Below are 55,473 nucleotides of genomic sequence, written 5' to 3'. Positions count from 1 at the left end.
CGCGCGGCGCGGGCTTTGAAAAAGGCGGGATCGTCTTCGGCATCGTCGAAATACCAGGAAGAGCGGTAGAGGAAGTGATGCTGCGCGGCATGGGCGAAGGGGTGGTCGGTCGGCCCGATCCGCGTCAGGGCGGCGATATTGGCGAATTTGCCAACCGTGGTATTGGCGATGTCGGAGAGGCGTTCGGCATAGGCATAATCGCCGAAGGTTGAGTTCAACACACGGGTGCCCTCGCCGACCTCGCAGTAAGCGCCGAAGGTGGAATTGGCGATATGGGTGTTCGGGTGGAGGAACGGTTCGGTTGCGGAGAGGCGGGGCATTTTCGGGGCTTTCAGGGCAATGGGCCGCCGGGTGGCTGAAGGGGGAGCCTCCGGCGGGAGTATTTGGGTCAAGAGGAAATGGCTCACTCGCCTTTGATCAGCCTGCGGCGGAGCCAGCCGGAGAGGCCGTCGAGCGCCATGACCATCAGCACGATCAGGATCATGTAATAGGCGACATCCTCCCAGTCTTTCTGGGTGATGATGGCTTGCGTGAGCAGGAGGCCGATGCCGCCGCCGGTGATGGCGCCGATCACGGTGGCGGAGCGGGTGTTGGATTCGAACAGATAGAGCACCTGCGACATCAGGACCGGCGTGACCTGGGGGAGCACACCGAAGCGCGCGCGTTGCAGCGTGGTGGCGCCGGTGGAGCGGACGCCCTCGACCTGCTTTTCGTCGATGTTTTCGAGGGCTTCGGAGTAGAGTTTGCCGAAAGTGCCGGTATCGGTGATCAGGATCGCCAATGCGCCGGTCATCGGGCCGGGGCCGAAGGCGCGGGCCAGCACGATGGTCCAGATCAGCGCATCGACGCCGCGGATGAAGTCGAAGACCCGGCGCATCAGGAAGCGCAGCGGCCCCAGCGGGTTGAAGTTCCGCGCCGCCATGAAAGCGAGGGGCAGGGCCACGAGTGCTGCGAGAAAGGTGCCGATGAAGGCCATCAGCAGGGTCTCGAACAGCGCCCAGGCGACCTCGCCATGGTGCCACATTTTGTTGGTCCAGAACTCGGACGCCATATAGCTGAGATTGGAGCGGGCAGGGTCGACACGCTCACCTGCAAAGGCGAGCGACGCGAGCTCCCAGGGGGATTTCTGGAAGAAGGGGCTGTCGGCGGTGAAGAAAAACAGGGCCCAGCCAGCCTGGTAGCGGAAGGTCTCGACCTTGGAGCGGGAATAGTTGAAACGACCGGCCGGGGTGGTGACGGTGATCAGCCGGTCTGAGGCGTTGATCCAGGAGGGCAGCGGCCCGGGCGCGTCGAGGATCAGGCTCTGGCCGTCATCCGAGGGCCTGATGTCGATGGTGCCGTAATCCGGGACGACGTAGCGCGCGCCGAGGCTGTCATAGGTGACGATATTGCCGGAGCCGAGGTCGATTGTGGTGACGCCATCGGTGACGGTAACCCAGTCCGGCAGCAGGCCGGGCGGGTAGGCGCCGCGGTTCTCGCCATCCTTCGAGATTGTCAGGGCGCCACTGCGGTTGTCGCGGGTCACATGGGTCTTATGCGCCCAGAAATCGGTCAGCAGCACGGCGGCATTGTCGGTCTTGGCCCGCGCGGCGATGCCGGGGATATCGAAGGCAAAGAAGATCCAGGTCAGATAGGCGAGGATCACGCCTGGCACCAGGAAAGACATCCGGGCGCGTTTGCGGAAGCCCGCGATCAGGGCGTCAGCGGAAGGGGCGGCTCCGGGCGGGGCGTTCAGGCTCATGGTCATGGCTCAGGCCCTTGTCTTCTGGACCGCGCCCCGGACGAGGCGGGTGCGGTAAAAATCGGTGACCTGGTCGATCAGCACGATGGTGAGGAACAACAGAAGGAAAATCGCGACCACCTGGTCGTATTTGCCTGCGCCCCATTGCATGGCGAGTTTCAGGTCATAGCCGATGCCGCCCGAACCGACGAAGCCGAGGATCGCCGAGGCGCGGACATTGATCTCGAACCTGAGCATCAGGTAGGACAGCCAGTTCGGCGCAACCTGGGGGATAACGCCCAGCCACATCCGCTGCAGCCAGCCGGCGCCGACAGATGTCAGGCCTTCGACCGGTTTTACGTCGGCGTTTTCAGCGACTTCGGAGAAGAGTTTTCCAAGCGCGCCCGCCGTATGCAGGCTGATCGCGATCATCGCCGGCACCGGGCCGCCGCCGAGGATGAAGATCAGCATCAGGGCGATCACGATCTCGGGGATGGAGCGCGTGAGGTCCATCATGCGGCGGAAGACCGGCGTCAGGCGCGGCCAGCGGGCAAGGCCGCGGGTTGCCAGAAGGGCCAGCATAGCAGCCGTAAAGCCGCCGATCAGCGTCGAGACAGCGGCGATATTCACCGTCTCCATCAAAGACGGCAGGAATTGCAGGAAGAGGCCGGGGATGTTTGCGCGTCTGTCCCAGGCCTCGGAAATCACTTCGGAGGGGAAAGCGAAGAGCTGTGGCAGCCCGTTGATGAAACCGCCCGCATTGCGGCTTTCGGCAAGCTGGAAACCCGCGATCATCAGCGCGACAAACAGCGCCAGGATGATGCCGCTATAGAGGCGGCGGCGGCGCACCATGTCGAGATAGGCCTCGCTGGTGCCAGGTGGCGTGGCAGGTGGCGTGGCGCCTGGTTTTCGGTCTGGTCCTGGTCCGTAAGCGATATCGACCATGATGCCCCCACATAAAAAGAGGCCGGGCCTTCGGATTGCGCGAAGGCCCGGCTTTGGGTCTGGTTAGATTACTGGCTGTCTTGCAGTTTGCGGGCCTCGACGATGCCGATATAGGCCTCATGGGTGACCGGCACGAAGTCTTTGGCCTCGCCGGCGGCGACGCCATAAGCGCATTCCTTATTGGTCTCATGCAGGTCGGCGGTCAGCTTGATGACCTTGTCCTTCACATCCTGCGGCAGCGCCTTGCGGAGGACCATCGGGCCTTCCGGGATCAGGGCCGAGCGCCAGATTTCCTGGATGTCGTTCATATTGACGAGGCCGGCATCAGCCGATTTGCGGAAGGCGCCCGAATTGTAGCCGTCTTCCCATTCGCCAAGGCCGTCCGCCCAAGCGACAGCCGCATCGAAATCGCCATTGGCGACGCCGACGATGGATTGCTCATGACCGCCCGAGAAACGGACTTCCGAGAAATACTGCTCCAGCGGGCCGAATTTCGCGACCATTTCAGCGCCGGGGACCAGGTAGCCCGAGGTAGAGTTCGGCTCGGCAAAGGCGAATTTCTTGCCCTTGGCGTCTTCGAGCGTCTTGATGCCGGAATCGGTGCGGGCAAAGGCGATGGAATAATAGCCGGTCGATCCGTCCATGTTTTGCTTGGTCAGGACGGCCTCAACCGATTCCGGGTCGGTGATATAGGCTTTGGCATAACCGCTCGCGCCCATCCAGGCGAGGTCGATGGTGCCGCCCAGCAGGCCCTGGATCACGCCGTCATAATCGGCGGGGGTGAAGACCTTGACCGGAACGCCAAGCGCCTCTTCGATGGCGGCGCGGTAGCACTCGTTCGAGGTCATGCGGTCCTGGGCGTTCTCGCCGCCGAGGATGCCGAGGTTGAACTGTTTGATTTCCTGTGCCTGCGCCATGCCGGTCAGGGCGGTGGTCACGGCCAGAGCCAGTGCGATCTTTTTCATGGTCTTCTCCATGGAGGGGGAAAGGAAAACCCCGGCACGCGGGCGCGTCCGGGGAATGGGTTACGACATCAGCGTATCGGCGTAAGAGCGGTCTGCGCCGGTGTCGGTCGGGATCGCGGTCGAGGTCGCGGCCTCGTTGAACGACTCATCGGCGCCGTAAATGTCACGCGCCACGCCGGTCGAAAGTTGGTCGGGCGTGCCGTCGAACACCACGCGGCCATCGCGCATCCCGATCACGCGGTCACAGTAACGGCGCGCGGTGTCGAGCGTGTGGAGATTGGCGATCACCATGCGGCCGTCTTCGACATTGATCGCTTTCAGCGTGTCCATCACGACCTGGGCGTTCATCGGGTCCAAAGACGCGATGGGCTCGTCGGCGAGGATGATCTTCGGGTCCTGCATCAGCGCGCGGGCAATGGCGACGCGCTGCTGCTGGCCGCCGGACAGCGCTTCGGCGCGTTTCGGGGCCTGTTCCTGGATCCCGAGCCGGTCGAGGATTTCCAGCGCTTTGAGGATGTCGGTGCGCGACCAGATGTTGAACAAAGTCTGCAGCGATGAGCGGCGGTTCAGAATGCCATGCAGCACATTCGAGGCCACATCCATGCGCGGCACCAGATTGAACTGCTGGAAGATCATCGCGCATTGGCTTTGCCAGGCGCGGGCGTCGCGGCCCTTCAGCGCCAGCACATCGCGGCCATCGACGAGGATCTCGCCAGAAGACGCGTCCAGCAGGCGGTTCATCATCCTGAGGAAGGTGGATTTACCCGCCCCTGACCGCCCGATGATGCCCACAAAACCCGGGCCGTCGATGCGGAAACTGACATTGTCCACGGCCGCTTTCTGGCCAAACATCCGGGTAACGGATTTTACTTCCAGCATGAGGGTCCGCCTCTGATTTCCTCAGGCGGACCTATTGGGCTTTTGTGACATCGGGGTCTCTCCGATGTGAAACTTGCGTAACGGCGGCGGGCCTGGGCCCGCTTTACCTTGAGGGAATGACCTTGCCGGGGTTCATCAGCCCTGAAGGGTCGAGTGCCGATTTCACCGCCCGCATGACATCCAGCGCCACCGGATCCTTTCTGCGCCGCATCGAGGCCAGTTTCGACAGACCGATTCCATGTTCCGCCGAGAAAGAACCGCCAAGTTCTGCGACCATATCCTCGATGCAGTTCATCACCTGATCCTCATGGCCCTCTGTCGCCGGATAGACCGAGAAATGCAGATTGCCGTCGCCCAGGTGCCCGACCGTGATCGTTCCCGCACCGGGCGAGATCGCTTCAAGCCGGGCAGAGATGCCGGTCAGGAACGTGTCCACCCGGTCCACCGGCAGGCAGATATCGGTATCCACAAACGGGTGGATGCCGTGACAGATTTCGGCAGCCGCCTCGCGCCGGGCCCAGATTGCCATGCGCTGTGCCTCGGATTGAGCAATGATGGCGTCTTCGATCAGCCCCTCTTCGAGCATTGCACCCAGGACAGATTCCAGCTTTGCGACCAGGGGCACCTGGCCATCCGGGCCAGGATCGGCCTCTTCGGCGGATGTCGTCGCGGCCTCGATCAGCAATGTCACCGGCGGGATGGTCGCGAAGGGCTGGCCAAGATCGGGGCGCACTTTCGTCAGTTGGCGCGAGTAATCCTCGGGCATCAGCTCAAAGGCCTCAACGCGGCCGCCGGTCGCCTCCTGCATCCGGTTGAGCAGCCCAAGCGCCTTTGGCAGGCTGTCTGCCGCCACCACCGCCGTGGCATGGGCGCGGGGCGCCGGGACCAGCTTCATCACCGCCGCCGTGATGATCCCCAATGTCCCCTCGGCGCCGATGAACAGCTGTTTCAGATCGTAGCCGGAATTGTCTTTATGCAGCTCGCTCATCAGATTCAGCACCCGGCCATCCGCCAGCACCACCTCAAGCCCGAGACACAGCCCGCGCGTCGAGCCATAGCGCAGCACGTTAGAGCCGCCTGCATTGGTCGAGAGCGCGCCGCCAAGCATCGCCGAGCCGCGCGCGCCAAACCACAGCGGGAAGTAAAGCCCTTCGGCCTCGGCGGCCTCATGGATCTTTTGCAGGACAACGCCCGCTTCCGCGATCACGAGGCGCGCGCCCGCGCGCAGCTCGCGGATGCGGTTCATCCGGTCGAGGCTGATCATCACGCCGCCTTCAGCCATCGTGCCGCCGACAAGGCCGGTATTGCCGCCGACCGGGACCACGCTGACCCCGGCCTCTGCCGCCGCGCGCAGGCAGGCCGCCACTTCGGCGGTCGAGCCAGGTCGCAGCACCGCGACCGGCGTGCCGTGGTAATGGCCCATCCAGTCATCGGCATATTTGCGCATGTCATCGCCGGTCAGCACATAGGCCGCGCCGATCGCGGCCTGCAATTCTGTCAGCACCCTGTCCATCCGGCTTTCCCCTGATTTCCGTCAGGCGAATATCTGCGCGCCACCGCCGCCGGGATCAAGCAAGATCAGAAGATCAGGAAGTCGGCATGGGTCAGCGCCGCACCGGTGACACCGCCCTGAAGCGTGGCGATCAGCACGGCGGCACCTGCGCCATTCCCGTCGGCGTCATACCAGATGCTGTTGTCGGTGATGCGGTGCATAAAGCGCACATCGGCAGTGGCCGCGACATTGGTGGTGCCGGCCTGGAAGGCCGCAGCGGCAAGCGCTCCGGCCGTCAAACCGCCGCCGAAGCCCGCCGCGCTGAACTGGAACGCATCATTATTGGCTGCGACATTGGCGAAATCCATGATCGTGTCGCCGCCCTCTCCGGGGTTCAGGTACTGGAATATGTCATTCCCCAGGCCGCCCGCCATGGTATCGGCCCCCAGGCCGCCGCGTAGCAGGTCATTGCCGCCGCGCCCGTGCAGCCAGTCAGTGCCATCTTCGCCGGTCAGCACGTTATTGCCGTTATCACCGGTCAGAATGTCATTTTGCTGCGAGCCAAAGATATTCTCGAACTGGTAATAAAGATCGCCAAGCGCCTGACCGGCATTGGGCCGGCTCAGATCCAGCGCCACGATCACCGAGCCATTGCTGTACCGGAAATCCAGCAGATCCACCCCGGTGCCACCGTTGAAAATCTCGGACTGGCTGGGGTTGCCGATAAAGACATCATTGCCGCTATTGCCAAAGGCAGTGCCATTTAGCACGCCATTGCGATTGTCAAAGACATCATTGACCGAGCTCAGGTCGATGCCGCCGGTGATTTCCCCGCTGTTGCGCAGGGTGGTTGCCGTGAGAAACGGCGCTCTGACCCCGATACTCCCGCCAAAGATCGTGCCGGTATTAAAAATGGTCAGGCTGGTGCCCGAACCGGATGCCTGCCAGCCAAGCCCGTAATAATAGCCCGAAACAGAGCCATGATTGACAAAGGTGAGCGTCCCGCCGGGGGCATCACTCAACACGCTGAGCGCCACGCCGGTCTCACCGCCGGTGACGGTGCCTTCGTTCAGAAAATATCCCTGGCTACCATAGGCCGAAAGCCCCACGGCGGTACCGATCACGCTGGCACCGGGCAGAACGTGAACATAGGTGCCGCTCTGATACGAGGAGTAGCCGGTTCCGATCGCAGTCGTCCCGGCGACCGAGCCTTGCACGAAGATACGTGCATTGTCGCCACTGACCCTGATCGCGACATCATTGTCTGAAAACACGGTCGCTGTGTTCTGGATCAGCAACGAATCTCCGGTCGAGAGCGTGTAGCGGACACCCGATCCGATGCTGGTGGTTCCGAGGATGAAAGGCATGGCCACGTGCTCCTTGCTGAGGCAGGTGAATGAGGAAATGCGCCGAAAATGCAGAGGAATCGCCCGGATGATCCTCCCGGGCGCAAAATCTGTCCATCTGAATTTCAGCCCGCCCCCCTCTCCGCCCCGCCCCCCTCTCCGCCCAGGGCGGTCGGCTGCGCGCAAAAGAAAACCGCTGGCGCCCGGGTGGGGCGCCAGCGGTGTTTTCTGGTACTGTCGGCGGTGTCAGCCGATGATGGCGTTCAGCGTTTTCGAGGGGCGCATCACGGCAGCGGTTTTTGCCGCATCGCCATGGTAATAGCCGCCAAGATCGACCGGCTTGCCACGATCCGCGCGCAGCTCGGCGGTGATGGTGGCCTCGCCTTCGGACAGGGCTTTCGCGATGGGGGCGAATTCCGCAGCCAGTTCGGCGTCGGAATTCTGTTTCGCCAGCGCATCGGCCCAATAAAGCGCGAACCAGAAATGGCTGTCGCGATTGTCGGGCTGACCGGCCTTGCGGCCCGGGCTGCGGTCATGATCCAGGATGCCCTGGGTTGCCTGATCCACGGCTGCGCCAAGGACGCGCGCCTTCTCATTGCCGGTCGCCTCCGCGAGGAAGCTCAGGCTTTCGCCAAGCGCGCAGAATTCACCGAGGCTGTCCCAGCGGAGGTGGTTTTCCTCCATCAGCTGCTGGACATGTTTCGGGGCCGAACCGCCGGCGCCGGTCTCGAACATGCCGCCGCCCTGCATCAGTTTCACGATGGAAAGCATCTTGGCCGAGGTGCCCAGTTCGAGGATCGGGAACAGGTCGGTCAGGTAGTCGCGCAGGACGTTGCCGGTGATCGCGATCGAGTCCTTGCCGGCACGGATGGTTTCAAACGAAAGCCGGGTGGCCTCGCGCGGCGCGAGCACCTGGAACTTCGCCTCGACGCCTTTATCCTTCAGGATCGGGCGAACGTAATTCAGAAGTTCCCGGTCATGGGCGCGGGCCTCATCGAGCCAGAAGATCGCCTGGCAGCCTTCGAGCCGCTGGCGGTCGATGGCCAGCTGCACCCAGTCGAGGATCGCGGCCTTGCGGGTCGAACACAGGCGCCAGATGTCGCCTTTTTCCACCCTATGCTCATGCAGCACATCTCCATTCGCCGCGATGACGCGGATGGTGCCGTCCTCGGGCACCTCGAACGTCGTCGGGTGCGAGCCATATTCCTCGGCCTTTTGTGCCATCAGCCCGATATTCTGCACCGTGCCAGCAGTCGCCGGATCCAGCGCGCCGGTCTCGATGAAATATTTCACGCTTTCATCATAGACGGGGGCATAAGAGGTGTCCGGGATCACGCAGACCGTGTCTGCCTCTTTGCCATCCGGACCCCAGCCCTTGCCGCCCGCACGCAAAAGCGCCGGCATCGAGGCGTCGATGATCACATCCGAGGGCACATGCAGGTTGGTGATGCCCTTGTCTGAATTCACCATGTACAATGGCGGGCGCGCGGCCATCGTGGCATCGACATCGGCAAGGATCGTCTCGCCATCCGGCAGCGCCCTGATCTGGGCCAGCAGGCTGCCAAGCCCGCCATTCGCATCGAGATCGGCCAGGTCCGGGTGTTTCTCGTAAACCGGCTTCAGCCAGGCCTTCACCACATGGCCGAAGATGATCGGGTCCGAGACCTTCATCATCGTGGCTTTCAGATGGACCGAGAACAGGATGCCTTCGGCTTTGGTCTTTTCGATCTCATCCGCCAGAAACGCATCCAGCGCTTTCACCGACATGAAGGTCGCGTCAACCACGGTGCCTTCGGGCAGATTGACGCCCTCTTTCAGCACAGTGACCTTGCCGGAGGCGCCCGACAGTTCGATCTTCACGGGGCCGGCCTGTGCGGCGCTCAGGGTCACCGAGGTTTCGTTGGAGAAGAAATCGCCGCCCGTCATCGCCGCTACACGGGTTTTGCTGTCGCTGGCCCATTTCCCCATCGAATGCGGATGCGCTTTCGCATAATTCTTGACCGCTTTCGCGGCACGGCGGTCGGAATTGCCTTCGCGCAATACCGGGTTCACGGCCGAGCCCTTGATCGCATCGTAACGTGCGCGGATCTCTTTTTCCTCAGCCGTGGCCGGTTCCGCCGGGTAATCCGGCAGGGCGTAGCCCTGGCCCTGGAGTTCCCTGATCGCCGCCACCAGCTGCGGCACCGAGGCAGATACGTTCGGGAGCTTGATCACATTGGCCTCGGGCGTCTTCACCCATTCGCCCAGACCCGCAAGATCATCCGCCTGTTTCTGCGCCGCGGTCAGACGTTCCGGGAAGGCCGAGATGATGCGGCCCGCCAGCGAAATGTCACGGGTTGCAACCGAGATCCCGGCCGCTTTCGCAAAACGCCGGACGATCGGCAGCAGCGAATATGAGGCGAGTTCCGGTGCCTCATCCACTTTGGTGTAAACGATTGCGGGCATTCCCTTGTCGGCCATGGTCGGCTGATCCTCCGTTAGCGATTCACGTCATCCGCCCGGGGCTGAATGGGGCGGTCAATGCCGGGGCCCCGTGCCTTTGGTGCAGCCCTGACGACCCCGCGCCGGAGCTGCCCTGAGAGGGGCAATTCAACTCTGTGCCTCTTCTGGGCGACAGTTGCCGCCGGTGCAACTGTGCAACCGCAGCAAAGGCTGATTTTTCCGTATTTTCGCCGGTTTTGCAGGGCCGGTAAGGCCCTTCAGGGCCTGATTGCCATAACAAGCGCCGGCCTTCCGGCAGAATGTGATCACAACTGCCGGCACAGCGGGGCTTGTGCAAATCCCGACGGGGCCGGAAAACGGATGAAACACCTGTGAGGAGCCCGCCCGGATGCCCGATTCACATGATACCGCCCATTGGGTGATCACACCCCCGCCGCAGCCGGGCCTGTCGGTCCGGGGAACGGATGCGCGTTTTCCCGTGGGGCGCATTTTCTGCATCGGGCGCAATTATGCCGCCCATGCCGTCGAGATGGGCCATGATCCGGATCGCGAGCCGCCGTTCTTCTTTCTCAAAAGCGCGGACAGCATCCTGACCGGGGCCACGATGCCTTATCCGGCTGCGACCAGCGATCTGCATCACGAGGTCGAGCTGGTGGTGGCGCTGTCCAAAGGGGGACGGGATATCCCTGAAAGCGCGGCGCCGGATCATGTCTGGGGCTATGGCATCGGCCTCGACATGACGCGCCGCGACCTCCAGTCCGAGGCGAAAAAGCTCGGCCGGCCCTGGGAGATCGCGAAAAGCTTCGAAAATTCCGCGCCTTGCGGGCCGCTGGTGCCAGTGGCCCTGATCGGTCACCCGGTATCCGGCGCCATCACGCTTGATGTGAATGGCAAGCGCCGCCAGGAGGGCGATCTGAACCAGATGATCTGGAAAGTGCCGGAAATCATCGCGGTGCTGTCGCGGTTCTTCACCCTTCGCCCCGGCGATATCATCATGACCGGCACCCCTGCGGGCGTCGGAGCGGTCGGGCGCGGTGATCTGCTGGTGGCCCATATCGATGGCATCGGGGATCTCACGCTGCGTCTCGCCTGATCGGTGCGAAGACCTGCACGGGCTTTTCTCTGTGGGCGCACTGACCTATGCAGGGCGCATATTCTTCAGGAGGCGCCCGTGATCCCCGATCTTGCAACCCTGTTGCCGCTGGTGGCGCTTTTGTTCGTGGTCGGCGCGCTTGCCGGGATCATTGCCGGGCTTCTGGGCGTTGGCGGCGGCATCGTGCTGGTGCCGGCCTTCTTCTATGTCTTCACCGCGCTTGGCTATGGCGGGCCGCAGGTGATGCAGGTCTGCCTCGCGACCTCGCTGGCAACGATCATCTTCACCTCGATCCGTTCGGTCATGGCGCATAACCGCAAGGGCGCCGTCGACTGGGAGGTGCTGAAGACCTGGGCGCCGGGGATTGTGATCGGCGCGATCCTTGGCATGCTGGCAGCAAGCCAGATGCGATCAGACGCGCTTCAGGCGATTTTCGGCGTGCTGGGAATGGTCGTGGGGCTTTACATGGCCTTTGGCAGGCAAAGCTGGCGCATCGCCGACGCGATGCCGACCGGGCCGGTGCGTGCCGCGCAATCCTCGGTGCTCGGCTTTCTGTCCGTGCTGATGGGGATCGGCGGCGGATCCTTTGGCGTGCCGCTGATGACGCTTTACGGCGTGCCGATCCACCGCGCTGTGGCGACGGCGTCGGGCTTTGGCATCACCATCGCGGTGCCGTCGGTGATCGGGTTTCTGTTCATGCCGCTGGACCCGGCCACGCGCCCGCCGCTGACGCTCGGCGCGGTGAACCTGCCGGCCTTCGCCGTGGTGATCGGCATCACCATGGTCACCACCAGCTATGGGGTGAAACTGGCACATGCGATGGACCCGAGGCCGCTGAAACGTATTTTCGCGGTCTTCCTGATCCTTGTCGCGGCCAATATGCTGCGCAAGGCGCTTGGCTGGTAAGGGCAGAAACCTTCCCCCTGGGGTAAGCTGCCGCATTGCCAGGCCCCTGCGGATCGGGCATCTTGCCGCCCGATGACTCGGAACCTTATCCAGAAGCTGACCGGGGCGATGATCGCCTGCCTCATGGTTCTTGCCATGACGGTAACGGCCTATGCGCATAAGGTGCCGGCGGGCGGTGATCTCGCCATGCGCAATTTCATCATGGCGGGCGGCAATCTCAACGAGCTTTGCGGCGATGGCATCTTCGCGCCGGGCGACTGTCCGCTGTGCCGGCTGAGCGATACGGCCACAGTGCCCGAGCCGCCTGCGGGTCTGTCAGAAATCACCTATCGCTTTGTTCTGGCGCTGGAGCCGGTGCCTCCGGCCCCCATTCGCGCAGCGTTCGCCTGGTCGATCCCCGAGGCGCGCGGCCCCCCATCCATCTGAGAGCGGATGTCTTGCCACCGGCAGATGCCGGTTACCCCTCTGATGGAAAACGGAACAGAACGATGAAAATTCTCAGCGCGGCTCTGGCTGCAATCATGATCTCGGGCGTGGTCTCGGGTGCGGCTTTCGCACATGGCTTCAAGGGCGGCGATCTTGAAATCGGCCATCCCTATATCCCGACCCCGCCCGCTGTGGCGAAAACTGCGGGGGGCTTTCTCAGGATCACCAATACCGGGACCGAACCCGACCGGCTGATCGGGGTCGAAAGCGATCTGGCCGAAAAGACCGAGCTGCATGTGACAGACATGGATGCGAATGGCGTCACCACGATGAACCATGTGCCGGTGCTGGAAATCCCCGCCGGTGAGACCATCGCGCTGGAGCGTGGCGGTTATCACATCATGTTCATGGGTCTGAAGCAGAGCCTGAAAAAAGGCGAAATGGTTCCCGGCACCCTGGTCTTTGAACGGGCGGGCCGGATCGATGTGGAATTCTCGATCGACGAACCGAAAGAGGCCGAGGATCATAGCGGTCACTGACCGGGACCCAGGGATTGGCCCGGGCAAAAGACAAAGGGCGGGTGCCATGCACCCGCCCTTTGCTATTTCTGCGGGAAGTAGAGGGGTCAGGCGTGGATCGCGCCAAGGCCGCAGGCCAGCGCCGCTTCGCGCACCGCTTCGGAATAGGTCGGATGGGCGTGGCAGGTCAGCGCCAGATCCTGCGCCGAGGCGCCGAATTCCATCGCGACACAGACTTCATGGATCAGATCGCCCGCACCAGGCCCGATGATATGACAGCCGAGAATGCGGTCGGTATCCTTATCGGCCAGCAGCTTGACGAAACCATCCGCCTGGAACACCGCCTTGGCGCGGGCATTGCCCATGAAGGGGAATTTGCCCACTTTATAAGCGCGGCCTTCCTCTTTCAGCTGCTCTTCGGTCTTGCCAACGCTGGCGACTTCGGGCGTCGAATAGACCACGCCGGGGATCACGCCGTAATTCACATGGCCCGCCTTGCCGGCGATAACCTCGGCGACCGCCATGCCCTCATCCTCGGCCTTATGGGCGAGCATCGGGCCGGGAACCGCGTCCCCAATGGCATAGATGCCCGGGACCGAGGTCTGCCAGTGCTCGTCGACCTTGATCTGGCCGCGCGGCAGGATCTCGACCCCGAGGGCCCCGAGGCCCAGCCCGTCGGTAAAGGGTTTGCGCCCGGTGGCGACGAGGACGACATCGGCCTCGATCTCGCCCGCCGAATCGTTCTTCTTCAGCTTCCAGGCGACTTTCGCGCCTTTCTTCGTGCGCTCCACCACCTGGACGGCGGCACCGAGCACGAATTTGAACCCTTGTTTCGTAAGGATTTTCTGGAAGCTTTTCGCCACCTCGGCATCCATGCCGGGGGTGATCGTGTCGAGATATTCGACCACGGTCACTTCGGCGCCGAGACGGGCATAGACTGAGCCCATTTCCAGCCCGATGACGCCGGCGCCGATCACGACCATGCTTTTCGGGATCTTCGGCAGCGCGAGCGCACCGGTCGAGGTGACAATGACCTGTTCGTCGATGGTGATGCCCGGCAGGACCGAGGGCACCGAGCCGGTGGCGATGATGATGTTTTTCGCGGTATGGACCTCATCGCCGACCTTGACCTGACCGGCGGCAGGGATCGAGCCCCAGCCCTTCAGCCAGGTCACCTTGTTCTTTTTGAAGAGGAATTCGATCCCCTTCGTGTTTCCGGTCACCACGTCATCCTTGTAGCGCAGCATCCGTTCCCAGTCGACTTTGGGATTGGCACCCATCAGGCCCATTTTCTCGAAGTTCTCATGAACCTCGTGCAGCTGGTGCGTGGCATTCAGCAGCGCTTTCGACGGAATGCAGCCGATGTTCAGGCAGGTGCCGCCAAGGGTTTCACGCCCTTCGACACAGGCGGTTTTCAGGCCAAGTTGCGCGGCATGGATCGCGGCCACATAGCCGCCGGGGCCGCCGCCGATCACGATAACGTCGAAATCTGCCATGGGTGGTTTCCTTGTGCTGGCGGAGAGCCGGGGGCTGCCTGCCCCCGGACCCCCGGGGATATTTAAGGACAGAAAATCAGAACAGGATTTTCACGACCTGGAGGATCAGCGGAAGCGGGTCCGCGAGTGCGAGTAAGCAGAAAAGCCAGGACTGACCTGGTTCGACCATTTCCATCCTGGCACCTCAGGTTCCGGCGAAGAGCGCGATACCTGCGAGCAGGATCGTGGCGAGAAATCCGGCCAGCCAGATCACCGAACGCCAGGGCGACCAGGCCAGGGCATAGGCGGGGATATAGGCGAGGCGGGCGAGGACATAGACCCAGGCCGCGATGGCGGTCAGCGCGGAAGTCTTTCCCGCGATCACCACCACCAGCACCAATGGTGCAAACATCGCGAGCCCTTCGAACCCGTTCGCCACCGCGCGGCGCAGCCTGCCGAGGCGCGGCGACATTTCCGGGCTTTTGTCGCGGGGGCCGGCATTGTAGCGCAGCCCCAGTTCACGGTTCATTTGCGCGCCGGCGATGCCGATGGCTGCGGCCTGCAACAGGATGGCGATCACCAGGGCGCTGAGCTCGGATGTCATCCTGCGGTCCTGAGAAATTCGGCCGAGGAGATATGGCCAAGCGCCTTTTGCGCTTTCAGCCATTCCTCTGCCGCCGCCGGATCATTGACCTGGAAGAGAAACAGGCGGCTGCCATTCTCGCCGGCCCAGATTTGCAGCTGGGTCAGGCCGGTATCCCCGAAAGCCGGGTCATGGCCGGTGAAGGCGGTGGAGCTGGTGCGGATAAGGGCTTGTTGCATGCTGGGTCTCCGTCTCCCTGCGGGCGGCGGTATGCCGCGCCTCGTCAGAGAAAGCGGGCGGAGCCTGGTTCGGTTCCGCCCGCGGCAGGCGATTGCGGGATTTTGCGCCGGTCAGAGATCCATCAGCAGGCGGCGCGGGTCTTCCAGCGCCTCTTTGACGCGGACGAGGAAGGTCACGGCGCCTTTGCCGTCGACGATGCGGTGATCATAGGAAAGCGCCAGATACATCATCGGGCGGATCACGATCTGGCCGCCCACGACGACCGGGCGGTCCTGGATCTTGTGCATGCCGAGGATCCCGGATTGCGGCGGGTTCAGGATCGGCGAGGACATCAGCGAGCCGTAAACACCGCCATTCGAGATGGTGAAAGAGCCGCCCTGCATTTCTGCCATGGTCAGCTTGCCGTCCCGGGCGCGCAGGCCAAGCTCGGCGATCTTTTTCTCGATCGCGGCAAAGCCCATCTGGTCGGCGTCACGCACCACCGGCACGACAAGGCCCGTCGGCGTCCCGACCGCCACGCCCATATGGACATAGTTTTTATAGACGACATCGGTGCCGTCGATCTCGGCATTGACCTCGGGCACTTCTTTCAGCGCGTGGGTGCAGGCCTTAACGAAGAAGGACATGAAGCCGAGCTTGACGCCGTGCTTTTTCTCGAACTGGTCCTTGTATTCACTGCGGAGCTGCATGATCCCCGACATATCCACCTCATTATAGGTGGTCAGCATGGCGGCGGTGTTCTGCGCGTCTTTCAACCGGCGCGCGATGGTCTGGCGCAGGCGGGTCATCTTGACACGCTCTTCACGGGCAGCGTCATCGGCGGGCACAGGCGCGCGCGGGATCGCGGCGGGCGCGGGCGCAGGCGCGACAGCGGCGGCCGCAGCGCCCGGGGCACCGGCCACGGCACGCGCCACGTCTTCCTTCATCACCCGGCCATCCTTGCCGGAGGCCTGGACCTGGTCGCGGGTGAGCCCGGCTTCGGCCATGGCTTTCTTCGCCGAGGGCGCGTCTTCGACATCCTTGCCTGCCGGGGCGGGCGCGGCTTTCGGGGCCTCCGCTTTGGCAGCGGGGGCTGCAGGGGCGGCGCCGGCGGCACCTTCGCTCACGATTGCGAGACGCGCATTGGCGGCGACGGTCTCGCCTTCCTGGGCGATGATCTCGACCAGAACGCCGGCCACGGGCGAGGGGACCTCGACCGAAACCTTGTCGGTTTCGAGTTCGCAAAGCATCTCGTCCTGGGCCACCGTGTCACCGACCTTTTTGAACCAGGTGGAAACGGTTGCCTCGGACACGGATTCACCGAGCGCGGGGACCATTACGTCAGTCATCTTCTCAACTCCTTAGCCCCCTTGGTCTGGCGGGCATCAGTCAGATTTCGATTTCCCCGCGCGCGACCCGCGCGGGAGGAAATTCAGTCAGCAAGCGCCGCAGCGACCAGGGCGGTCTGTTCGGTCTTATGACGCGAGGCGAGACCAGTCGCGGGCGAGGCCGAAGCCACGCGGCCCGCATAGGCCGGGCGGGTGGTGGTGCCGCGCACACGGGTCAGCAGCTGCTCCAGCTCCGGTTCGATGAAGGACCAGGCGCCTTGGTTCTTCGGCTCTTCCTGGCACCAGACGAAATCGGCATTGGCGAAACGCGCCAGTTCGATCTGCAGGGCCACAGTCGGGACCGGGTAGATCTGTTCCAGGCGCAGCAGGTAGACGTCATCGAGACCGCGCGCATCGCGTTCCGCGAGCAGGTCGTAATAGACCTTGCCCGAAGAGATCACCACGCGGCGGATCTTGTCATCGGCCTGCAGTTTCGTTTCCGAATTGCCCTTCTGCGCATCGTCCCACAACACGCGGTGGAAGGTCGATCCATCGGTGAAATCCTCGGCCTTCGAGATCGCCATCGGGTGGCGCAGCAAGGATTTCGGCGTCATCAGGATCAGCGGTTTGCGGAAATCGCGATGCAGCTGGCGGCGCAGGATGTGGAAATAGTTCGCGGGCGTGGTGCAGTTCGCGACGATCCAGTTTTCCTCGGCCGAGAGCTGGAGGAAGCGTTCCAGACGCGCGGAAGAGTGTTCCGGCCCCTGGCCCTCGAACCCATGCGGCAAGAGAACCACAAGACCCGACATCCGGAGCCATTTGCTCTCGCCCGAGTTCACGAACTGGTCGAACATGATCTGCGCGCCATTGGCGAAATCGCCGAATTGCGCTTCCCAGAGCGTCAGGGCGTTCGGCTCTGACAGCGAATAGCCATATTCGAACCCAAGGACCGCATATTCCGAGAGCATCGAATCGATGACCTCATAGCGGGCCTGGCCGGCGCGGATATGGTTCAGCGGGTAGTAACGTTCCTCGGTCGACTGGTCGACAATGCCGGAATGGCGCTGCGAGAAGGTGCCGCGGGTGCAGTCCTGGCCCGAGAGACGGACCGGGAAGCCCTCGACCTGAAGCGAGCCGAAGGCCAGTGCCTCGGCGGTGGCCCAGTCAAAGCCCTCGCCGGTCTCGAACATCTTCTTCTTGGCCTCAAGCAGGCGGGTAACCGTCTTATGGGCGTCAAAGCCGTCGGGCAGGCGGGTCAGCGCGGTGCCGATTTCCTGGAGCGTCTCTGGTTTGATCCAGGTCTCGCCACGCTGATAGTTATCAGCACCGGGCCGGCTCATGGATTTCCAGCGCCCGTCCAGCCAGTCGGCCTTGTTCGGCTTATATTCCTTACCGGCCTCGAATTCCTCATTCAGATGAGCCTGGAAGGCGGCTTTCATATCCTCGATTTCCCCCTCGGGGATGAGGCCGTCTTTCACCAGCCGCTCGGTATAAAGCTGCAAAGTGGTCTTTTGCTTGCGGATGTTTTTATACATCGCCGGGTTGGTGAACATCGGCTCGTCGCCTTCGTTGTGACCAAAGCGGCGGTAGCAGAAGATGTCCAGAACCACGTCCTTGTGGAATTTCTGGCGGAACTCGGTCGCAATACGCGCGGCATGGACCACGGCTTCGGGGTCATCCCCGTTCACGTGGAAGATCGGCGCTTCGACCATCAGCGCGATATCGGTCGGATAGGGCGAGGTGCGCGAGAAATGCGGTGCGGTCGTAAACCCGATCTGGTTGTTCACGATGATATGGATACAGCCGCCGGTGCGGTGGCCCCGGATGCCCGAGAGTTGCAGACATTCCGCCACCACGCCCTGGCCCGCGAAAGCCGCGTCGCCATGCAGCAGGATCGGCAGCACGGCCACACGCTCGGCCACGTCATTCAACTGGTCCTGTTTCGCGCGGACCTTGCCGAGGACGACGGGGTTCACGGCCTCGAGGTGCGAGGGGTTCGCGGTCAGCGAGACGTGGACGGTATTGCCGTCAAAGGTGCGGTCCGAGGAGGCGCCGAGATGGTATTTCACATCGCCCGAGCCATCGACATCCTCGGGCTTAAAGCTGCCCCCCTGGAATTCGTTGAAAATGGCGCGGTAGGGTTTCGCCAGCACATTCGCCAGGATGTTCAGCCGGCCCCGGTGGGGCATGCCGATGACGATATCCTTGACACCCAGCTGACCGCCGCGTTTGAAGATCTGCTCCATAGCGGGGATCAGGGCTTCGCCGCCATCAAGGCCGAACCGCTTGGTGCCCATGTATTTCACATGGAGGAATTTCTCATAGCCCTCGGCCTCGACGAGCTTGTTGAGGATCGCGCGGCGGCCTTCACGGGTGAAGGCGATTTCTTTGCCATAGCCCTCGATCCGCTCTTTCAGCCAGGAGGCTTCCTCGGGGTTCGAGATATGCATGTATTGCAGCGCGAAAGTGCCGCAATAGGTGCGCTTCAGGATATCGGTGATCTGGCGCATCGAGGCATGGGTCAGCCCGAGCACATTATCAAGGAAGATCGGCCGGTCGAGATCCGCTTCGGAAAAGCCATAAGATGCCGGATCAAGCTCCGGGTGGTTGCTCTCATCGCGCATGTTCAGCGGGTCGAGATCGGCGGCGAGGTGGCCGCGGATCCGGTAGGCGCGGATGATCATCAGCGCGCGGATGGAATCGATCACGGCGCGCTGCAGCTGCGCCTCGGTCAGATTGACGCCCTGATCCTGCGCCTTGGCCGCGATTTTCGATCCCGCAGCCTTCGCATCTTTCGCCTGAGACGCCGGCCATTCGCCGGTCAGTGCGGCAGTCAGATCGTCCACCGGCTGTGGCGGCCAGTCCGCGCGCGCCCAGGACGGGCCGGCGGCGGCCTTTCTCGCATCCGCCTCGCTGTCACCAAGCGCGCGGAAGAATTCAGCCCAGGCGGCATCGACCGAATTCGGGTCAGCAGCATAGCGCGCCTGAAGCTGGTCGATGTAATCGGCATTGGCCCCGTCCATGAAAGACGAGGCATTGAAAGCGGCGGTGGGGGACTGGTCGGTCATGACTGGACCTCGGAGGAGTTGGGACCGTAACGGTTGGGACCGGGCGAGGATAGCAGTGCCATATGCCCGAAGAGAGAGGCACCGGAGAACGCACCGGCAAGAAAAGAAAGGCAGGTCAGCGCAAGGACCAGCAGCAAAAGCGGGCCATAGAACAGGAAGAAGCCAAAGCCGCCGGGACCATCCAGCAGGGCAAGGGTTGCCATGAACGAGCCGAAGAACCCGTCGCCCAGGTTGAGGCTGATCAGAAACACAACCAGCAGGCCCATCGGCAGCCGCATATCCGCAGGATCGGTGTTGCTGTCGGCCAGCCTGCGGCTTGTGACGGCGGCAAGCGGCAAAAGCGTGAATGCCGCAAGGCCGAGGCTTTGTGGCACAGTTATATCCGGCACGGCACCACGCAGCAGCGCGAATGCTGTCAGGGGCAGCGCAAGGCCTGGCAGCAGGAACAACCAGTATTCAGAGCGGGAAGCCCGCCCCGAAAACCGGAAAGACCGCAGGAAGCCGGTCTTTATGGCCTGCGCCAGTCGCATGATCAGCCCTTGATCGCTTTCAGCACAGCCTCGCCCAACGTCGCGGGGCTGTCTGCCACCACGATGCCTGCGCTCAGCATGGCCTCGATTTTCGATTCCGCATCGCCTTTGCCGCCCGCCACAATGGCGCCGGCATGGCCCATCCGGCGGCCCGGAGGGGCGGTGCGGCCCGCGATAAAGCCGGCGGTCGGCTTCCAGCGGCCTTTCTTCTTCTCGTCTGCCAGGAATTGCGCAGCTTCCTCTTCGGCGGAACCACCGATTTCGCCGATCATGATGATCGAATGGGTCTCAGGATCCGCGAGGAACATTTCCAAAACGTCAAGATGCTCGGTGCCCTTGATCGGGTCGCCGCCGATGCCCACTGCCGAAGACTGGCCGAGGCCGACATCGGTGGTTTGCTTCACCGCTTCATAGGTAAGCGTGCCCGAACGTGACACAACCCCGACCGAGCCGACCGAGAAGATATTCCCCGGCATGATGCCGATCTTGCATTGCGAGGGCGTCATGACGCCCGGGCAGTTCGGCCCGATCAGACGCGATTTCGAGTTAATCAGTGCGCGCTTCACCTTCATCATGTCGAGAACCGGGATGCCCTCGGTGATCGCCACGATCAGCGGGATCTCGGCATCGATCGCTTCGAGAATCGAATCTGCTGCGAAGGGCGGCGGCACATAGATCACGGTTGCATCGGCGCCGGTCTTTTCGACCGCATCATGGACCGAATCGAAGACCGGCAGACCGAGGTGGCTTGAACCACCTTTGCCCGGGGTCACACCGCCGACCATTTTCGTGCCATAGGCAATCGCCTGCTCGGTGTGGAAGGTGCCCTGCGAGCCGGTGATGCCCTGGCAGATGACCTTGGTGGTATTGTTGATCAGAACGGCCATCCGGGCCTCCTTGAGGGTAACTTTTTGCAGATGTCGGCCTGGACGGACCAGGAGGACGCATGTTCTTCGCCTTTGCCCGGCCCGTCTGAGGCCGGGATTACTTTGCGGTGCCGACCGCGATCATGGCGGCATTGCCCGCCTGATACATTTCGTATTTCGCATCATAGCTGTTGCCTGTGGCCGTGCGGCTGTCGCGGCTCGGGCAGGTGATGGTGATGTCGCGCCCGTCGACACGGCCCGCCTTTGCCATCGCCGCCTGCTCCTCGCAGACGGTGACGGGGTCGTTCTCCGGCGTCGCGTAACCGCCGCTGCACGCCGCAAGGGCGGACAGAAGAACAAAAGCTGGCACGGTCAGTCTGATGCGCATCCGGGTGCTTCCTTACTGTAAACTCATTCTGCGGGTCCTGACCCGGAGGGCCACTAATCGGTCTGGGCCCACATGAAACTCACGCCACTGCTGTCCGCGGACGTACAGACGGGGTCATTGCCCGAAGAGGTGACTTCGGCCCGCAGGCCGTCATTCTGCAGATCGAACGAGAGACAGCCGTCTTCGCCGGTTTCTTCCACCGCCGTCTGCCCCGCCGCCGCGATGACCCCGGACAAAAGCGCCGCAGCCCGGTCAGAACCGATGGTTTCCGATTGCACGAGGCAATAGCCGCCATCGCTCCAGGTCAGGGCATAAATTTCCTCGGGGCCGGCGATCTCAGAGAAACCGGCCTCGTCATCGGTTTCGACATCCCAGCCTGCGGCCCGGAACGCCTCGGTCGCCTGATTGCCGGCGCCGCCAAGCGACAGACAGGTGGCATAGGCGGCCTGCAAAAGATCCTCGCCCTGCGCGGTCGCGAGCGCCGCAGCGGGCGCAGTGTTCCCGGCCAGTGCAGGCCGCGCCACCGGGGCGAGAAGCAGTGTGAAAGCCAGAAGAAAGCGGATCATGGCGCGGCTCATTCCTCCAGGTCGATTATGACGACAGACGTGCTGCCCTCATCCTCATGGCCCTGCCGTTCCCAGCCTGCCCTGTCGAAACCGGCGATCAGCATGGCCCCGGCGAAAGCCGGGGTGCTGGCGCAGGCTTCAGCGCAAAGGGCAAGGTTTCGGGCCATCGCGCGCATCGGGATCAGCCCTTGACCGCCTTGACGATCTTTTCTGCGGCATCCGACAGGTCGTCGGCGGCGATCACATTCAGACCGCTGTCATTGATGATCTTCTTGCCAAGATCGACATTGGTGCCTTCAAGACGCACCACCAGCGGCACCTTCAGCCCGACCTCTTTCACCGCCGCAATCACGCCCTCGGCGATGATGTCGCAGCGCATGATGCCGCCGAAGATATTCACGAGGATGCCTTTGACGTTCGGATCCGAGGTGATGATCTTGAAAGCCTCGGTCACTTTCTCTTTGGTGGCACCGCCACCAACATCAAGGAAGTTCGCCGGTTCCGCGCCGTAAAGCTTAATGATGTCCATCGTCGCCATGGCAAGGCCTGCGCCATTCACCATGCAGCCGATTTCCCCATCAAGCGCGATATAGTTCAGATCGAATTTCGACGCTTCGAGTTCCTTCGGATCTTCTTCGGATTCGTCGCGCAGCGCGGCGATATCGGCATGGCGGTAGATCGCATTGCCGTCAAAGCCCATCTTGGCATCAAGCAGCTTGAGATTGCCATCGGTCATCACGACCAGCGGGTTGATCTCGAGCATATCCATGTCTTTGTCGATGAAGAGCTTATAGAGGTTCTTCACGATGCCGACGGCCTGCTTGACCTGGGCGCCCTTCAGGCCAAGCGCGAAAGCGACGCGGCGGCCATGGAAATCCTGCAGCCCGGTGGCCGGATCGACGGTGATGGTGTGGATTTTCTCAGGTGTCGAATGGGCGACCTCTTCGATATCCATGCCGCCCTCGGTCGAGGCCACGATCGAAATGCGCGAAGTCTGGCGGTCGATCAGCAGCGCAAGATACAGCTCGCGCTCGATGTCGGAGCCGTCTTCGATATAGATGCGGTTGACCTGTTTGCCAGCCGGGCCGGTCTGGATCGTGACCAGCGTGCGCCCGAGCATCTGACGCGCGAATTCAGCGGCTTCTTCCACCGATTTCGCGAGCCGCACGCCGCCCTTGTCGCCGGCTTCCGGCTCCACGAACTTGCCCTTGCCGCGACCGCCGGCATGGATCTGCGATTTTACGACCCAGAGCGGCCCGTCCAGCTCGCCTGCGGCGGTCTTGGCGTCTTCCGCTTTCAGGACGACACGCCCATCGGAAACCGGGATGCCATAGGACCGGAGAAGCGCCTTGGCCTGATATTCGTGGATGTTCATGGGGCCGTATTCCCGTATTCGGTGATGATCTGGCGCAGTTCTGGCACGGATCATCCGGCCTGGCCAATCCTATCCGCCCCGCATCCGGGATATAAGGCGAAAATCCGCGCTTTGTGATCACGAATTTTCTGGCTGTGATCACAGATTTTCAGCCGTGATCACATTTGTTGCAACTGTCAGGAATCAAGGGCGTGACAGAGTCGCAGGCCGCGTGATTCGTGTTAGCGGCATCAGTTGAAGAATACCGCGAACAGCACGGCATCGCCCTGCATCAGCCGCTCGAAATCCGACCAGGCCTGGCCCGACATCACCAGGCCTTTCTCAGCATAGGGCAGCAGCGCTTCGCCCTGGATCATCCCGATCAGATCCACTTTCGGAGGTGCGTCGAACAGCTTTTTCAGGCTGATCCCGGCCTCGGCCCCATAGCGCCAATGCGGCATCAGGATCTCACCTTTCAGGAGCTTTTCGGCATCGGCCAGCACCGCCTGCCATTGCGCGGCGGTGCCCGGCGGCAGCTGCAGCCCAAGCGCCGAGAGCTGCTTCTCATTCGGGACCCATTCGCGGTCATTGTCGGTCTCTGCCGCGACAAGGGTCCAGAAGCGGCGGTTCTCCTCGATCATCGCGAGGAAATGGCCATGGGCTTTGGCGGCAAGGGCGGCATCGGGCTCCTGGGCCAGGGCCTGAAGGATGATCGTGACCCGGTCGACCTGATTGCCGAACATCATATCCCAGGCATTGGGCGGCGGGGTGTCCCCCCAAAGCGCATGCATGTCGCGGGTCGATTGCAGGATGCGATCGGTCGCCGGACCGGGGTCATAGGCCTGGAAGACCGTGGCCGTCCCGGAAATCAGATGCGTATAGGCCGTAAGCCAGGCGGCGTCGGAGCCGTCGAAACGGATGACGATCTGGCCGGGTTCGGGGGCCATGCCCCAGAGGCCAAGAGCTTCCACCGCGACATCCGCAATGGCTTCGCCCGGCTCGCGCTGGCCATTCGCGTTGATGTCGAACCACAGATCGGCGAGGTCAATCTCGAGCCCGAAATCGCGGTTGCCGACCTGGTCAAGGGCTGCGCGGGCCTCGTCCATTCCCGTGGTGATGCCGGCGATCAGGGTGGTGATGTCCTGGCCCCGGATCTCGCGCGCCTCCGGGTTGGGCGGGATCGGGAGGCGCAGGATCGGAAGTTCGGACCAGTCCGCTTCCAGCCCCACCTGCCACCGGAGTTGCAGCGCCTGCTCGACCGCGCCGAGAAACCGCAGCCCGGCCAGCGCAAAGGCCTCTTCCCCGGTCGGCGCGTTCAGCGCCGCAAGCCGGGATTGCGTGGCCTGGATCCCCTTGTCGCGGATCTCATGCGACAGATCGAGCGGCCCGGCAAAGGCGAGGCCAGGCATCAGCGAAAGCAGGGTGGCACAAAGAAAGCGGCGCATGGGGACCTCCGGTATTGCGGGGAAAGGATGCGGAGGGGGGAGGACGCGGTCAAGAGGCGCTGCAGGCCACCGGGGTGCGGAATTCCCAACGTTCGAAAGAGAGGGGGCCTGCCCCCTCGCGGCTATGCCGCTCACCCCGGGGATATTTAAGGACAGAAAATGCCGGAAGACAGTTTATTTTCTGTCCTTAAATATCCCCGCCGGAGGCTTCCTCAGATGTCAGGCGCGGCGGGGTTCGAGCACTGCGAGCGCCTGGCCACGGGGCAGCAGGTCTTCCCGCCATCGGATCGAAAAGCCGGCGGCCTTAGCATCCGCGGCGACATCCGCGCCACTGCGATGCCAGGGCGGGCGGTTTGAATGGGTTACCACGCCGTCGCGCTGGCGGAACGGGCCGGCATGATCATCGGGGGCGAGGAAGACGGTCAGCATGAACTTGCGCAGCGCGGGGAAGCTATGGCGCAGGGTTTTCAGCGCAGGCAGCAGGGGGGCGGCCGGCAGATGGGTGAAGACGCCCCAGCACAGCGCGAAGGTGATGGTTTCCGGCAGGCCCGGGAAGCGGAAGGAATTGTCCTCAATCAGCTGTACTTCGGGCAGGCGCGATCGGGCTTCGGGCGTGAGCTCGTCGGCATGACCGCGCAACATCAGCGCGCGGGAGGCATCGGTGCCCCAGTAATGGCCGGGGTCGAGCCAGGGCACCAGCATATGGCCAAGCCTGAGGCAGCCGCAGCCGATATCGAGGAAATGATCCTGCCGCGTGAGCCCCTCATCAAGGATCACCTGCATCTGATGCAGCGCGGTTTCTTCCCAGCGACCGCCGACGATGTCGCGGTGTTTGCCACGCACCAGCGCATCCTCGTAAAAGCCAGGCTTCAGATAGGGTGAGGCGAGGGTCATGTGCCGGTGGCGGCGCGGGTGGCGATGCCCTGCATCAGGGCGACGGCCTGCGCCATGTCCTGGAGGCTGACCCATTCGCGGGGCCCGTGGATTTCCTGCATGCCGGTGAAGAGATTGGGGCAGGGCAGGCCAAGCTCGGTCAGCCTTGAGCCATCGGTGCCGCCCCGGATCGGGACCGAGACCGGATCAAGGCCGATATCGCGGGCGGCGGCGCGGGCGAGATCGACCGGGGTCATGTCGGTCTCGAGCCAGTAGCGCATATTGCGGTATTGCGGGCTGATCCTGCAGGTGATTTCCGCGCGGGGCTCGGTCAGCGCGAGGGCCTCGCAGGCGCGGGTCAGCATCTCGCCTTTGGCCTTCAGCCCGTCCAGTTCGAAATCACGCAGGATGAAATGGATCACCATTTCCGAGGAGCCGCCGGTCATCCCGACCGCATGGACGAAGCCCTCGCGGCCTTCGGTCACCTCGGGCTGCATCGTGGCTTGCGGCAGGAAAGAGATCAGTTTCGCGGCAAGGTGGATCGCATTGACCATCTTGCCTTTGGCCCAGCCGGGATGGATCGAGACGCCCTTGATCGTGACTTCGGCGCCATCGGCCGAGAAGCTTTCATATTCGATCTCGCCGGGATTGGCGCCGTCGAAGGTGAAGGCGAAATCGGCGCCGATGTCTTTCGGCAGACGCGGATCGACGCCGCGGCCGATCTCTTCATCGGGGGTGAAGGCGAGGCGGATCTCGGGATGGGCGGGTTTATCTGCAATCAGGCGGCGGGCGGCTTCCATGATGATGGCGATGCCGGCCTTGTCATCGGCGCCAAGCAGCGTGGTGCCCGAGGCGGTGACGATGTCATGACCCTGGCGTGTGGCGAGGCCAGGGGAGGTCTCGGGCGAGAGGATCAGCGCCGGATTGTCGGGGAAGGTGATCTCGCCGCCATTATAGCCCCGGATGACGCGCGGTTTTACCCCGGTCGCGTTGAACTGGGGGGCGGTGTCCATATGGGCGAGGAAGGCGATCGCCGGGCCGGGGGCGGTGGCCGGGATCGTCGCCAGCACGGCGCCGTAATCGGTGACGCGGATGTCGGTTGCGCCGATATCCGCCAGCTCGGTTTCCAGAAGGCGCGCCATGTTCAGCTGTATGGCGGTGGAGGGCTGCGAGGGGCTTGCCGGGTCGCTCTGGCTGTCGATGGCGCAGTAGCGGGTCAGGCGGTGTTCGAGCTCGGTGATAAGGCTGGACATCGGGTTGGTCACGGGGCGTGCCTGGGATCTGGCCGGGTGGGGGGCGCTGCCCCCGTCTGCCTTTGGCAGACTCCCCCGGGATATTTGGGGACAGAAAATGCTCAGGGCTTTTTGCGGGACTCGGCTGCGGCTTTCATGCGCTCGAGCAGGGCGGCTTTCTTATCGGCTGCGGCCTTGTCTTTCGGGGCGCCGCGACGGGGCAGGTCCAGCGCGTGCTGGCTGTCTTTGGCGTTTTTGGGATTGCCGGATTTGGAATAGTCCATGACGGGCTCCTTCGGGGTTTCCTGTGGCATGACGCAAAGGGGGCGGCGGGGCAAGAGGTCAGGTGGCAGGTGCTCAGGGCGCGCGCGGGATGCGCAGGCCGAGGTGCACCGAGAGGGTGCGGATGGTGAATGTGGCGCTGACGGCTGCGGCGGTGGTGATCAGCGGTGGCCAGCCGAGATGGTCGCCAAGGATCACAAGGCCCGCGCCGATGATCGCGGCAATGGCGTAAATTTCTTCGCGCAAAACGCGGGGGATTTCGGTCACGAGGAGATCGCGCACCACGCCGCCACCTACCGCGGTCAGGACACCGATCATGCAGGCGCTTGCGGGGGGGAGACCGAAGATCAGCGCTTTTTGCGTGCCGGCGACGGTGAAGGTGCCAAGGCCAAGCGCGTCCAGCAGCACCACCGGTTTCGAGGCGCGCTCGATCAGGCGGTGAAAGAAGAAGGCCGTCAGCCCCGCGATGAGTGTTACCACGAGATAGGACGGGTCGCGCAGCACTGCTGCCGGCTGGTCGCCGATCGCCATATCGCGGATTGCGCCGCCTGCGGTGGCGGCCGCCGTGGCCAGCACGATCACGCCGAAGAGATCAAGCTGGCGGCGTACGGCCAGCATGCCTCCGGACAGGCCGAAGACATAAGTGCCGGTCATATCGAGCCACCACAGGAGCGAGGAGTAATCCGCCGCCATCCAGTTCATCGCTGTCTCCGCCTTTGCCCTGAGGGTGATCCTGGCCTGATGCCCGCATAAAGAAAAGCGCGCGCCCCGGTGAGGAGACGCGCGCGGGTGGAGTCACTGGTGAAGAACCTCAGTTCAGCGAGGGATCGATGCCCTTGCAGGCGGTCACGAGACCTTTGACCGCGTCGATGGATTTGTCGAGCATCGCCTGCTCATCCGCGTTCAGCTTGATTTCGACCACTTTCTCGATGCCGCCGGCGCCGATCACGGTCGGCACACCGACATAGATCCCGTCAAGGCCATAGGCGCCTTTGACGAAGGCTGCGGCCGGGAGGACGCGCTTCTGGTCTTTCAGATAGGCTTCGGCCATTTCGATCGCCGAGGTGGCGGGCGCGTAGAAGGCCGAGCCGGTTTTCAGAAGGCCCACGATTTCGGCGCCGCCGTCACGGGTGCGCTGCACGATGGCGTCGAGCTTTTCCTGCGTGGTCCAGCCCATGGCGACCAGATCGGGGAGCGGGATGCCGGCCACCGTCGAATAGCGGGTCAGCGGCACCATCGTGTCGCCATGGCCGCCCAGCACGAAGGCTGAAACGTCGCGCATCGAGACGTTGAACTCGAGCGAGAGGAAGTGCCGGAAGCGTGCCGAATCAAGGACGCCCGCCATGCCGACGACTTTCTCATGCGGCAGGCCCGAGAATTCGCGCAGGGCCCAGACCATCGCGTCAAGCGGGTTGGTGATGCAGATTACGAAAGCGTTCGGGGCGTATTTCGCGATGCCTTCGCCGACCGATTTCATGACCTTGAGGTTGATGCCCAGCAGGTCATCGCGCGACATGCCGGGCTTGCGCGGCACGCCTGCGGTGACGATGCAGACATCGGCGCCAGCAATATCTTCGTAGGAATTCGCGCCTTTAAGCGCCACGTCAAAGCCTGCGACCGGACCGCATTGGGCCAGATCAAGTGCTTTGCCCTGGGGGGTGCCTTCAGCGATGTCGAACAGGATAACGTCGCCGAGTTCCTTGGTGGCGACGAGATGGGCGAGCGTGCCGCCGATCTGGCCTGCACCGATAAGGGCAATCCTGGGTCGTGCCATTGGGATGGTCTCCGTTGCTGGGGTCGCGGGAGGCGTAGTCCCTTAAAGGGCATCTGTCCAGCGGCTCCGATTGGCAGTATGCCATTGTATGCCGAAAAATCTGCGCTTCCGTCTGTCGCGCCGCGGGAGTAGCGGTCGGGTTAGCGGTAACGGGGTTTCGGGATGGAAGAACCAGGGTTCTGGCTGCTTGCGGTGATTGCCGCAGCACTGGTCGGGCTGTCAAAGGGCGGGTTGCCGGCGATCGGGATGCTGGCGGTGCCGGTGATGGCGCTGCAGATCTCGCCGGTGCTGGCGGCGGGGATCCTGCTGCCGGTCTATGTGGTCTCGGACATGTTCGGGCTCTGGGCCTATCGCCATGCCTTTGACCGCAAGGTGCTGCTTTATCTGCTGCCTGGTGCGATTGCGGGGATCGCGGTTGGCGGGCTGACGGCCTCGCTGGTGCCGGAGGCGGTGGTGACAGCGCTGATCGGGGCGATCGGGCTTGTCTTCAGCCTTAATCTGCTGCTGCGCCGGCCGGCGGATGGCCCGCCGCGTGACCCAAAGCCGGGGCCCGGGCTGTTCTGGGGGCTGATCACCGGCTTCACCAGTTTCGTCAGCCATTCCGGCGCGCCGCCCTGGCAGGTCTATACCCTGCCCCTGCGGCTGGAAAAGGCGGTGTTTGCCGGCACCTCGACCATCGGATTCGCGGTGATCAATGCGGTGAAACTGATTCCCTACGGGCTGCTGGGCCAGCTGAGCCCGGCCAATCTCAGGCTTTCCGCGCTGCTGATGGCGCCGGCAGTGGCCTCGGTTTTTGTCGGGGTCTGGCTGGTCAGGATATTGCCTGCAAAGGCCTTTTTCCACATCGTGACCTGGTCGCTGCTGCTGATCTCGCTGAAACTGCTCTGGGACGGCACGCGCGGGATCTTCTGAGGCACAGAATGGGATGCCCAGAACTTGAGGTCCGAAACGGAAACAGGGCCGCCAGATGGCGACCCTGTGTTTTTACGCCTGTCGGAGAGCCCGCAGCAGGCAGGGCCTGTCAGCCAGCGCGTGTCAGGCCTTGTCGACCGCCTTCTTCACCGCATCTTTCGTCTTGCCAAGCGCCTGTTGCGCTTCGCCTTTCAATTCCTGGGCCGCCCCTTCGGCCCGCAGCCGGTCATTGCCGGTTGCCTTGCCCACGGCCTGTTTCACATTTCCCACCGCTTCATTGGTGAGACCTTTGATCTTGTCACCGGTGCTGCTCATACTGAACTCCTTTGACTGGGTGTAACCTGAGCGTCTCAGTGCCAGGAAAACCCCCGGCGTTGGGGCTGGTTCCCCTGGGGCAGGATCACGATACGTCACTGCGGCGTGTTTTCGCCAGGGCATGAGAAATGAAGCCGATGGCAGAAACCGGTGCCGCAGATCAGGAAATGCAGAAATAGTTTCTGCGATGCGGCATTTCATGGCTTGCCGAATGTGCTAATTTTGTGCTTTGACACGCAAGATTATTGCCATGGAGGCCCGCCATGTCCCGCTCGCAGCCGGCTCAGCCCTGCCGTTCGGTTCTCTATATCCCTGCCTCGCGCGAGCGGGCGCTGGAAAAGGCGCGGGATCTGGCCTGTGATGCGATCATCTTCGATCTGGAGGATGCGGTCGCACCCGAGGAAAAGCCCGCCGCGCGCGCGCTGCTGGCGCGGGTGCTGGCTGAGGCCGACTATGGGACCCGGCTGAAACTGGTCCGGATCAACGGGTTCGACACGGAATGGGGGCGCGAGGATGCGGCGGCCATGGCGCGCGCGATCGCGGCCGGGGCGAAGATCGACGCGCTGCTGATCCCGAAAGTCAGCGCACCCTCTGATCTCGATGCGGTGTCCGCTGTGGCGCCGGAGGTCAGCCTTTGGGCGATGATGGAGACCTGCGCCGGCATGCTGAACGCAGCGGCGATTGCGGCACATCCCGCGCTGCGCGGCATGGTGATGGGCACCAATGACCTTGCGAAAGAGCTCGGGAGCCGTTTCCGCCCCGACCGTCTGCCGATGCAGGCGGGGCTGGGGCTTTGTCTGCTGGCCGCGCGCGCCTATGGGCTGATCATCGTGGATGGCGTCTATAATGCGTTCAAAGACGCGGCGGGCTTGCGGGCGGAATGCGAGCAGGGCCGCGATATGGGCTTTGATGGCAAAACGCTGATCCATCCGGCGCAGCTCGACATCGCCAATGCGGCTTTCGCGCCGTCAGAGGCCGAGCTTGACCTCGCCCGCCGCCAGATCGCGGCCTTTGACGAGGTCATGGCTTCGGGCGGCGGTGTTGCGGTGGTGGACGGGCGCATCGTCGAGAACCTGCATATCGTGACCGCGCGGGCGCTTCTGGAGAAGGATGCCGCAATCAGGACTGCGGCGATCGGGGCGCTGGCGCCTGCCGGCTGATCGGGCGAAACCTGCCTGACCCTTTATTGCCAGCCGAATCGGAGCCCGCGCCATGATCATCCTTACCCTCGGAGTGCTTTTGTGGAGCCTCGCCCATCTTCTGGGCCGGGTCGCGCCGGGCCTGCGGGACCGGCTTGGCGGCAGGGCGGGGATGGGGCTGGTCTCATTGACCGCAACGGCCCTGATGGTCTTTGGCTACCGCGCGGCGGAGGGTGAGTTTTACTGGGGCCGTGACCCGATGACGACCGGGATCAACAACCTCCTGATGCTGGTCTCGGTCTATCTCTTCGCTGCGGCGGGGATGAAGACGAAGGCCGGGCGGATCATTCGGCATCCGATGCTCTGGGGCGTGGTGATCTGGACGCTTGCGCATATCCTCGTCAATGGCGACACCCCGTCTTTCGTGCTGTTTGGCGGCATCGGGATCTGGGCCGTGCTGCAGATGCTGGCGATCAACCGCATGGGGCCATGGCTGCGGCCAGAGCCCCGCCCCGGCAAGAGCCCCGCGCGCATGGAGATGATTGCCATTCTCGGCACTCTGGTGGTCTATGGCGCGATTGCCGCAGCGCATTACGCGCTCGGCTATGCTGTATTCGGGTGATCTGATGAGACTTTACCGCTTTCTGACCGGAGATGACACATCCGCCTTTTGCCACAAGGTCTCGGCCGCGCTGGCGAAAGGGTGGGAGCTTTATGGCGAGCCGAGCTACGCGTTTGACGCCTCGAACGGGGTGATGCGCTGTGGCCAGGCGGTGATCAAAGAGGTGGTCGGAGAATATTCGCCGGATCTGAAGCTCGGCGAGCAATAGGGGCCGGGGAAGGGGGCGCTGCCCCCGTCTGCCTGCGGCAGACTCCCCCGGAGTATTTCGGTCAAGGGGAAGGGGCTTTGCGCCTTTCTGGCTGCATTGGGGGAAGAGGTATGAAGACCAATCCGGGGCGGTTTTTCGAGGATTACCGTATGGGCGAGGTGATCCGCCATGCGGTGCCGCGCACGGTGTCGGGGGGCGAGCGGGCGCTGTATCATGCGCTTTATCCGGCGCGGGGCGCGCTTTATTCCTCGGATGAGTTTGCGCGGGCCTCGGGGCTGGCGGCGAGCCCGCTGGATGATCTGATCGCGTTTCATACGGTCTTCGGCAAGACGGTGCCCGATATCTCGCTGAATGCGGTGGCCAATCTGGGCTATGCCGAGGGGCGCTGGCTGGCGCCGGTCTGGCCGGGGGATACGCTGCGGTCGGAGTCCGAGGTGATCGGGCTGAAGGAGAATTCCAACGGCAGATCCGGCGTGGTCTATGTGCGCACACGCGGGCTGAACCAGCGCGGCGAGGTGGTGCTGGATTATGTCCGCTGGGTGATGGTGAAGAAGGCGCGCGATGTGGCCCCGCCGGAGCCGGTGGTGCCGGATTTGCGCAAGGTGGTGCCGGCGGCGGAACTGGTGGTGCCGGCCGGGCTTGATTTCAGCCGTTATGATTTTGCCCTGGCGGGCGAGCCGCATCGCTGGGGAGATTACGCGGTCGGCGAGAAGATCGACCATGTCGATGGTGTCACTGTGGAAGAGGCCGAGCATATGCTGGCCACGCGGCTCTGGCAGAACACAGCCAAGGTGCATTTCGATGCCACCAATCGCGAGGACGGGCGGCGGCTGATCTATGGCGGGCATGTGATTTCTCTGGCGCGGGCCTTGTCGTTCAACGGGCTCGCCAATGCGCAGATGATCGTGGCGCTGAATGCCGGCGCCCATGCCAATCCCTGTTTCTCGGGCGACACGGTCCGGGCCTGGTCCGAGGTGCTCGACCGGGCGGAAACCTCTGCACCGGGGGTCGGGGCGCTGCGGCTGCGGCTGGTGGCGGTGAAACAGGGGGCCGCGCCTTTCGCGCTGAAGGGCGAGGATGGCAAATATCTCGCTGAGGTGTTGCTTGATCTGGATTACTGGGCGCTGGTGCCGCTTTGAAATGGTGAATATTACCGTGCCACCTGCCCCTCTCGCCACATGGATCCCGGAATGACGCCTTTCTTGCGGAATACGGCGCTGGGTGTTGCCCTTTATGCGCTGCTGGCTCCGGCGGCGCGGGCCGAGGCCAGCGTGAGTGAGGCCGGCATGAGCGATGAGGCCTTTGCCTATGTCGCCGGCACGATCCTGTCGGTTTTCTATCACGAGCTGGGCCATGCGCTGATCGACACGATGGATCTGCCGCTTTACGGGCCGGAGGAGGATGCGGCCGATACGCTCGCAGCGGTTCTGACGCATGAGATCTGGGACGAGGAAGGTGCGCGGCAGAATGCCGAGGCCTTTGCACTGAGCTGGCTGGCTTCGGCCGCTGAGACGGATCTTGAGGTGGAGCATTTCGCCGGTCTGCATTCGCTGGATCTTCAGCGGCATTATCGCCAGGTCTGCCTGTTCTATGGAGCAGCCGCGGACACCCGGGCCGATTTCGCCCGGGACTTCGAATTGCCGGAAGACCGGGCCGCAGGCTGCGCCGATGAATATGCCAGCGCCGATCACGCCTGGGGCGCTGTCTTGCGGGGGCTGCGGGAGGCAGAGGGTGAAGAAATGGTCTGGACCGGGCCTGCGGACAGCGGGATCGCGACACTTCTGAAACAGGAAGTGACCGATCTTAACGGTCTTTTCAGCTTCCCCGTCGCTGTTGCGGTGCGGATGGAGGTCTGTGACGAAGCGAATGCTTTTTATCTGCCGGATGAGAAATCTATCGTAATCTGTCAGGAATTTGTTGACTACCTGGTGGCCCAGGCGGAGGAAATGGAGTTGTGATCACGCGTTTGAAATTTGTGATCACATTGGACTGAAAAAGTGACCTGTTGCGGAGGATAGTTTGCGAATGCAGCATTGCCCCCCGTGACTTGGATGATAAAACAGCTAAGAGAATTGGCATATCGAAGCGCGCTCTGACGCAGAAATCGCCATCGGATGGCGGCACTGCGGGGGCAAGCCAGCGACGAAGGAACCAGCCATGTCTGCACCCAAACGGGTCGAACGACCTCTCTCTCCGTTCATGATCGGCCCGTATTACCGGCCGCAGATGACCTCGATTTCCTCGATCATGGTGCGGATTACCGGCATTGCGACGCTGGGGACGATCTTCCTGATCGTGGCCTGGCTGGTGGCGGCGGTGACCTCGCCTGCGGCTTTTGACTGTGTCAACGGGCTGCTGACCTCGGTGACCGGCGATATCATCATGACGCTGGCGGCCTGGGCGATCTGGTATCACGCGCTTGGGCGTCTGCGCCATGTGATCTGGGATCTGGGCTATTTCATCGAGGTGAAGGCCAATGAGATCATGGGCTGGGGCATGTTCCTCGGTGCCACGATCCTGACTGTCATCACCGTTCTTGTGGTCTGAGGGAGAGCAAGAGATGCGTTTCATCACCGATCGCAAAGCCGCAGATGGCCTTGGATCTGCCCGCGCCGGCACCCATCACCACTGGCATATGTTGATCAGCTCGGTGCTGCTGGTCGTGCTGGTGCCGCTGTTTGTGTTCACCTTCGGCTATGGCCTTGGCCGCACGCATGAAGGCGTCCTGGCCTGGTTCTCGCGGCCCTGGCCTGCGATCATCACCGGGCTGACGCTGATCGTGGTGACGCTGCATTGCAAGGCCGAGGCCGAAGAGGCGATCATTGACTATGTGCATGGCGCGAAGGCGAAACTGGCGCTGGTCGCGGTGACCGGCCTCGCCTGGGCGCTGATTGTGGTGGGGCTTTTCGCTCTGGTTAAACTGGCGCTGTAAGCGGCTGCCCATGGGCGGCCCTGCAAGAGATGCGGTAAGGAAAGACGGAAATGACGGCTGCATACCAATACGAGACGCATGAATATGACGTCGTGGTTGTCGGTGCCGGTGGCGCGGGCCTGCGCGCGACGCTCGGCATGGCCGAGCAGGGGCTGCACACCGCCTGCGTGACCAAGGTTTTCCCGACGCGCTCGCATACCGTCGCGGCCCAGGGCGGGATCGCGGCTTCTCTGGCCAATATGGGCCCCGACAACTGGCAGTGGCATATGTATGACACCGTCAAGGGCTCGGACTGGCTGGGCGACACCGATGCGATGGAATATCTCGCGCGCGAAGCCCCCAAGGCGGTTTATGAGCTGGAACATTACGGCGTGCCGTTTTCCCGCACCGAAGAGGGCAAGATCTACCAGCGCCCCTTCGGTGGCCATACGACCGAATTCGGCGAAGGCCCACCCGTGCAGCGCACCTGTGCCGCCGCTGACCGCACCGGCCACGCGATCCTGCACACGCTTTATGGCCGGTCGCTGAAAGAACAGGCCGAGTTCTATATCGAATATTTCGCGCTTGATCTGATCATCACCGACGGGCGCTGCACGGGTGTTCTGTGCTGGAAGCTTGATGACGGCACCATGCATGTCTTCAACGCCAAGATGGTCGTGCTTGCGACGGGTGGCTACGGGCGCGCTTATTTCTCGGCGACTTCGGCCCATACCTGCACAGGCGATGGCGGTGGCATGGTGGCCCGCGCCGGCCTCGCCCTTCAGGATATGGAATTCGTGCAGTTCCACCCGACCGGCATCTACGGCTCGGGCTGTCTGATCACCGAAGGCGCGCGCGGCGAGGGCGGCTACCTGACCAATTCCAACGGCGAGCGGTTCATGGAGCGTTACGCGCCCCATTACAAAGACCTCGCGCCGCGCGACTATGTCTCGCGCTGCATGACGATGGAGATTCGCGAAGGCCGGGGCGTTGGGGCGGAGAAGGATCACATCTTCCTCCACCTGAACCACCTGCCGCCCGCGACGTTGCATGAGAGGCTGCCGGGGATCTCCGAATCTGCCAAGATCTTCGCCGGTGTCGATCTGAACAAGGAACCGATCCCGGTTCTGCCGACCGTTCACTATAATATGGGCGGCATCCCGACGAATTACTGGGGCGAGGTGCTGAACCCGACCGCCGATAACCCCGATGCGATCTTCCCCGGCCTGATGGCGGTGGGCGAGGCGGGCTGTGCAAGCGTTCATGGCGCGAACCGCCTTGGCTCGAACTCGCTGATCGACCTTGTGGTCTTCGGGCGTGCCGCCGCGATCCGCGCCGGCCAGGTGGTCGATCCGAAATCGCCGGTGCCGCCCACGAACAAGGCCAGCGTCGACCAGGCACTCGCGCGGTTTGACGGCTTGCGTCACGCGAATGGCACGGTTCCGACCGCCGATCTGCGTCTCGAGATGCAGAAAACCATGCAGCGTGACGCCGCCGTCTTCCGCACGGAAAAGACGCTGGCGGAAGGTGAGGTCGCGATGACTGAAATCGCCGGCAAGATGGCCGATATCAAGGTCACCGACCGTTCGATGATCTGGAACAGCGATCTGATGGAGACGCTGGAACTGACCAACCTGATGCCAAACGCGCTGGCGACGATCTACGGGGCACATGCCCGAACCGAAAGCCGCGGCGCCCATGCGCATGAGGACCACCCGACCCGCGATGATGCCAACTGGCGCAAGCACAGCCTCGCCCATGTTGACGGCAACAAAGTTACGCTCTCCTATCGTCCCGTCCATCTGGACCCGCTGACCACCGAGGCCGATGGTGGAATCAGTCTGAAGAAGATTGCCCCGGCAGAACGGAAATTCTGATGCGTATTCGCGGTGGTGTGTTGTTTGCCTCAATGCTGATCCTGGGCCTTGCGGCCTGTGGCAGTGGCTATAGGGATCCGGCGACGGCATGTATCTTCGCCGCCAGCCATGCCTATCCGGGTGAGGGGCAAAAAGCGGTGCGTGAGACCGCAACGCGTGACTGCATCGACCGCGAAGTACGCAAACAGGCGGCCACCACCGGGACGGAGGTGAAGCGGATAGACGGCCCGAATGGCAGCACGACCTGGGTCGAGGCCGGCTCGGCTGCCGATCGTGCGGCCTCCGGCAAGGCCGTTCCGACGATCAACACACGCCCCGGCAACACAGGCATGGGGGTGCCGGCGCCAGCCGCGATTTCTTCCCGCGCCCCGGCTGCCGCGGCTCCGGCCCGGGTCGGCGCACACCCGGCCTCACCTCTGGTCGGGCAGGATCAGACCTGCCGGAAAACCATGACGGGAGGGACTGGCTATGCCTGTATCGCTGACTAAATCTCTGCTCGTTCTTACCTCGCTCGCGCTGACAGGCTGCGTTGCGGGTGAGACGGTGATGCAGGAGACCACACGCTCGCTTGCCCGCACGGCGGTGAACGGGGCGGCGAACCATTATCTGCCGGGCGTCAATGTTTCGCCCTATACCGATTGCGTGATCAACAACGCGCAGACGGGCGAGCTGATGCAGCTGGCGCAATATGCTTCGGCTGGCACCAATGGCGCGACCCAGGCCTGGCCGGTGGTGCGCAGCATCGCAAGCCGGCCCGAGGCGACTCAATGTCTGATGCAGTCGCTGACCGCGACGGATCTGCTGAAAGTCGGGGGGGCCGCGCTGTGATCCTCCGTTTTCCGCTGATCCCGGCCGCGATGCTGCTTGCGGCCTGCGACCCGCAGGCGCTGGCCGACAGGACCACCCGCAATATCGCGCATGGCGTGGTGATGCCGGTGGTGTCGCGGGATCTGCCGGCTGGCCCGGCGGCTCAGGCAACGGAGTGCATTCTCAATGCGGCCTCGATGCCGGAGATCCGGGCATTGGCACGCGATACCGGTGTCGAGGCCGGCTCGCTGACCCGCGAGAATGTCCGAAATATCGCGCTGCGCCCCGCTGCGCAAAGCTGTTTCGCCGCCCATAACCTCCCGCAGGTGCGCTGATGCGGCACCTCGCCCCGCTTGCTCTGGCCTTTCTTGCGGCCTGCGGCCCGGTCTCGGTTCACCGCGCCGAAGAAATGTGCCTCAAATCCGCCCGCGCGGCGAAGGGGCCGACCGGGACGGCAGGGATCGGCATTGTCTCTGGCCCCTCGGGCACCAGGCCACGCGGCGATCTCGAGCTGAATATCTCGTCAGACTGGCTGATGCGCCGGGATCCGGCGGTGGTCTATGAGACTTGTGTGATGTCCAAATCGGGGCAGGCGCCGAGCCGCCCCTATAATATGCTGGTGCGGGGATAGGCAGGATGCAGGCGCGTCCGGGGCCGGTCCCCGCAACCAGAAACTGCGCCGGCCTGCCCGGCACCTTCATCGCCTGGCGCCCAGTGGCGCCCTGCGGATTTCATTTTGGCGCCAAGCACAAAGCCAGAGCCTGAGGAACAGCCATGGTCCAGTTTTCGCTCCCCAAGAACTCCAAGGTCCGTACCGGCAAGACCTGGCCAAAGCCCGCCGGGGCAAAGAACACCCGGGTCTTCCGCATCTATCGCTGGGATCCTGATACCGGTGAGAACCCGCGGGTCGACACCTATTACCTCGACATGGACAAATGCGGGCCCATGGTTCTGGACGCGCTGATCAAGATCAAGAACGAGATTGATCCGACGCTGACCTTCCGCCGCTCCTGCCGGGAAGGGATCTGCGGCTCCTGCGCGATGAATATCGATGGTGGCAACCATCTGGCCTGTATCTATGGGCTTGATGAGATCAGGGGCGATGTGAAGATTTACCCGCTGCCGCATATGTCGGTGATCAAGGATCTCATTCCCGACCTGACGCATTTCTACGCCCAGCATGCCTCGATCATGCCCTGGCTCGAGACGCGCTCGAACACGCCGGCAAAAGAATGGCGCCAGTCGATCGAAGACCGCAAAAAGCTCGACGGGCTTTATGAATGCGTGATGTGTGCCTCCTGTTCGACCTCCTGCCCGAGCTATTGGTGGAATTCCGATAAATATCTTGGCCCGGCGGCACTTCTGCATGCTTATCGCTGGATCGTCGATTCCCGCGACGAGATCACCGGCGAGCGGCTGGACGGGCTGGAAGATCCGTTCAAGCTCTATCGCTGCCATACAATCATGAACTGCGCCAAGACCTGCCCAAAGGGGCTGAACCCGGCCAAGGCGATTGCGGAAATCAAGAACCTGATGGTGGAACGCGCCGTCTGAGGCCGGTCGGGCAGAGGGGGCCAGCCCCCTCGCGCGTGCCGCGCTCGCCCCCGGGATATTTAGAGACAGAAAATAAGCTGAGAAGTTCATTTTCTGTCCTTAAGTATCCCCGCCGGAGGCGCAGGCTGGCAAGTGGCGCAGGTGCCGGAGCCTGTTTGCGATGATCCTGTTTCTTCCCATCGGCCTTCTCCTTCTGGTCTTCGGCCTTTGGTATTACCGGCGCGGATCAACCCTGACCCGCGCCTGTCGCTGGCGGCTGGAGCGCCATATCGGTCCTGCTCACTACCGCTGTGCAGCCTGCGGGGCGGAAGTTGATACCGCGCCGGGGCAGGAGCCGAACAGCTGTCTCCGCCCTGGGCGGGTTCAGGAGTAGCGCTCGACGCCGGTCAGCTGGTGATCGCCATAGCGGTCGCCCTCGGCAAAGCCGGCGGGCAGCAGGCAATCGATCTGCATGAGGTCTTCTGAACTGAGGCTGATCCGGTCGGCGGCGAGCCAGTTCGACAGATGGGCCGCGCTGCGGGTGCCGGGGATTGGCAGGATGTGGTTGCCCTTTTGCAAAATCCAGGCAAGTGCGGTGGCGGAGGTGGTCCAGCCCCTCTCGCGGCAAAAGGCGCGGAAGGCGTCGATCTTCGCCGTGTTGCGCGAGAAGGCCGGTTCAGTAAAGCGCGGATTTCGCCCGCGAAATCCGTCGGTCGGCGGCGCCAGCGCCGTCTCGCCGAGCATGCCGCGCGCCAGGGGTGAGAAGGCCACGAAGGTGGTGCCAAGTTCAGCGCAGGCCTGGATCATGCCGAGCTCTGGCTGACGGCTCCAGAGCGAGTATTCGTTCTGCACGGCCATGCAGGGATGGATCGCATGGGCGCGGCGCAGGGTGGCGGGCGCGATCTCCGACAGGCCGTAGCCGCCGATCTTTCCCTCCTCAATCAGCCGCGAGAGGGTTCCGATCACCTCTTCCAGCGGGCGTTCGGCCTCACGGCGGTGGATGTAGAAGAGCTCGATATGATCGCGGCCCAGCCGCTTCAGCGAGGCCTCCAGCTCACTCCGCAGATAGGGGCCGGAATTGTCGATCCGGCGCGGGGTGCCGTCGACAATCGCGGCTTTGGTGGCGATCACCGGGGAATGTCCGCGCGCCTGAAGCCATGTGCCGATCACGGTTTCCGAGACGCCCATGCCATAGATATTGGCGGTGTCGAAATGGGTAATGCCGGCATCCCAGGCGGCATCCAGCGCCCTGAGGCTGGTCGCCTCATCGGTCGCGCCGAATATACCGCCGAGAGACATTGCACCAAAGCCAATGGTGCCGACATCGTGGCGGCCGAGTTTACGGGTCTTCATGAGGAGGCTCCTGTCACGAGAGGGTGGCCATACAACAGGAGCGAATCGCTTCATGCAAGAGCGGAACCGCGGCCAGCCATGCAAAAGGGGCGCAGCCTCGCAGCCACGCCCCTCGCTTTAAAACATCCGGGAACCCGTCCGGTCAGGATCAGATGACGCCGAGTGCCCGCATCGCTTCGGCCACTTTCACGAAGCCCGCGATATTCGCGCCCATCACGTAATCGCCCGGCGCGCCGAATTCCTCGGCCGTGCCGGCGCAGGTGTCGTGGATGTTCTTCATGATGATGGCGAGACGCGCTTCTGTCTGGTCAAAGGTCCAGCTGTCGCGGCTGGCATTTTGCTGCATCTCGAGCGCCGATGTGGCCACGCCGCCGGCATTTGCCGCCTTGCCGGGGGCGAAGAGGACGCCTGCATCCTGGAAAATCCGCACAGCATCCGGGGTCGAGGGCATATTCGCGCCTTCACCCACCGCCACCACGCCGTTCTTCACCAGGGCTTTCGCATCCTTGCCGGTCAGCTCGTTCTGCGTGGCCGAGGGCATCGCCACGTCGCAGGGCACGTCCCAGATCGAGCCTTCGCCCGCCTTGACGAACCAGACGCCTTTGCCCTCGCCCTTGATGCGCAGATATTCCGAGATCCGGGCGCGGCGCACCTCTTTGATCTCCTGGATCAGCTCGAGGTCGATGCCGTTCTCGTCAACAATATAGCCCGAACTGTCGGACATCGCGATGACCTTGCCGCCGAAGGAGGTGACCTTCTCATGGCTGTAGATCGCCACGTTGCCCGAGCCGGAAATCACCACTTTCTTGCCGTCGAACGAGGTACCTTTGGTCCCCAGCATCGATTGCACGAAATAGGTATTGCCATAGCCGGTGGCTTCAGTGCGGGCGCGCGAGCCGCCGTAGAACAGCGCCTTGCCGGTCAGAACGCCGGCCTCGTAGCGGTTCGTCAGGCGTTTATATTGGCCGAACATATAGCCGATCTCGCGGCCACCGACGCCGATATCGCCTGCGGGAACGTCCGTGTATTCGCCGATATGGCGGTGGAGTTCGAGCATGAAGGACTGGCAGAAACGCATGATTTCGCGGTCAGACTTGCCCTTCGGGTCGAAATCGGAACCGCCCTTGCCGCCGCCGATCGGCAGGCCGGTCAGCGCGTTCTTGAAGGTCTGTTCAAAGCCGAGGAATTTGATGATCCCGACATTCACCGAAGGGTGGAACCGGATGCCGCCCTTATAGGGGCCAAGGGCCGAGTTGAACTGGACGCGGAAGGCGCGGTTGATGCGGACCTGGCCCGCGTCATCGATCCACGGCACGCGGAAGATGATCTGGCGTTCGGGTTCGCAAATGCGCTCGATCAGCGCGTCTTCGAGAAGGTCGGGGCGTTTGGCGACCACGCGGCCGAGGCTTTCGAGAACCTCGCGTACCGCCTGGTGGAATTCGGGCTCACCCTGGTTGCGCCGCATCACCTCGGCAAGGATGGATTCAAGTCTCTCGTCCAGATGAGGCATTCTTGTTCCGCCGATTCGCCTAAAGATTATTCACCTTGGCGCGAATTAAAGCAGTTTGAGGACAGGTATAAGGGCAATACGGCATTTTGCCCGAAAATTTGCCAAAATACCGACACTCTGACTGACGACTGGTGCATATACCGTGAAATATGCCGGATCTGTCGGTCATATTGACTGACCTGCCGGGGTAACCATCAACCCGCGAGGCGGGGCGACAGGGGGGGAATTCGCTATGCCGCCCATGCAGACCGGGGAAGCAGGTCGCGCGCCCGGGCTGCGCCTGCGGAAAACCTGACGCTCACGCGGCCTCTGGCTCCGGGTCTACCAGGGTCACGATATCCATCATGATCCGGTTCAGCTCGAAATCCTTCGGCGTATAGACGGCGGCGACCCCCATGGCGCGCAGCTTCACCGCGTCCTCCTCGGGGATGATGCCGCCTACGACAACCGGGACGGTGAGGCCTGCCGCCCGCATCCGCTCCATCATATCGGAGATCAGCGGGATATGGCTGCCCGAAAGGATCGAGAGGCCGACGACATGCACGTCCTGGTCGGCGGCGGCGGCGACGATCTCGGCGGGCGTCAGGCGGATACCCTCGTAATGGATCTCCATGCCGCAATCGCGGGCGCGGGCGGCGATCTGTTCCGCGCCGTTCGAGTGGCCGTCGAGGCCGGGCTTGCCCACCAGGAAGGACAATTGCCTGCCCAGCCGGGCCGAGACCGCCGAGACCGCCTCGCGGATCGGCTCCAGCCCTTCGGTGCGGTTCGAGGGGTTCTTCGACACGCCCGTCGGCCCGCGATACTGGCCGAAGGCGCGGCGGACGGTTTCGCCCCATTCGCCGGTGGTGGCACCGGCTTTGGCGGCTTTGATCGAGGGCGGCATGATATTGCGGCCCTGGGCAGCGGCTTCGCGCAACTCTTCCAGCGCCTCGCGGACGCGGGCCTCGTCGCGGGCCTCGCGCCAGGCGCGCAGGCGGTCAAGCTGATCGGCCTCGGCGGCTTCATCGATGACCATGATCGCGCCATCACCGGTGGTCAGGGGCGAGGGTTCGGTTTCGCGCCAGCGGTTCACGCCAACGACGATGGTCTCCTGGGTCTCGATCCGGGCGATCCGCTCGGCATTGGCCTCGACCAGCCGCGATTTCATATATTCGATCGAGGCGACCGCGCCGCCCATGGCGTCGATCTGCGCCAACTCGTCACGCGCGCCCTGTTTCAGCGCCTCGACCTTGCGGTCGATGGCGGGGTTCTCGTCAAAGAGGTCGTCATATTCCAGCAGGTCGGTTTCATAGGCGAGGATCTGCTGCATCCGGAGCGACCATTGCTGATCCCAGGGTCGCGGCAGGCCAAGCGCCTCATTCCAGGCCGGCAGCTGCACGGCGCGGGCGCGGGCGCGTTTCGACAGCGTCACGGCAAGCATCTCGATCAGGATGCGGTAGACATTGTTTTCCGGCTGCGGTTCGGTCAGGCCAAGCGAGTTGACCTGCACGCCATAGCGGAAACGTGAGTATTTTTCGTCAGTTATGCCATAGCGGTCGCGACAGATCTCGGTCCAGAGATCGACGAAAGCGCGCATCTTGCACATTTCGGTCACGAACCGGATGCCGGCGTTCACGAAGAAGGAAATCCGCCCGACCATCTTGGGGAAGTCCTTTTCGGCGACCTTCCCTTTCAGATCATCAAGCACCGCGCAGGCGGTGGCCAAAGCAAAGGCCAGCTCCTGTTCCGGCGTCGCGCCGGCCTCTTGCAGATGGTAGGAACAGACATTCATCGGGTTCCATTTCGGCAGATGCTGCCCGGTCCAGGCCGCGACATCGGTGATCAGCCGCAGGCTCGGCTTCGGCGGGCAGATATAGGTGCCGCGCGAGAGATATTCCTTGATGATATCGTTCTGCACCGTGCCCTGGAGCTGGGTGATATCCGCGCCCTGCTCTTCGGCCACGGCAACATACAGCGCCAGCAGCCAGGGTGCCGTCGCGTTGATCGTCATCGAGGTGTTCATCTGTTCCAGCGGGATATCTTTGAACAAGGACCGCATATCGCCCAGATGGCAGACCGGCACACCGACCTTGCCGACCTCGCCGCGCGAAAGCTCATGATCGCTGTCATAACCGGTTTGCGTCGGCAGATCGAAGGCAACCGAGAGACCCGTCTGCCCCTTGGCGAGGTTGCCGCGATAGAGCTCGTTCGAGGCGCTGGCGGTCGAATGGCCGGCATAGGTGCGAAACAGCCATGGCTTATCCTTCACCGGCTTTGCGCCTGCGATGGTCTCCGTGGGAGCTTTTGCTTCGGTCATGGTCGCCTCACCTGTCACGCGCCGTCAATTCTGCATGCGCAATAATCTTTCGCATTGATAGAGGTATCGATTATTTAATGACAATGTCAATCGCTGCAATGCGGCGCTCGCGATGCAGGTGCAAAAGAACTCCGGCGCGCTGGATTTGGCCCCGGAAAGCGCGTAATTCCCGGGCTGAAACCCTGCTTGAGATCCCAGATACGCCCGGAGGCCAGATGTTCGTCGCCACTTTGCTGACCAGCCCCGAGACCCCGATTCTGAACCGCGAAACGGTCGAGAGCCTGCGCAATGCCTGGGGGGGCGGTGATGCGCGCTGGCTGGATCCTGGCGTGGCGGCCGAGTTCCCTTTGGCCAATGTGCCGGACAATGCGGATCAGGTCTGGCGCGACCTCCAGTCGCTTCGGCTGGATCTGGCGATCCAGCCGGAGGCGGGGCGGAAGAAACAGCTGCTGATCGCCGATATGGACAGCACGATGATCCGCCAGGAATGCATCGACGAGCTGGCCGATGAGGCCGGTGTGGGGGCGCATGTCGCGGGGATCACCGCGCGGGCGATGAATGGTGAGCTGGATTTCGAGGCGGCTTTGCGCGAACGCGTGGGCCTGTTGAAAGGCCTGAAGGAAAGCGTGATTGCGGGCGTGATCCGGGACCGGATCACGCTGATGCCCGGCGGCGCGGTGCTGCTCAACACCATGAAAGCGCAGGGCGCCTATACGGCGCTGGTCTCGGGCGGGTTTACCACCTTTACCGCCGCCATTGCGGCGCGGCTCGGCTTTGATGAGAACCGCGCCAATACGCTGCTGGTTGAGGAGGGGAAGCTGACCGGCATGGTCGCCGATCCGATCCTCGGGAAAGAGGCCAAGGTGACGGCGCTGGAAGAGATCACCGCCAGGCTCGGGATCGGCGCTGATCAGGTGATCGCGGTGGGTGACGGCGCCAATGACCTGCCGATGTTGCAGCGCGCCGGCACCGGGGTCGCGCTTCACGCCAAGCCAAAGGTCCAGGCCGAGGCGAGGATCCGGGTCAATCACGGGGATCTGACGGCGCTGCTCTACCTGCAGGGCTATACGCGCGAAGAGTTCGTAGCATGATTATCCGCCGCGCTTTGCCAGCAGATGCACCCGCGATGACGGCGCTGCAAAACCTCATCATCCGCGAGGGCGGCACCACTGCCTATGAGGATGAGCGCGAGGAGGCCGATATCCTCACGCGCTATATTGCGCCGGTCGATGGCATCTGCTGCCATGTTGCCGAGCTCGAGGGCCGGGTGATCGGCTTTCAGATCGTCTCTCCCAACCCGGCGCTGCCCGCAGGCTGGGCGGAAATCGGGACATTCGTTGCCTCGGATGTCCAGGCACGCGGCATCGGCCGGGCGCTTTTCGCGGCCACAGGCGCTGCCGCCCGCGCGGCAGGCGTGGCGGTTCTGAACGCCACGATCCGCGCCGATAACCGCCCTGGCCTGGCCTATTATGCGCGGCTCGGCTTTGTGGATTACAGTGCCGATCCGGGCTGGGCGCTGAAAAGCGGCGCGGTTGTCGGGCGGGTGAGCCGGCGGCTCGACCTCTGACATGTTTGAAATCGCGACGGATCTGGCGCTTCTTCTGATGCTTGCGGCCTTTGTGGCGGGGATGATCGATTCCATCGCCGGCGGCGGCGGTCTGATCACGGTGCCCGCTTTGCTGCTGGCCGGCGTCCCGCCGATCGAGGCGCTGGCCACCAATAAGCTGCAAGGCAGCTTCGGCTCCGGCACCGCTGCGCTGACCTATGCGAAAGCAGGGCATGTGCGCCTGTCCGAGCAATTGCCGATGGCGGTGATTTCGGCCCTGGCGGCGGCGGCGGGCGCGATGGTGGCGCATCTGATTTCGGCCGATCTTTTGCAGATCATCATGCCGGTCGTGCTGATCGCAGTGGCGGGCTTTTTTGCCTTTCGCAAGGGGCTGAGCGATCAGGACCGGGTGCAGCGGATGAAGCCTGCGGTTTTTGCCATTACCATCGTGCCCGCCATCGCGGCCTATGACGGGTTCTTTGGCCCCGGGACGGGCAGCTTCTTCATGATGGGCTTCGTGCTGCTGGCCGGATATGGGGTGCTGCGGGCCACCGCCCATACCAAACTCCTGAATTTCGCGTCAAATCTTGGCTCGCTTGCGGTGTTCATACCTTCGGGGAATGTGCTCTGGCTGGTGGGGCTGGGCATGGCACTGACCCAGACGCTTGGCGCCTGGATCGGCGCGAAACTGGCCATGCGGATCGGGGCGCAGCTGATCCGGCCGCTGCTGGTCGTGACCTCGGGCGCCATGGCGTTGCGGCTGATATGGCAGATATTTTACGGCTAACCCCTCGCGCGCCCGGGTTGAGGGCGGATGCATCCGCCAGGGCGGGCCGGCGACTGTCGCAGCTGTGCGTGACCTGACGACAGGCGGCCGGATCAAAGCCTGATCGCGATTGAGCACAGGGTTCTGTCATATCGTCTCGATCCGGGGCAGTGCGGTCAAAGCCCTGCCGCGCTCTCATCTGGCCCGGCACTCCAAGAGGGTACTGACAGGCCGAGATCCGGAGGCCCTCTCACGCAGGGTCGGGATCCCTGTGATCGGAGCCCCATGTCGCGTCCTGCATCTCGCGCAGCCGGCTCGCGGTGCGTTCAAATTCAAAGGCGCCGGTGCCTTCGAGGTAAAGCCGCTCCGGCTCATCCGCCGCCGATGCGATCAGCCTCACCTTTGCCTCATACAGCGCATCCACAAGCGTCACAAAGCGCTTTGCCTCATTATAGTTCGATGCCGAGAGCTGCGGGATATCCTCGAGAATCAGCACCCGGCAGGCGCTGGCGATCGCAAGAAAATCCGCGGCCCCCAGCGGGCGGGCGCAAAGATCGTAGAAGCCCGCACGCCCGACGCCGCTGGCAAACCGCGGCAGCTCGACCTCGCGTCCATTGACCGGCAGGCGCAGCGCCATGCCCGCAGCGCCGCCGGTAAGGTCCTTCCAGATCGCATCAATCCGGCCATGATTGCTGCCGGCGGGCTGGAACCAGACCTGCGCCCCGGTCAGCCGGTGCTGGCGATAATCATTGGCGCTGACGATCTCATGGATCACCAGCTTTTCGCGCAGGATGTCGATGAACGGCAGGAAGAGCTGCCGGTTCAGCCCGTTCTTGTACAGATCCTCCGGCGGCCGGTTCGAGGTCACCACCACCACCAGCCCCGCCGCAAAGAATTTCTCGAAGAGCCGCCCGACGATCATCGCATCGGTGATATCGGTGATCTGCATCTCGTCAAAGGCCAGCAACCGCAGCTCGCGCGTGATCTTTGCCGCCACCGGCGCCAGCGCATCCTCGACGCCGGTCTTGCGCGCCTCATGCATCCCGTGATGGATTTCCTGCATGAAAGCGTGGAAATGCACGCGGCGTTTCGCCTCGATCGCCGTCATTTCGGTAAAAAGATCCATCAGCATCGACTTGCCACGCCCGACGCCGCCCCAGAGATAGAGCCCTTTCGGCGCCGCCGGAGGGGCCTTGCCGAACAGGCCCGACAGAAAGCCGCCTTTGCGCGGCGGATGGCTCTCGAGCCAGTCGCGCAGGCTCTCGAGCAGGGGTAATACATCGCGCTGTGCCGGGTCGGGGCGCAGGCTGCCATCGGCCACCCGGGCCTCGTAAATCTCGGAAAGGGTCTGTCGCATCCGCGCTTTATAGCCGGGTGGCGCCGGGGCGGGAAGCACCAGACGCGGCAGCTGGCGGGGGAAAGTGGCCGGGTGAATGCGGGCGAGTGAATTCGGATCGGCGGAGGCTGACGGGGGCATGCCGGTCCGGGAATAATAGCGAAAAATCGAATTACCCCCATTTCCAATAACCGAATCTATACCTGCTTGTCCGAGGCTGCCGGGGCAACATGTCTGACCCCGGGGGTTTATCCAATGAAACGGCTGCGTTCACTCGGCCTCGTCACCAAGCTGACCGGCCTTTCGCTTGTCATGTTCCTGCTCGTGGGGGGGCTCGGCGTCTGGCTCGCCAGTCACAAAGTTTCGCAGGTGGTTGAGGAAAGGCTGCAGACGCTGATCCTGATGGCCACGCGCATGACGGCCGAGATCACGCAGGACACTTTCGCGGGGCTCAGCTATCAGATTGATGCAAGCGGCAATGTCGCCGACGCCATCTGGGACGGGATCCCGACTTTCAGCAACCATAACATGGTCGATGAGGCGAAAAAGACCGCCGGCACGCATTTCTCGATCCTCCGCTGGGATGACGCGCGCGGCGATTTTTTCCGCGTGACCACCAGCATCTTTGACGAGGCCGGGCGCCGCTGGGTGGACTCTCCGCTGGGCCTCGATCACCCGGCCAGGCCCTATATCCTGCGGGGCGAGCGCTATATGGGCCCGGCGGTGCTTTTCGGCGAAACCTATTCGGTCAACCTGATCCCGATCCGTGATCTGAGCGGAACGGTTATCGGGATCCTGTGTAACTTTGTGCCCGAGACCGTCTTGCGCGGGGATCTGCGTTCGGCCGAGATCCAGGGGATCATCGGGGTCGGCATCGCCTCTCTGATCGGTGCCCTTATGCTGTTCCTGGCCAATCGGGGGCTGCTGCGACCGCTCGGATCGCTTTCGCAGGTGCTGGAGCGGATCCGCAGCGGTGACGCCACCGTCGAGGTGCCCGCGCTGAACCGTCAGGATGAGATCGGCACCTTTGCCCGCGGCTTTGAGGACTGGCGCCGGTCGGTGGTCGAGACCGAAGCGATGAGCGAGGAATCGACCCGTCGGGAGGCCGAGCAGAGCCGGGTCGTGCGGGATCTGTCGGATTCGCTGGCGCGGCTGTCCGGCCTGGATCTGACGGCGGCGATCTCCAATCCGGCAGAGGACCCTTTCCCGGTCCGCTACGAGGAATTACGACAGAATTTCAATGGTGTGGTCGATATGCTGGCGGAAACCATGGTGATGATCCGCCAGATTGCCAGCTCGATCGACAGCGGTGCGGCAGAGTTCAACACGATCTCGCAGGATATGTCGAACCGTACAGAAACCCAGGCCGCGACGCTGGAAGAGACCGCCGCCGCGCTGGACGAGCTGACGGCAAGCGTGCAATCGACCGCCGAGAACGCCGCCAATGCCGATACGCAAATGGCCGAGAACGGGCGTCAGGCTGAAGAAAGCGGCCAGGTTGTTCACCGCGCCATCACCGCAATGGAGCAGATCGAACAAAGCTCGCGCCAGATCACCCGCATCACCGATGTGATTGACGATATCGCGTTCCAGACCAATCTTCTGGCACTCAATGCCGGGGTCGAGGCCGCAAGGGCGGGTGAGGCAGGGAAAGGCTTTGCCGTTGTTGCGTCCGAAGTCAGGTCGCTGGCGCAGCGGGCTTCCGAATCGGCGCGCGAGATCAAGCGGCTGATCAGCCAGTCGACCGAGCAGGTCGAGGCAGGTTCTGCCCTCGTGCATGAAACAGGATCTGCGCTGAACCGGATGATCGAACGCATCCATTCGGTGACCACGCTGATCGCGGATATCGCGGCTTCGGCGCGGGAGCAGTCGCTCGGGCTTTCGGAAATCAATACCGGGGTGAAACAGCTGGACGAGGTCACGCAGCGCAATGCGGCTGTGGTGGTGCAGAGCACAACCTCTTCTGACGCTTTGCATAATGATGCGCAGAAACTGAGTGAAACGCTGCTGCGCTTTGTGGTGCCTGCCGGCAAAGAGGTGGCGAAACGGGCGCCGGACATCGGCCTCCCCACCCCCGCGCGCACGCCGGAAGGGTTCCAGCCGATCCCGATCGCCCGTACCGGCACCCATGACGGCGCGCAGCAATGGGAAGACTTCTGATCAGATGTGGCCCCCGGTCAGTTCCCGGGGGGGATGCCACGACATCTGCTCCTGGGGATCCCGGGGGGCAGGCGGAGCGGCATCTGCCCCTGCGGCGGCTGACTGTCCGTGACCGGGATCAGGTCGTCGGACAGTCGTTGCCCCAAGCGACACCCGTCACAGAGAGACCCAGTAAAGCGACCTGCCATCGGAGAAGGATCGCTTGCCGGATCGGGAGGGACAGTCAGCGCGCGGAGCGATCCCAGCCCGGCAGCCATTCTATCATCGCACAGCCCGCAAACCGCGCGAGCCGTTCCATCTCGGCCTGAAGACGCGCCTTTCGCCCGGTTCCGGTCCGGATCCCGGCCTCAGGCCAGAACCCTGCGACCCGCAGGCACCCGCTGGAGCGATGGGCCTTCACATCCATCCGGCCGATGATCCGGTCCCCCTCCAGGACCGGAAAAACGTAATAGCCATATTGCCGCTTTTCTTCCGGCACATAGATTTCAATGCGGTAGAAGAAACCAAAGAGGAACTCTGCGCGTTTGCGATCCCGCAGGACAGGGTCAAAGGGCGAGAGGATCCTGATCCGCCCCGGAGGTTCGGGCGGGCTTTCGATCAGGGTGTCTGGCCAGAGCAAGACGTCGCGGCTTTGTCCCTCCCAGCCCTCGATCTGCGCCCTTGCGACCTCGCCCCGGCGCAGTGCCGTCGCGCACCAGCCCTGGGCCTCTGCCGGGCTGATGGCCTTCCAATAGGCGGCAAGCTCGCCGCTGGTCGCAAAGCCAAGCCTGTCCAGCGCCGAACGGCAGGCCCAGTCCACCGTTTCTTCCCGGTCGGGCCTGTGATGATGGAGCGCGGCAGGTATGACCCGTTCCGCCAGATCATAGACTTTGCGAAAGGCGTCGCGACGGGCAATCGCCAATGCGCCGGACTGCCAGAGATATTCGAGCGCTGCCTTGGACGGATGCCAGTCCCACCAGCTGCCCTTTTCGCGCGGCGTATCTTGGGTGAAATCCGAAGAACTGACGGGCCCGTGGTCCGAGACATGTTGCAAGATGCGGTCGAATTCGGCTTCGAAACCGGGTTTTTGCCAGCCGGTCCAGCGCTTTACCAATGTCCGCCGGTTCTCGTCGAAACGGTGATGCCAATGCGGGAAGATCGAGACCGGCAGGATCGAGGCGTCATGGGTCCAGTGTTCCCACAAAAGCCGGTCACGCTCGATCAGCGGCTTCATCCCATCCGGCCGGTAACTTTGCCGCCGCGCGTAAAGGATCATGTCATGCGCCCGCCCGACCGTGGCGATGCTGTCGATCTGGACAAAGCCGATGCGGTCGATCAGGGCCGCAAGGGCGGCGCCACCGGCCGGGCCGGTTGGCGCCTCGGCAAGCGCATGGCGGTCGAGAAAAATCCGGCGGGCGGCCTGATTGGAAATCACGGGCTGCGACATATCACAGGCGTAGCAGGCCGCAGCCAGAGGTCAAGCGGCGCGCCCGGGACAAAGGCCGGGCAGGGGCCCGGCCTTTGGAAAGAATGTATGGCGAAAGGCGCCCGACCCCGGGGGTTGCACGCCCCGGGGCCGAAACGGCTTCAGCGTGCGGCAAGCAGTTCCGGCACCGAGAGCAGGATGAATTCATTATCCGCCGCGCGCCCGATCTCACGCCCGCCAGAGAAGGGCAGGTTATTGTCATTGGCGACCAGGATATGGGTCTCATCCACCCGCGCCACATCCTCGATGGTGAAGAAGGGGAAGGTGAAAGGCCCCTCTGCCGGTTTCAGACCAGCCAGTGCCTTACCGTCCGGATCCTGGATATCCATCAGGTCGATATGGCCGATGCGTTTGATAAACCCATCAGCGTCAGTCGAGGCAGTGTCGACCAGCACGATATTCTTCACCCGCGCCGGCTGCGGGTAGCAGCTTGCCATATCCGTGGCACCCTCGGCACAGGCCAGCGCGGCGTCGCCTTCGCCATTGTCGCGCTCGATCACCAAAGCGCGGGTCCCGTCGATAAAGTTGAAATCGCCGATCGCCTTCGCGCCTTCTGCCAGGCGGAATTTGAAGCTGTCGCCGGTCCAGTCGGCCTTGGCGGTGTCAAAGGTGAAGACGCGCAGGAAATCGCCCTCGATCTCGCCGCCCTCGATCAGCAGCGGCTTTTCCAGCATGCCCCACAGCAGATTGCTGCCGGGCTGCAGCCCCATACCTTCATAGCCGCCCGAGCGCTGGACGCGGTAATCGGTGCCGGGCACGGCAGGAACCACGGTGCCGGGCGTGTCGGGGCCGGTCAGGGCCAGGCCGTCCATCATGGTCTGATGTACCGATTTCACCACGCCATCGAGGCCGACGCGCAGGATGAAGGGGCCGAATTCCTCACCGATCCAGATCTCGTCATTCAGGTACTGGATCGATTCCGGGTCGAAATCCGCACCGGTCAGATAGCGGCTTTCCGTGCCCTCATTCGCAATGCGGAAGGGGACGACATGGCCCGGATCCTTCAGGAACACCGTCTCCAGCCGTTCGACCCTGCCAGAGGTGAAATCGGGCGCCAGGCGGTGGACCATCAGCATCGCATCGGGGGAATTCAGCTTGGAGCCGAACCCGTTATCGGTCAGCGTGAGCCAGCTGCCATCTTCCGCGCGGTTCATCGCAAAGCCCGACAAGCCCTGCACCGGCTGGCCGATAAAGGGCAGCGAAATGCCGGTCGGATGCGCGCCGTAGGCCTTGCCCACGTCCCCCATCACGCTCATCGGCGCCTCGTTGCGGGTCTTGCCGGTGAATTTTCCCGAGACCCAGAGGTCACGCGGCGCGTCGGCCGGTGGGGTCACCATGGTAAAGGCCGGCAGGAAGGCATGGCCGGCCAGTCTGACCGGGAATTTCTCTTCCGCCAGGGCAGGCAGGGCGATGAGGCCGGTCAGGGCAGTGGTCAAAGCAAGGGTGAGGCCGGGGCGCATGGGCGAACTCCTGTCGTCGCGTTTCATGGCGGGACAGGTAGCGGCGCTTTCTGACAGTCAGGTCTCAGCCCTGCGACATTACGGTTGCAATATCGCAGAGAGTACGGATTTCTCAGGCGCCTGCGGTTTCCGCCGCGATCTGCGCACGGGATTTGCGCGCGCGTTCGGTCGCGGATTTCAGCTGACCGCAGGCCGCCATGATATCCTCGCCACGCGGGGTGCGGATCGGCGAGGCATAGCCGGCCTTGTAGATGATATCGGCGAAAGCCTCGATCCGTTCCCAGTCCGAGCGTTCATAGGGCGAGCCGGGCCATTCATTGAAGGGGATCAGGTTGATCTTGGCGGGGATGCCCTGGATCAGCTTCACCAGACGGCGCGCATCAGCGTCAGAGTCGTTCACGCCCTTGAGCATCACATATTCAAAGGTGATGCGTTCCGAATTCGACAGGCGCGGATAGTCGCGCAGCGCGCCCAGGAGCGTCGCGAGGTTCCATTTCTTGTTGATCGGCACCAGCTTGTCACGCACCTCATCGGTGGTGGCGTGGAAGCTGATCGCGAGCTGACAGCCGATTTCCTCGGCGCAGCGCGCAATCTCGGGCACCACGCCCGAGGTGGAAAGCGTGATGCGGCGGCGCCCCAAAGCGATGCCTTCGTCGTCCCGCACGATCAGCATCGCGTCACGGACGGCGTCGAAATTATAGAGCGGCTCGCCCATGCCCATCAGGACGATATTCGACAAAAGGCGCTCGCCGGTCGAGCCCTGGCCCGGTTCCGGCCATTCGCCCAGGTCGTCACGTGCCAGCATGACCTGGCCGACGATCTCGCCCGCCGTCAGGTTGCGCACCAGTTTCTGCGTGCCGGTATGGCAGAAGGAACAGGTCAGTGTGCAGCCGACCTGGCTCGACACGCAAAGCGTGCCGCGGCCTTCCTCGGGGATATAGACCGCCTCGACCTCATGGCCACCGGCGATGCGCAGAAGGTATTTGCGGGTGCCATCGGCCGAGACCTGGCGCGTCACGATCTCGGGCAGCGCGATCTCGAATTTCGCGGACAAGAGTGCGCGGTAGTCTTTGGCGAGATTGGTCATCAGTGCGAAATCGCGCACGCCCCAATAGTAAACCCATTGCCAGACCTGGCCGACCCGCATCTTCGCCTGTTTCTCGGGTGTGCCGGCAGCGATCAGCGCGTCTTTCAGCTGGGCGCGGGTCAGGCCGACGAGATTGACCTTGTCCGTCTCCGGCAGTTTGCGCGGAATCGTCATCACATCCTGCGTGATCGGGGCATCAACTGCGCGGGCGGGGGTGAGGTCGTTCATCTGGCAGATCCTTCAGGATAGAGCCTTGCTACAGGCGATCTGGCTATTGTCAGGGCGCGCTATACGCGATTGGCCCCAAATATGAAAGCGGCGAAAATGAAAGCGCCCCGCCGGGGGGCGGAGCGCGGAATATTTGCCGGTGATGCGGCTTATTTGCAGCGCGCCGCCGCATCATCCATCGCGGCCGAGAAGCCGCGCAGGCTGAATTTGTCGCGGGTCTGGGTGCCACGGCCCGAACGCGCCGAGACCACCGCATCGGCACCGCCACGCAGCGCTCGGATCAGGGTGGCATCGTCTTCGGCTGAACCCGACCAGGCCCATTCGCCATCCGAGAACAGATTAAAGGTCGAACTGCCGACGGCGACCGTCACGGTCGAGCCGTTGGCAAAGGGGTAGCCACCGGTGAATGACACTTGCGGCGCGACGCCCGGACGGTAGGTCACGAAAAGCAGAACGTCACCACGCCGCACTGAAACCGGCTGGCCATCCTTGGTATTGACGGATTCCCGCGGCTTCGAGACGCCCCAGCATTCTTTCGGATTGCCGTCCACAAAGACGTTCCAGTCCGTCATTGATGTGACGAGATTGGTCGATTCCTGAGCCGATGCCGCGAAGGGGGCGGCCAGGATGATTGCGCAGACGCCAATGGCGCGACGAAGGGCGATAGTCATATGTCTGACGCAGCCTCCAAGCTGTCTCTTGCCTCTGTTTACGCCTTGCCTCAGTCTTGCGGCCGTTCTGATAGGGGCCATTCTGATCTGGCAGGCGCTTTCTGAACCCGATATTGCAGAAATACTTAAAAATGGCAGGGGGTAAAAGCCCTCTGCGCAGAAAATCGCACATCTGTGAGGGACGGAATGGCGCGGAAAACAGGAAGTGACGGTCGCAGGGTCGATAGCGGAGCCGCTCCGCTGGCGGAACTCTGGCGCGGTGGCGTGTTGGAAAGCACCCATCTGGGGCATGCGGTGATCTGCGATGCCAAGGGGATCATCGAGGCCTGGGGGAACCCGTCGGCGGTGATTTTTCCCCGCTCGTCGTGCAAGATGATCCAGGCGCTGCCTTTGATCGAGACCGGCGCGGCAGCGGAGCGCAGGCTGGGGAGCGAGCATCTGGCACTTGCCTGCGCGAGCCATGAGGGCGCGCATCTGCATGTGTCAAAAACCGGGCGCTGGCTGGCGGATCTGGACCTTACCGAGCCGGATCTGCGCTGCGGCGCGCATGAACCCG

The 55,473-nt window shown here is 63.2% G+C and carries 57 protein-coding genes (2 of these 57 running past the window's edge); 23 read left to right on the top strand and 34 right to left on the bottom strand.

The window, feature by feature from the left end; all coding sequences use genetic code 11:
- From JC607_RS06310 to JC607_RS06275, 8 genes are all read right to left on the bottom strand, one after another.
- Positions 1-320, bottom strand: the 5' portion of a protein-coding gene (locus tag JC607_RS06310) for a chloramphenicol acetyltransferase (protein ID WP_198836097.1). The gene continues 298 nt to the left of window position 1, outside the view; only the first 320 of its 618 coding nucleotides appear in the window; its start codon is at positions 318-320; its stop codon lies off the left edge, out of view.
- A gap of 83 nt (positions 321-403) precedes the next feature.
- Entirely contained in the window at positions 404-1,741 is a 1,338-nt protein-coding gene (phnE, locus tag JC607_RS06305; protein ID WP_233092704.1) for a phosphonate ABC transporter, permease protein PhnE, read from the bottom strand.
- 9 nt (positions 1,742-1,750) lie between these two features.
- On the bottom strand, positions 1,751-2,572 hold the full coding sequence (phnE, locus tag JC607_RS06300) for a phosphonate ABC transporter, permease protein PhnE (RefSeq protein WP_233092717.1): 822 nt from the start codon (positions 2,570-2,572) through the stop codon (positions 1,751-1,753).
- 161 nt (positions 2,573-2,733) lie between these two features.
- Positions 2,734-3,630: a phosphonate ABC transporter substrate-binding protein gene (gene phnD, locus JC607_RS06295; RefSeq protein WP_198836094.1), complete on the bottom strand. Its 897-nt coding sequence runs from the start codon at positions 3,628-3,630 to the stop codon at positions 2,734-2,736.
- Positions 3,631-3,690: 60 nt separating this feature from the next.
- Positions 3,691-4,509 carry a phosphonate ABC transporter ATP-binding protein gene (gene phnC, locus JC607_RS06290; protein WP_198836093.1) on the bottom strand — a complete coding sequence of 273 codons (819 nt, stop codon included), beginning with the start codon at positions 4,507-4,509 and terminating at the stop codon, positions 3,691-3,693.
- Positions 4,510-4,612: 103 nt separating this feature from the next.
- Positions 4,613-6,022: an FAD-binding oxidoreductase gene (locus JC607_RS06285; protein WP_198836092.1), complete on the bottom strand. Its 1,410-nt coding sequence runs from the start codon at positions 6,020-6,022 to the stop codon at positions 4,613-4,615.
- A gap of 65 nt (positions 6,023-6,087) precedes the next feature.
- Positions 6,088-7,368, bottom strand: a complete 1,281-nt coding sequence (locus JC607_RS06280) for a calcium-binding protein (RefSeq protein WP_198836091.1) — start codon at positions 7,366-7,368, stop codon at positions 6,088-6,090.
- A 225-nt stretch (positions 7,369-7,593) separates the two neighbouring features.
- A complete protein-coding gene (locus tag JC607_RS06275) occupies positions 7,594-9,807 on the bottom strand; it encodes an NADP-dependent isocitrate dehydrogenase (RefSeq protein ID WP_198836090.1) in 2,214 nt (737 codons plus the stop codon).
- A gap of 370 nt (positions 9,808-10,177) precedes the next feature.
- On the opposite strand from JC607_RS06275, the gene JC607_RS06270 reads away from it, so the two are divergent.
- From JC607_RS06270 to JC607_RS06255, 4 genes are all read left to right on the top strand, one after another.
- Positions 10,178-10,882 carry a fumarylacetoacetate hydrolase family protein gene (locus tag JC607_RS06270; protein ID WP_198836089.1) on the top strand — a complete coding sequence of 235 codons (705 nt, stop codon included), beginning with the start codon at positions 10,178-10,180 and terminating at the stop codon, positions 10,880-10,882.
- A gap of 81 nt (positions 10,883-10,963) precedes the next feature.
- Positions 10,964-11,788, top strand: a complete 825-nt coding sequence (locus tag JC607_RS06265; protein ID WP_198836123.1) for a sulfite exporter TauE/SafE family protein — start codon at positions 10,964-10,966, stop codon at positions 11,786-11,788.
- A 72-nt stretch (positions 11,789-11,860) separates the two neighbouring features.
- Positions 11,861-12,214 (top strand): hypothetical protein, encoded by a 354-nt coding sequence (locus JC607_RS06260; protein WP_198836088.1) that lies wholly within the window; start codon positions 11,861-11,863, stop codon positions 12,212-12,214.
- Between the two features lie 62 nt (positions 12,215-12,276).
- A complete protein-coding gene (locus tag JC607_RS06255; RefSeq protein ID WP_198836087.1) occupies positions 12,277-12,753 on the top strand; it encodes a copper chaperone PCu(A)C in 477 nt (158 codons plus the stop codon).
- An 86-nt stretch (positions 12,754-12,839) separates the two neighbouring features.
- Here JC607_RS06255 and lpdA read toward each other — a convergent pair whose 3' ends face one another.
- The 17 genes from lpdA to mdh all read right to left on the bottom strand — a co-directional run bounded on the left by lpdA (position 12,840) and on the right by mdh (position 28,715).
- Complete coding sequence (gene lpdA, locus JC607_RS06250) at positions 12,840-14,228, bottom strand: dihydrolipoyl dehydrogenase (RefSeq protein WP_198836086.1); 1,389 nt, start codon at positions 14,226-14,228, stop codon at positions 12,840-12,842.
- A gap of 184 nt (positions 14,229-14,412) precedes the next feature.
- Positions 14,413-14,811 carry an MAPEG family protein gene (locus JC607_RS06245; RefSeq protein ID WP_198836085.1) on the bottom strand — a complete coding sequence of 133 codons (399 nt, stop codon included), beginning with the start codon at positions 14,809-14,811 and terminating at the stop codon, positions 14,413-14,415.
- Complete coding sequence (locus tag JC607_RS06240) at positions 14,808-15,029, bottom strand: hypothetical protein (RefSeq protein ID WP_198836084.1); 222 nt, start codon at positions 15,027-15,029, stop codon at positions 14,808-14,810. Before JC607_RS06240 ends, JC607_RS06245 begins: the two co-directional genes overlap by 4 nt.
- 111 nt (positions 15,030-15,140) lie before the next feature.
- The gene (gene odhB / locus JC607_RS06235; protein WP_233092702.1) at positions 15,141-16,358 is read right to left on the bottom strand and encodes a 2-oxoglutarate dehydrogenase complex dihydrolipoyllysine-residue succinyltransferase; all 1,218 of its coding nucleotides are present in this window, start codon (positions 16,356-16,358) and stop codon (positions 15,141-15,143) included.
- Positions 16,359-16,441: 83 nt separating this feature from the next.
- Positions 16,442-19,405, bottom strand: a complete 2,964-nt coding sequence (locus tag JC607_RS06230; protein ID WP_198836083.1) for a 2-oxoglutarate dehydrogenase E1 component — start codon at positions 19,403-19,405, stop codon at positions 16,442-16,444.
- On the bottom strand, positions 19,402-19,935 hold the full coding sequence (locus JC607_RS06225; RefSeq protein ID WP_198836082.1) for a DUF805 domain-containing protein: 534 nt from the start codon (positions 19,933-19,935) through the stop codon (positions 19,402-19,404). Before JC607_RS06225 ends, JC607_RS06230 begins: the two co-directional genes overlap by 4 nt.
- Before the next feature lie 2 nt (positions 19,936-19,937).
- Positions 19,938-20,822, bottom strand: coding sequence for a succinate--CoA ligase subunit alpha (sucD, locus tag JC607_RS06220; protein ID WP_198836081.1), 885 nt, complete (start codon positions 20,820-20,822; stop codon positions 19,938-19,940).
- 97 nt (positions 20,823-20,919) lie between these two features.
- Positions 20,920-21,189 (bottom strand): hypothetical protein, encoded by a 270-nt coding sequence (locus tag JC607_RS06215; RefSeq protein ID WP_198836080.1) that lies wholly within the window; start codon positions 21,187-21,189, stop codon positions 20,920-20,922.
- 53 nt (positions 21,190-21,242) lie between these two features.
- Complete coding sequence (locus JC607_RS06210) at positions 21,243-21,755, bottom strand: hypothetical protein (protein ID WP_198836079.1); 513 nt, start codon at positions 21,753-21,755, stop codon at positions 21,243-21,245.
- 8 nt (positions 21,756-21,763) lie between these two features.
- Positions 21,764-21,922: a hypothetical protein gene (locus JC607_RS06205; RefSeq protein WP_198836078.1), complete on the bottom strand. Its 159-nt coding sequence runs from the start codon at positions 21,920-21,922 to the stop codon at positions 21,764-21,766.
- A 14-nt stretch (positions 21,923-21,936) separates the two neighbouring features.
- Positions 21,937-23,130, bottom strand: coding sequence for an ADP-forming succinate--CoA ligase subunit beta (gene sucC / locus JC607_RS06200; protein WP_092901045.1), 1,194 nt, complete (start codon positions 23,128-23,130; stop codon positions 21,937-21,939).
- A gap of 230 nt (positions 23,131-23,360) precedes the next feature.
- Positions 23,361-24,554: a hypothetical protein gene (locus tag JC607_RS06195; RefSeq protein WP_198836077.1), complete on the bottom strand. Its 1,194-nt coding sequence runs from the start codon at positions 24,552-24,554 to the stop codon at positions 23,361-23,363.
- Between the two features lie 219 nt (positions 24,555-24,773).
- Positions 24,774-25,448 (bottom strand): class I SAM-dependent methyltransferase, encoded by a 675-nt coding sequence (locus tag JC607_RS06190; protein ID WP_198836076.1) that lies wholly within the window; start codon positions 25,446-25,448, stop codon positions 24,774-24,776.
- Complete coding sequence (gene pepT / locus JC607_RS06185) at positions 25,445-26,680, bottom strand: peptidase T (protein ID WP_198836075.1); 1,236 nt, start codon at positions 26,678-26,680, stop codon at positions 25,445-25,447. The genes JC607_RS06190 and pepT overlap by 4 nt, the downstream gene beginning before the upstream one ends.
- Before the next feature lie 101 nt (positions 26,681-26,781).
- Positions 26,782-26,943, bottom strand: coding sequence for a hypothetical protein (locus tag JC607_RS06180; protein ID WP_198836074.1), 162 nt, complete (start codon positions 26,941-26,943; stop codon positions 26,782-26,784).
- Between the two features lie 73 nt (positions 26,944-27,016).
- A complete protein-coding gene (locus JC607_RS06175; RefSeq protein ID WP_233092701.1) occupies positions 27,017-27,643 on the bottom strand; it encodes a trimeric intracellular cation channel family protein in 627 nt (208 codons plus the stop codon).
- A gap of 109 nt (positions 27,644-27,752) precedes the next feature.
- Positions 27,753-28,715: a malate dehydrogenase gene (gene mdh, locus JC607_RS06170; RefSeq protein ID WP_198836073.1), complete on the bottom strand. Its 963-nt coding sequence runs from the start codon at positions 28,713-28,715 to the stop codon at positions 27,753-27,755.
- 162 nt (positions 28,716-28,877) lie between these two features.
- Here mdh and JC607_RS06165 point away from each other — a divergent pair, with 162 nt between their 5' ends.
- The gene (locus tag JC607_RS06165) at positions 28,878-29,627 is read left to right on the top strand and encodes a sulfite exporter TauE/SafE family protein (RefSeq protein WP_198836072.1); all 750 of its coding nucleotides are present in this window, start codon (positions 28,878-28,880) and stop codon (positions 29,625-29,627) included.
- Positions 29,628-29,750: 123 nt separating this feature from the next.
- Here the strand turns inward: JC607_RS06165 and JC607_RS06160 are convergent, their stop codons facing one another.
- Positions 29,751-29,942 (bottom strand): CsbD family protein, encoded by a 192-nt coding sequence (locus JC607_RS06160; RefSeq protein WP_198836071.1) that lies wholly within the window; start codon positions 29,940-29,942, stop codon positions 29,751-29,753.
- A gap of 263 nt (positions 29,943-30,205) precedes the next feature.
- Between JC607_RS06160 and JC607_RS06155 the strand changes: the two genes are divergently transcribed.
- The 13 genes from JC607_RS06155 to JC607_RS06095 all read left to right on the top strand — a co-directional run bounded on the left by JC607_RS06155 (position 30,206) and on the right by JC607_RS06095 (position 39,060).
- Positions 30,206-31,102, top strand: coding sequence for a CoA ester lyase (locus JC607_RS06155; RefSeq protein WP_198836070.1), 897 nt, complete (start codon positions 30,206-30,208; stop codon positions 31,100-31,102).
- 52 nt (positions 31,103-31,154) lie between these two features.
- Positions 31,155-31,703 (top strand): NnrU family protein, encoded by a 549-nt coding sequence (locus JC607_RS06150; protein ID WP_198836069.1) that lies wholly within the window; start codon positions 31,155-31,157, stop codon positions 31,701-31,703.
- Between the two features lie 4 nt (positions 31,704-31,707).
- Positions 31,708-31,911 (top strand): DUF1737 domain-containing protein, encoded by a 204-nt coding sequence (locus tag JC607_RS06145; RefSeq protein ID WP_198836068.1) that lies wholly within the window; start codon positions 31,708-31,710, stop codon positions 31,909-31,911.
- A gap of 110 nt (positions 31,912-32,021) precedes the next feature.
- Positions 32,022-33,050, top strand: coding sequence for a MaoC family dehydratase (locus tag JC607_RS06140; protein ID WP_198836067.1), 1,029 nt, complete (start codon positions 32,022-32,024; stop codon positions 33,048-33,050).
- 51 nt (positions 33,051-33,101) lie between these two features.
- Positions 33,102-33,869 carry a DUF4344 domain-containing metallopeptidase gene (locus JC607_RS06135; RefSeq protein WP_198836066.1) on the top strand — a complete coding sequence of 256 codons (768 nt, stop codon included), beginning with the start codon at positions 33,102-33,104 and terminating at the stop codon, positions 33,867-33,869.
- Positions 33,870-34,068: 199 nt separating this feature from the next.
- Positions 34,069-34,458, top strand: coding sequence for a succinate dehydrogenase, cytochrome b556 subunit (sdhC, locus tag JC607_RS06130; protein ID WP_198836065.1), 390 nt, complete (start codon positions 34,069-34,071; stop codon positions 34,456-34,458).
- Between the two features lie 13 nt (positions 34,459-34,471).
- On the top strand, positions 34,472-34,843 hold the full coding sequence (gene sdhD / locus JC607_RS06125) for a succinate dehydrogenase, hydrophobic membrane anchor protein (RefSeq protein ID WP_198836064.1): 372 nt from the start codon (positions 34,472-34,474) through the stop codon (positions 34,841-34,843).
- Positions 34,844-34,893: 50 nt separating this feature from the next.
- Positions 34,894-36,699 carry a succinate dehydrogenase flavoprotein subunit gene (gene sdhA, locus JC607_RS06120; RefSeq protein WP_198836063.1) on the top strand — a complete coding sequence of 602 codons (1,806 nt, stop codon included), beginning with the start codon at positions 34,894-34,896 and terminating at the stop codon, positions 36,697-36,699.
- Positions 36,699-37,187 carry a hypothetical protein gene (locus JC607_RS06115; protein WP_198836062.1) on the top strand — a complete coding sequence of 163 codons (489 nt, stop codon included), beginning with the start codon at positions 36,699-36,701 and terminating at the stop codon, positions 37,185-37,187. Before sdhA ends, JC607_RS06115 begins: the two co-directional genes overlap by 1 nt.
- Positions 37,168-37,527: a succinate dehydrogenase gene (locus tag JC607_RS06110; RefSeq protein ID WP_198836061.1), complete on the top strand. Its 360-nt coding sequence runs from the start codon at positions 37,168-37,170 to the stop codon at positions 37,525-37,527. The genes JC607_RS06115 and JC607_RS06110 overlap by 20 nt, the downstream gene beginning before the upstream one ends.
- Positions 37,524-37,841, top strand: a complete 318-nt coding sequence (locus JC607_RS06105) for a hypothetical protein (protein ID WP_370584759.1) — start codon at positions 37,524-37,526, stop codon at positions 37,839-37,841. Before JC607_RS06110 ends, JC607_RS06105 begins: the two co-directional genes overlap by 4 nt.
- Entirely contained in the window at positions 37,841-38,137 is a 297-nt protein-coding gene (locus JC607_RS06100) for a hypothetical protein (protein ID WP_198836060.1), read from the top strand. The genes JC607_RS06105 and JC607_RS06100 overlap by 1 nt, the downstream gene beginning before the upstream one ends.
- Positions 38,138-38,280: 143 nt before the next feature.
- On the top strand, positions 38,281-39,060 hold the full coding sequence (locus JC607_RS06095) for a succinate dehydrogenase iron-sulfur subunit (protein WP_198836059.1): 780 nt from the start codon (positions 38,281-38,283) through the stop codon (positions 39,058-39,060).
- Positions 39,061-39,423: 363 nt separating this feature from the next.
- Here the strand turns inward: JC607_RS06095 and JC607_RS06090 are convergent, their stop codons facing one another.
- The 3 genes from JC607_RS06090 to JC607_RS06080 all read right to left on the bottom strand — a co-directional run bounded on the left by JC607_RS06090 (position 39,424) and on the right by JC607_RS06080 (position 44,198).
- Positions 39,424-40,392 carry an aldo/keto reductase gene (locus tag JC607_RS06090; RefSeq protein ID WP_198836058.1) on the bottom strand — a complete coding sequence of 323 codons (969 nt, stop codon included), beginning with the start codon at positions 40,390-40,392 and terminating at the stop codon, positions 39,424-39,426.
- Between the two features lie 148 nt (positions 40,393-40,540).
- Complete coding sequence (gene gdhA / locus JC607_RS06085) at positions 40,541-41,902, bottom strand: NADP-specific glutamate dehydrogenase (RefSeq protein ID WP_198836057.1); 1,362 nt, start codon at positions 41,900-41,902, stop codon at positions 40,541-40,543.
- Positions 41,903-42,200: 298 nt separating this feature from the next.
- On the bottom strand, positions 42,201-44,198 hold the full coding sequence (locus JC607_RS06080; protein ID WP_198836056.1) for a protein meaA: 1,998 nt from the start codon (positions 44,196-44,198) through the stop codon (positions 42,201-42,203).
- A gap of 215 nt (positions 44,199-44,413) precedes the next feature.
- On the opposite strand from JC607_RS06080, the gene serB reads away from it, so the two are divergent.
- From serB to JC607_RS06065, 3 genes are read left to right on the top strand one after another with little or no spacing between them, the layout of a single operon-like run.
- Positions 44,414-45,289, top strand: a complete 876-nt coding sequence (gene serB / locus JC607_RS06075; protein ID WP_198836055.1) for a phosphoserine phosphatase SerB — start codon at positions 44,414-44,416, stop codon at positions 45,287-45,289.
- A complete protein-coding gene (locus JC607_RS06070; protein ID WP_198836054.1) occupies positions 45,286-45,765 on the top strand; it encodes a GNAT family N-acetyltransferase in 480 nt (159 codons plus the stop codon). Before serB ends, JC607_RS06070 begins: the two co-directional genes overlap by 4 nt.
- 1 nt (position 45,766) lies before the next feature.
- Positions 45,767-46,531, top strand: a complete 765-nt coding sequence (locus tag JC607_RS06065; protein ID WP_198836053.1) for a TSUP family transporter — start codon at positions 45,767-45,769, stop codon at positions 46,529-46,531.
- 229 nt (positions 46,532-46,760) lie between these two features.
- Here JC607_RS06065 and zapE read toward each other — a convergent pair whose 3' ends face one another.
- On the bottom strand, positions 46,761-47,867 hold the full coding sequence (gene zapE / locus JC607_RS06060) for a cell division protein ZapE (protein ID WP_198836052.1): 1,107 nt from the start codon (positions 47,865-47,867) through the stop codon (positions 46,761-46,763).
- Between the two features lie 234 nt (positions 47,868-48,101).
- Between zapE and JC607_RS06055 the strand changes: the two genes are divergently transcribed.
- On the top strand, positions 48,102-50,006 hold the full coding sequence (locus JC607_RS06055; RefSeq protein WP_198836051.1) for a methyl-accepting chemotaxis protein: 1,905 nt from the start codon (positions 48,102-48,104) through the stop codon (positions 50,004-50,006).
- A gap of 223 nt (positions 50,007-50,229) precedes the next feature.
- On the opposite strand, the gene JC607_RS06050 is transcribed toward JC607_RS06055, so the two are convergent.
- From JC607_RS06050 to JC607_RS06035, 4 genes are all read right to left on the bottom strand, one after another.
- The gene (locus tag JC607_RS06050) at positions 50,230-51,432 is read right to left on the bottom strand and encodes a winged helix-turn-helix domain-containing protein (RefSeq protein ID WP_198836050.1); all 1,203 of its coding nucleotides are present in this window, start codon (positions 51,430-51,432) and stop codon (positions 50,230-50,232) included.
- Between the two features lie 140 nt (positions 51,433-51,572).
- Positions 51,573-52,931, bottom strand: a complete 1,359-nt coding sequence (locus tag JC607_RS06045; protein WP_198836049.1) for an esterase-like activity of phytase family protein — start codon at positions 52,929-52,931, stop codon at positions 51,573-51,575.
- Positions 52,932-53,043: 112 nt separating this feature from the next.
- The gene (rlmN, locus tag JC607_RS06040) at positions 53,044-54,246 is read right to left on the bottom strand and encodes a 23S rRNA (adenine(2503)-C(2))-methyltransferase RlmN (protein ID WP_198836048.1); all 1,203 of its coding nucleotides are present in this window, start codon (positions 54,244-54,246) and stop codon (positions 53,044-53,046) included.
- A gap of 149 nt (positions 54,247-54,395) precedes the next feature.
- Positions 54,396-54,917 carry an invasion associated locus B family protein gene (locus tag JC607_RS06035; protein ID WP_198836047.1) on the bottom strand — a complete coding sequence of 174 codons (522 nt, stop codon included), beginning with the start codon at positions 54,915-54,917 and terminating at the stop codon, positions 54,396-54,398.
- Between the two features lie 186 nt (positions 54,918-55,103).
- Here JC607_RS06035 and JC607_RS06030 point away from each other — a divergent pair, with 186 nt between their 5' ends.
- Positions 55,104-55,473, top strand: partial view of an asparaginase gene (locus JC607_RS06030; protein WP_198836046.1) — the beginning only. Its footprint extends 659 nt past the window's final position; 370 of the gene's 1,029 nt are visible here — the first part of the coding sequence; it begins with the start codon at positions 55,104-55,106; its stop codon lies beyond the right edge, outside the window.

The organism is Paracoccus sp. IB05 (genome assembly GCF_016405985.1).
Classification (GTDB): domain Bacteria; phylum Pseudomonadota; class Alphaproteobacteria; order Rhodobacterales; family Rhodobacteraceae; genus Pseudogemmobacter.
Note: the sequence above shows the minus strand (reverse complement) of the source record. Positions and strands in the feature narration are given on the sequence as shown.

Excerpts from the sequence above, each read along its gene's own strand:
- phnE (WP_233092704.1), bottom strand. The coding sequence starts at position 1,741 with ATGAGCCTGAACGCCCCGCCCGGAGCCGCCCCTTCCGCTGACGCCCTG.
- phnE (WP_233092717.1), bottom strand. The coding sequence starts at position 2,572 with ATGGTGCGCCGCCGCCGCCTCTATAGCGGCATCATCCTGGCGCTGTTT.
- phnD (WP_198836094.1), bottom strand. The coding sequence starts at position 3,630 with ATGAAAAAGATCGCACTGGCTCTGGCCGTGACCACCGCCCTGACCGGC.
- phnC (WP_198836093.1), bottom strand. The coding sequence starts at position 4,509 with ATGCTGGAAGTAAAATCCGTTACCCGGATGTTTGGCCAGAAAGCGGCC.
- JC607_RS06285 (WP_198836092.1), bottom strand. The coding sequence starts at position 6,022 with ATGGACAGGGTGCTGACAGAATTGCAGGCCGCGATCGGCGCGGCCTAT.
- JC607_RS06280 (WP_198836091.1), bottom strand. The coding sequence starts at position 7,368 with ATGCCTTTCATCCTCGGAACCACCAGCATCGGATCGGGTGTCCGCTAC.
- JC607_RS06275 (WP_198836090.1), bottom strand. The coding sequence starts at position 9,807 with ATGGCCGACAAGGGAATGCCCGCAATCGTTTACACCAAAGTGGATGAG.
- JC607_RS06270 (WP_198836089.1), top strand. The coding sequence starts at position 10,178 with ATGCCCGATTCACATGATACCGCCCATTGGGTGATCACACCCCCGCCG.
- JC607_RS06260 (WP_198836088.1), top strand. The coding sequence starts at position 11,861 with ATGACTCGGAACCTTATCCAGAAGCTGACCGGGGCGATGATCGCCTGC.
- JC607_RS06255 (WP_198836087.1), top strand. The coding sequence starts at position 12,277 with ATGAAAATTCTCAGCGCGGCTCTGGCTGCAATCATGATCTCGGGCGTG.
- lpdA (WP_198836086.1), bottom strand. The coding sequence starts at position 14,228 with ATGGCAGATTTCGACGTTATCGTGATCGGCGGCGGCCCCGGCGGCTAT.
- JC607_RS06245 (WP_198836085.1), bottom strand. The coding sequence starts at position 14,811 with ATGACATCCGAGCTCAGCGCCCTGGTGATCGCCATCCTGTTGCAGGCC.
- JC607_RS06240 (WP_198836084.1), bottom strand. The coding sequence starts at position 15,029 with ATGCAACAAGCCCTTATCCGCACCAGCTCCACCGCCTTCACCGGCCAT.
- odhB (WP_233092702.1), bottom strand. The coding sequence starts at position 16,358 with ATGACTGACGTAATGGTCCCCGCGCTCGGTGAATCCGTGTCCGAGGCA.
- JC607_RS06230 (WP_198836083.1), bottom strand. The coding sequence starts at position 19,405 with ATGACCGACCAGTCCCCCACCGCCGCTTTCAATGCCTCGTCTTTCATG.
- JC607_RS06225 (WP_198836082.1), bottom strand. The coding sequence starts at position 19,935 with ATGCGACTGGCGCAGGCCATAAAGACCGGCTTCCTGCGGTCTTTCCGG.
- sucD (WP_198836081.1), bottom strand. The coding sequence starts at position 20,822 with ATGGCCGTTCTGATCAACAATACCACCAAGGTCATCTGCCAGGGCATC.
- JC607_RS06215 (WP_198836080.1), bottom strand. The coding sequence starts at position 21,189 with ATGCGCATCAGACTGACCGTGCCAGCTTTTGTTCTTCTGTCCGCCCTT.
- JC607_RS06210 (WP_198836079.1), bottom strand. The coding sequence starts at position 21,755 with ATGATCCGCTTTCTTCTGGCTTTCACACTGCTTCTCGCCCCGGTGGCG.
- JC607_RS06205 (WP_198836078.1), bottom strand. The coding sequence starts at position 21,922 with ATGGCCCGAAACCTTGCCCTTTGCGCTGAAGCCTGCGCCAGCACCCCG.
- sucC (WP_092901045.1), bottom strand. The coding sequence starts at position 23,130 with ATGAACATCCACGAATATCAGGCCAAGGCGCTTCTCCGGTCCTATGGC.
- JC607_RS06195 (WP_198836077.1), bottom strand. The coding sequence starts at position 24,554 with ATGCGCCGCTTTCTTTGTGCCACCCTGCTTTCGCTGATGCCTGGCCTC.
- JC607_RS06190 (WP_198836076.1), bottom strand. The coding sequence starts at position 25,448 with ATGACCCTCGCCTCACCCTATCTGAAGCCTGGCTTTTACGAGGATGCG.
- pepT (WP_198836075.1), bottom strand. The coding sequence starts at position 26,680 with ATGTCCAGCCTTATCACCGAGCTCGAACACCGCCTGACCCGCTACTGC.
- JC607_RS06180 (WP_198836074.1), bottom strand. The coding sequence starts at position 26,943 with ATGGACTATTCCAAATCCGGCAATCCCAAAAACGCCAAAGACAGCCAG.
- JC607_RS06175 (WP_233092701.1), bottom strand. The coding sequence starts at position 27,643 with ATGAACTGGATGGCGGCGGATTACTCCTCGCTCCTGTGGTGGCTCGAT.
- mdh (WP_198836073.1), bottom strand. The coding sequence starts at position 28,715 with ATGGCACGACCCAGGATTGCCCTTATCGGTGCAGGCCAGATCGGCGGC.
- JC607_RS06165 (WP_198836072.1), top strand. The coding sequence starts at position 28,878 with ATGGAAGAACCAGGGTTCTGGCTGCTTGCGGTGATTGCCGCAGCACTG.
- JC607_RS06160 (WP_198836071.1), bottom strand. The coding sequence starts at position 29,942 with ATGAGCAGCACCGGTGACAAGATCAAAGGTCTCACCAATGAAGCGGTG.
- JC607_RS06155 (WP_198836070.1), top strand. The coding sequence starts at position 30,206 with ATGTCCCGCTCGCAGCCGGCTCAGCCCTGCCGTTCGGTTCTCTATATC.
- JC607_RS06150 (WP_198836069.1), top strand. The coding sequence starts at position 31,155 with ATGATCATCCTTACCCTCGGAGTGCTTTTGTGGAGCCTCGCCCATCTT.
- JC607_RS06145 (WP_198836068.1), top strand. The coding sequence starts at position 31,708 with ATGAGACTTTACCGCTTTCTGACCGGAGATGACACATCCGCCTTTTGC.
- JC607_RS06140 (WP_198836067.1), top strand. The coding sequence starts at position 32,022 with ATGAAGACCAATCCGGGGCGGTTTTTCGAGGATTACCGTATGGGCGAG.
- JC607_RS06135 (WP_198836066.1), top strand. The coding sequence starts at position 33,102 with ATGACGCCTTTCTTGCGGAATACGGCGCTGGGTGTTGCCCTTTATGCG.
- sdhC (WP_198836065.1), top strand. The coding sequence starts at position 34,069 with ATGTCTGCACCCAAACGGGTCGAACGACCTCTCTCTCCGTTCATGATC.
- sdhD (WP_198836064.1), top strand. The coding sequence starts at position 34,472 with ATGCGTTTCATCACCGATCGCAAAGCCGCAGATGGCCTTGGATCTGCC.
- sdhA (WP_198836063.1), top strand. The coding sequence starts at position 34,894 with ATGACGGCTGCATACCAATACGAGACGCATGAATATGACGTCGTGGTT.
- JC607_RS06115 (WP_198836062.1), top strand. The coding sequence starts at position 36,699 with ATGCGTATTCGCGGTGGTGTGTTGTTTGCCTCAATGCTGATCCTGGGC.
- JC607_RS06110 (WP_198836061.1), top strand. The coding sequence starts at position 37,168 with ATGCCTGTATCGCTGACTAAATCTCTGCTCGTTCTTACCTCGCTCGCG.
- JC607_RS06100 (WP_198836060.1), top strand. The coding sequence starts at position 37,841 with ATGCGGCACCTCGCCCCGCTTGCTCTGGCCTTTCTTGCGGCCTGCGGC.
- JC607_RS06095 (WP_198836059.1), top strand. The coding sequence starts at position 38,281 with ATGGTCCAGTTTTCGCTCCCCAAGAACTCCAAGGTCCGTACCGGCAAG.
- JC607_RS06090 (WP_198836058.1), bottom strand. The coding sequence starts at position 40,392 with ATGAAGACCCGTAAACTCGGCCGCCACGATGTCGGCACCATTGGCTTT.
- gdhA (WP_198836057.1), bottom strand. The coding sequence starts at position 41,902 with ATGCCTCATCTGGACGAGAGACTTGAATCCATCCTTGCCGAGGTGATG.
- JC607_RS06080 (WP_198836056.1), bottom strand. The coding sequence starts at position 44,198 with ATGACCGAAGCAAAAGCTCCCACGGAGACCATCGCAGGCGCAAAGCCG.
- serB (WP_198836055.1), top strand. The coding sequence starts at position 44,414 with ATGTTCGTCGCCACTTTGCTGACCAGCCCCGAGACCCCGATTCTGAAC.
- JC607_RS06070 (WP_198836054.1), top strand. The coding sequence starts at position 45,286 with ATGATTATCCGCCGCGCTTTGCCAGCAGATGCACCCGCGATGACGGCG.
- JC607_RS06065 (WP_198836053.1), top strand. The coding sequence starts at position 45,767 with ATGTTTGAAATCGCGACGGATCTGGCGCTTCTTCTGATGCTTGCGGCC.
- zapE (WP_198836052.1), bottom strand. The coding sequence starts at position 47,867 with ATGCGACAGACCCTTTCCGAGATTTACGAGGCCCGGGTGGCCGATGGC.
- JC607_RS06055 (WP_198836051.1), top strand. The coding sequence starts at position 48,102 with ATGAAACGGCTGCGTTCACTCGGCCTCGTCACCAAGCTGACCGGCCTT.
- JC607_RS06050 (WP_198836050.1), bottom strand. The coding sequence starts at position 51,432 with ATGTCGCAGCCCGTGATTTCCAATCAGGCCGCCCGCCGGATTTTTCTC.
- JC607_RS06045 (WP_198836049.1), bottom strand. The coding sequence starts at position 52,931 with ATGCGCCCCGGCCTCACCCTTGCTTTGACCACTGCCCTGACCGGCCTC.
- rlmN (WP_198836048.1), bottom strand. The coding sequence starts at position 54,246 with ATGAACGACCTCACCCCCGCCCGCGCAGTTGATGCCCCGATCACGCAG.
- JC607_RS06035 (WP_198836047.1), bottom strand. The coding sequence starts at position 54,917 with ATGACTATCGCCCTTCGTCGCGCCATTGGCGTCTGCGCAATCATCCTG.